The sequence below is a fragment of the Enterobacter sp. KB-280D8 genome (assembly GCF_041399405.1).
Classification (GTDB): Bacteria; Pseudomonadota; Gammaproteobacteria; order Enterobacterales; family Enterobacteriaceae; genus Enterobacter; species Enterobacter cloacae_N.
In genome coordinates this window covers 1-57,671 of the sequence record NZ_JBGKEC010000012.1, presented here as the reverse complement: position 1 = coordinate 57,671, position 57,671 = coordinate 1, and the positions used below count along the sequence as shown (strand labels likewise).

General features: G+C 55.5%; 45 protein-coding genes (1 of these 45 running past the window's edge). 11 read left to right on the top strand and 34 right to left on the bottom strand.

Features of this window, described 5'->3' with window-relative positions; translation table 11 throughout:
• From wzx to AB8818_RS20610, 29 genes are all read right to left on the bottom strand, one after another.
• Window positions 1-179 carry the beginning of an O45 family O-antigen flippase gene (wzx, locus tag AB8818_RS20750; protein ID WP_371200007.1) on the bottom strand. Its footprint begins 1,081 nt before the window's first position, so 179 of the gene's 1,260 nt are visible here — the first part of the coding sequence; the start codon lies at window positions 177-179; its stop codon lies beyond the left edge, outside the window.
• Entirely contained in the window at window positions 172-990 is an 819-nt protein-coding gene (locus AB8818_RS20745; protein WP_116338827.1) for an NAD(P)-dependent oxidoreductase, read from the bottom strand. Before AB8818_RS20745 ends, wzx begins: the two co-directional genes overlap by 8 nt.
• Window positions 987-1,526 carry a dTDP-4-dehydrorhamnose 3,5-epimerase gene (gene rfbC, locus AB8818_RS20740; RefSeq protein WP_116338824.1) on the bottom strand — a complete coding sequence of 180 codons (540 nt, stop codon included), beginning with the start codon at window positions 1,524-1,526 and terminating at the stop codon, window positions 987-989. The genes AB8818_RS20745 and rfbC overlap by 4 nt, the downstream gene beginning before the upstream one ends.
• An 88-nt stretch (window positions 1,527-1,614) precedes the next feature.
• Window positions 1,615-3,501 (bottom strand): nucleoside-diphosphate sugar epimerase/dehydratase, encoded by a 1,887-nt coding sequence (locus tag AB8818_RS20735; RefSeq protein WP_163329791.1) that lies wholly within the window; start codon window positions 3,499-3,501, stop codon window positions 1,615-1,617.
• A gap of 38 nt (window positions 3,502-3,539) precedes the next feature.
• Window positions 3,540-4,100: a sugar O-acyltransferase gene (locus AB8818_RS20730; protein WP_116338822.1), complete on the bottom strand. Its 561-nt coding sequence runs from the start codon at window positions 4,098-4,100 to the stop codon at window positions 3,540-3,542.
• Window positions 4,101-5,135, bottom strand: a complete 1,035-nt coding sequence (locus AB8818_RS20725; protein WP_192984964.1) for a glycosyltransferase family 4 protein — start codon at window positions 5,133-5,135, stop codon at window positions 4,101-4,103.
• Window positions 5,135-6,079, bottom strand: coding sequence for an NAD-dependent epimerase/dehydratase family protein (locus AB8818_RS20720; protein WP_192984962.1), 945 nt, complete (start codon window positions 6,077-6,079; stop codon window positions 5,135-5,137). Before AB8818_RS20720 ends, AB8818_RS20725 begins: the two co-directional genes overlap by 1 nt.
• Before the next feature lie 51 nt (window positions 6,080-6,130).
• On the bottom strand, window positions 6,131-7,213 hold the full coding sequence (rfbB, locus tag AB8818_RS20715) for a dTDP-glucose 4,6-dehydratase (RefSeq protein ID WP_116338816.1): 1,083 nt from the start codon (window positions 7,211-7,213) through the stop codon (window positions 6,131-6,133).
• A gap of 353 nt (window positions 7,214-7,566) precedes the next feature.
• Window positions 7,567-8,463: a GalU regulator GalF gene (galF, locus tag AB8818_RS20710; protein WP_116338814.1), complete on the bottom strand. Its 897-nt coding sequence runs from the start codon at window positions 8,461-8,463 to the stop codon at window positions 7,567-7,569.
• A 176-nt stretch (window positions 8,464-8,639) separates the two neighbouring features.
• On the bottom strand, window positions 8,640-10,031 hold the full coding sequence (gene wcaM, locus AB8818_RS20705) for a colanic acid biosynthesis protein WcaM (protein ID WP_116338812.1): 1,392 nt from the start codon (window positions 10,029-10,031) through the stop codon (window positions 8,640-8,642).
• A 12-nt stretch (window positions 10,032-10,043) separates the two neighbouring features.
• Window positions 10,044-11,264 (bottom strand): colanic acid biosynthesis glycosyltransferase WcaL, encoded by a 1,221-nt coding sequence (wcaL, locus tag AB8818_RS20700; RefSeq protein ID WP_116338810.1) that lies wholly within the window; start codon window positions 11,262-11,264, stop codon window positions 10,044-10,046.
• On the bottom strand, window positions 11,261-12,541 hold the full coding sequence (wcaK, locus tag AB8818_RS20695) for a colanic acid biosynthesis pyruvyl transferase WcaK (protein ID WP_116338808.1): 1,281 nt from the start codon (window positions 12,539-12,541) through the stop codon (window positions 11,261-11,263). The genes wcaL and wcaK overlap by 4 nt, the downstream gene beginning before the upstream one ends.
• Window positions 12,542-12,558: 17 nt before the next feature.
• Window positions 12,559-14,037, bottom strand: coding sequence for a colanic acid undecaprenyl disphosphate flippase WzxC (gene wzxC, locus AB8818_RS20690; RefSeq protein WP_023336265.1), 1,479 nt, complete (start codon window positions 14,035-14,037; stop codon window positions 12,559-12,561).
• Window position 14,038: 1 nt separating this feature from the next.
• Window positions 14,039-15,433 (bottom strand): undecaprenyl-phosphate glucose phosphotransferase, encoded by a 1,395-nt coding sequence (gene wcaJ / locus AB8818_RS20685; RefSeq protein ID WP_061097677.1) that lies wholly within the window; start codon window positions 15,431-15,433, stop codon window positions 14,039-14,041.
• A gap of 123 nt (window positions 15,434-15,556) precedes the next feature.
• Window positions 15,557-16,927 carry a colanic acid biosynthesis phosphomannomutase CpsG gene (gene cpsG, locus AB8818_RS20680; RefSeq protein ID WP_166711719.1) on the bottom strand — a complete coding sequence of 457 codons (1,371 nt, stop codon included), beginning with the start codon at window positions 16,925-16,927 and terminating at the stop codon, window positions 15,557-15,559.
• Between the two features lie 109 nt (window positions 16,928-17,036).
• Complete coding sequence (cpsB, locus tag AB8818_RS20675) at window positions 17,037-18,473, bottom strand: mannose-1-phosphate guanyltransferase (protein ID WP_021241455.1); 1,437 nt, start codon at window positions 18,471-18,473, stop codon at window positions 17,037-17,039.
• A 3-nt stretch (window positions 18,474-18,476) separates the two neighbouring features.
• Window positions 18,477-19,700 carry a colanic acid biosynthesis fucosyltransferase WcaI gene (wcaI, locus tag AB8818_RS20670; protein ID WP_166711721.1) on the bottom strand — a complete coding sequence of 408 codons (1,224 nt, stop codon included), beginning with the start codon at window positions 19,698-19,700 and terminating at the stop codon, window positions 18,477-18,479.
• Entirely contained in the window at window positions 19,697-20,176 is a 480-nt protein-coding gene (locus AB8818_RS20665; protein WP_163330198.1) for a GDP-mannose mannosyl hydrolase, read from the bottom strand. The genes wcaI and AB8818_RS20665 overlap by 4 nt, the downstream gene beginning before the upstream one ends.
• A 2-nt stretch (window positions 20,177-20,178) precedes the next feature.
• The gene (locus AB8818_RS20660; RefSeq protein ID WP_024908102.1) at window positions 20,179-21,144 is read right to left on the bottom strand and encodes a GDP-L-fucose synthase; all 966 of its coding nucleotides are present in this window, start codon (window positions 21,142-21,144) and stop codon (window positions 20,179-20,181) included.
• A gap of 2 nt (window positions 21,145-21,146) precedes the next feature.
• Complete coding sequence (gene gmd / locus AB8818_RS20655; protein ID WP_003863514.1) at window positions 21,147-22,268, bottom strand: GDP-mannose 4,6-dehydratase; 1,122 nt, start codon at window positions 22,266-22,268, stop codon at window positions 21,147-21,149.
• Window positions 22,269-22,423: 155 nt separating this feature from the next.
• Window positions 22,424-22,984: a colanic acid biosynthesis acetyltransferase WcaF gene (gene wcaF, locus AB8818_RS20650; protein WP_192984960.1), complete on the bottom strand. Its 561-nt coding sequence runs from the start codon at window positions 22,982-22,984 to the stop codon at window positions 22,424-22,426.
• Between the two features lie 15 nt (window positions 22,985-22,999).
• Window positions 23,000-23,746, bottom strand: coding sequence for a colanic acid biosynthesis glycosyltransferase WcaE (gene wcaE, locus AB8818_RS20645; RefSeq protein ID WP_116338796.1), 747 nt, complete (start codon window positions 23,744-23,746; stop codon window positions 23,000-23,002).
• Window positions 23,747-23,762: 16 nt separating this feature from the next.
• The gene (gene wcaD / locus AB8818_RS20640; RefSeq protein WP_192984958.1) at window positions 23,763-24,983 is read right to left on the bottom strand and encodes a colanic acid polymerase WcaD; all 1,221 of its coding nucleotides are present in this window, start codon (window positions 24,981-24,983) and stop codon (window positions 23,763-23,765) included.
• Window positions 24,958-26,175, bottom strand: a complete 1,218-nt coding sequence (gene wcaC, locus AB8818_RS20635) for a colanic acid biosynthesis glycosyltransferase WcaC (protein WP_192984956.1) — start codon at window positions 26,173-26,175, stop codon at window positions 24,958-24,960. The genes wcaD and wcaC overlap by 26 nt, the downstream gene beginning before the upstream one ends.
• Window positions 26,172-26,663, bottom strand: coding sequence for a colanic acid biosynthesis acetyltransferase WcaB (gene wcaB, locus AB8818_RS20630; RefSeq protein ID WP_116338792.1), 492 nt, complete (start codon window positions 26,661-26,663; stop codon window positions 26,172-26,174). Before wcaB ends, wcaC begins: the two co-directional genes overlap by 4 nt.
• A complete protein-coding gene (gene wcaA / locus AB8818_RS20625; protein ID WP_116338790.1) occupies window positions 26,663-27,505 on the bottom strand; it encodes a colanic acid biosynthesis glycosyltransferase WcaA in 843 nt (280 codons plus the stop codon). Before wcaA ends, wcaB begins: the two co-directional genes overlap by 1 nt.
• 116 nt (window positions 27,506-27,621) lie before the next feature.
• Window positions 27,622-29,784 carry a tyrosine-protein kinase Wzc gene (gene wzc, locus AB8818_RS20620; RefSeq protein WP_163330201.1) on the bottom strand — a complete coding sequence of 721 codons (2,163 nt, stop codon included), beginning with the start codon at window positions 29,782-29,784 and terminating at the stop codon, window positions 27,622-27,624.
• 2 nt (window positions 29,785-29,786) lie between these two features.
• Window positions 29,787-30,230 carry a low molecular weight protein-tyrosine-phosphatase Wzb gene (gene wzb, locus AB8818_RS20615; RefSeq protein ID WP_116338786.1) on the bottom strand — a complete coding sequence of 148 codons (444 nt, stop codon included), beginning with the start codon at window positions 30,228-30,230 and terminating at the stop codon, window positions 29,787-29,789.
• A gap of 6 nt (window positions 30,231-30,236) precedes the next feature.
• Window positions 30,237-31,376, bottom strand: a complete 1,140-nt coding sequence (locus AB8818_RS20610; RefSeq protein WP_014170829.1) for a polysaccharide export protein — start codon at window positions 31,374-31,376, stop codon at window positions 30,237-30,239.
• A 692-nt stretch (window positions 31,377-32,068) separates the two neighbouring features.
• Between AB8818_RS20610 and AB8818_RS20605 the strand changes: the two genes are divergently transcribed.
• A complete protein-coding gene (locus AB8818_RS20605; protein ID WP_116338784.1) occupies window positions 32,069-33,652 on the top strand; it encodes a TerC family protein in 1,584 nt (527 codons plus the stop codon).
• Between the two features lie 130 nt (window positions 33,653-33,782).
• Here the strand turns inward: AB8818_RS20605 and asmA are convergent, their stop codons facing one another.
• The 3 genes from asmA to udk all read right to left on the bottom strand — a co-directional run bounded on the left by asmA (window position 33,783) and on the right by udk (window position 36,970).
• The gene (gene asmA / locus AB8818_RS20600; protein WP_163330202.1) at window positions 33,783-35,633 is read right to left on the bottom strand and encodes an outer membrane assembly protein AsmA; all 1,851 of its coding nucleotides are present in this window, start codon (window positions 35,631-35,633) and stop codon (window positions 33,783-33,785) included.
• 22 nt (window positions 35,634-35,655) lie between these two features.
• Window positions 35,656-36,237, bottom strand: a complete 582-nt coding sequence (gene dcd / locus AB8818_RS20595) for a dCTP deaminase (protein WP_020883257.1) — start codon at window positions 36,235-36,237, stop codon at window positions 35,656-35,658.
• A 91-nt stretch (window positions 36,238-36,328) separates the two neighbouring features.
• Window positions 36,329-36,970, bottom strand: a complete 642-nt coding sequence (udk, locus tag AB8818_RS20590; RefSeq protein ID WP_008500855.1) for a uridine kinase — start codon at window positions 36,968-36,970, stop codon at window positions 36,329-36,331.
• Window positions 36,971-37,313: 343 nt separating this feature from the next.
• On the opposite strand from udk, the gene AB8818_RS20585 reads away from it, so the two are divergent.
• Entirely contained in the window at window positions 37,314-40,643 is a 3,330-nt protein-coding gene (locus AB8818_RS20585) for a diguanylate cyclase (protein ID WP_233002606.1), read from the top strand.
• Here AB8818_RS20585 and alkA read toward each other — a convergent pair.
• Window positions 40,608-41,480, bottom strand: coding sequence for a DNA-3-methyladenine glycosylase 2 (gene alkA / locus AB8818_RS20580; RefSeq protein WP_371200006.1), 873 nt, complete (start codon window positions 41,478-41,480; stop codon window positions 40,608-40,610). The two genes, AB8818_RS20585 and alkA, sit on opposite strands and share 36 nt — an antisense overlap.
• Before the next feature lie 130 nt (window positions 41,481-41,610).
• Between alkA and yegD the strand changes: the two genes are divergently transcribed.
• The 8 genes from yegD (at window position 41,611) to yegQ (ending at window position 55,738) form a co-directional block, all read left to right on the top strand.
• Complete coding sequence (gene yegD, locus AB8818_RS20575) at window positions 41,611-42,963, top strand: molecular chaperone (RefSeq protein ID WP_371200005.1); 1,353 nt, start codon at window positions 41,611-41,613, stop codon at window positions 42,961-42,963.
• Window positions 42,964-43,231: 268 nt separating this feature from the next.
• Window positions 43,232-44,434 carry an MdtA/MuxA family multidrug efflux RND transporter periplasmic adaptor subunit gene (locus AB8818_RS20570; RefSeq protein WP_371200004.1) on the top strand — a complete coding sequence of 401 codons (1,203 nt, stop codon included), beginning with the start codon at window positions 43,232-43,234 and terminating at the stop codon, window positions 44,432-44,434.
• Complete coding sequence (locus AB8818_RS20565) at window positions 44,434-47,556, top strand: MdtB/MuxB family multidrug efflux RND transporter permease subunit (RefSeq protein ID WP_192984946.1); 3,123 nt, start codon at window positions 44,434-44,436, stop codon at window positions 47,554-47,556. The genes AB8818_RS20570 and AB8818_RS20565 overlap by 1 nt, the downstream gene beginning before the upstream one ends.
• Window positions 47,557-50,634: a multidrug efflux RND transporter permease subunit MdtC gene (gene mdtC / locus AB8818_RS20560; protein ID WP_192984944.1), complete on the top strand. Its 3,078-nt coding sequence runs from the start codon at window positions 47,557-47,559 to the stop codon at window positions 50,632-50,634.
• Window positions 50,635-52,050, top strand: a complete 1,416-nt coding sequence (locus AB8818_RS20555) for an MFS transporter (RefSeq protein ID WP_192984942.1) — start codon at window positions 50,635-50,637, stop codon at window positions 52,048-52,050. It begins immediately after the preceding gene.
• A complete protein-coding gene (baeS, locus tag AB8818_RS20550; protein ID WP_192984940.1) occupies window positions 52,047-53,450 on the top strand; it encodes a two-component system sensor histidine kinase BaeS in 1,404 nt (467 codons plus the stop codon). The genes AB8818_RS20555 and baeS overlap by 4 nt, the downstream gene beginning before the upstream one ends.
• Window positions 53,447-54,169 carry a two-component system response regulator BaeR gene (gene baeR / locus AB8818_RS20545; protein ID WP_163330208.1) on the top strand — a complete coding sequence of 241 codons (723 nt, stop codon included), beginning with the start codon at window positions 53,447-53,449 and terminating at the stop codon, window positions 54,167-54,169. Before baeS ends, baeR begins: the two co-directional genes overlap by 4 nt.
• Window positions 54,170-54,376: 207 nt before the next feature.
• Window positions 54,377-55,738, top strand: coding sequence for a tRNA 5-hydroxyuridine modification protein YegQ (yegQ, locus tag AB8818_RS20540; protein WP_032652696.1), 1,362 nt, complete (start codon window positions 54,377-54,379; stop codon window positions 55,736-55,738).
• Window positions 55,739-55,899: 161 nt separating this feature from the next.
• Here yegQ and AB8818_RS20535 read toward each other — a convergent pair whose 3' ends face one another.
• On the bottom strand, window positions 55,900-56,400 hold the full coding sequence (locus tag AB8818_RS20535) for a DUF523 domain-containing protein (RefSeq protein ID WP_192984938.1): 501 nt from the start codon (window positions 56,398-56,400) through the stop codon (window positions 55,900-55,902).
• Between the two features lie 141 nt (window positions 56,401-56,541).
• On the opposite strand from AB8818_RS20535, the gene yegS reads away from it, so the two are divergent.
• Window positions 56,542-57,441, top strand: coding sequence for a lipid kinase YegS (gene yegS / locus AB8818_RS20530; RefSeq protein WP_192984936.1), 900 nt, complete (start codon window positions 56,542-56,544; stop codon window positions 57,439-57,441).
• The last annotated feature ends 230 nt before the right edge of the window (window positions 57,442-57,671 follow it).

Here is a 57,671-nt window from a genome sequence, read left to right as displayed (position 1 = left end):
TATTGCCAGCTACTGAAATCAGCAAAATTATAATGATTTATCAATAATCTATTAATAATAATAATGATAACGAGTTGAGTGATTCTCTCGAGGCTAAGATAAAAAAAGTTCACAAAGACTTTTCTTTTATCTTCATCCGCCACATTTTTTTTAATGGCTGATAAGAAAAAATTAGACATCTGTCATATTCTTTTTAAAGTTATCGATCATTATTTCTATATCAGACAATACATTTTTATAAACATGGCCGAACTCATTTATAGTTCTGGTATTATCCGTAGGAGGGAAATACTCACCTTTGAAACCTTCATGCCATTTGATCGTACAGCCAGTTTTACTTGCAATTAAATCTGCAATATCAGATGCTTTGGTATTTACACCAGAAGCAATGTTATAGATGTGATGTTCATTCTTACGACTGATGAGGTAAATCATTTCTGCAACATCCGTAACTGAAACATAATCTTTTGCATATTCAGGCGCAACATACATATCAATATGTTTATTCGAAATTGCATTTCTGATTATGCTTGGCAGGAATAACTTACTTTTTAATGCCAAACCGTAAACGTTACTAGGTCTGACAATAATCGTATCTCGGCTGCTTTTAAGGCATAACTCTTCACTAACCAGTTTAGTAAGGTTAAAAAGTCTTCGGTTATCGTTACTGCATACCGTAAGATTATCATTTTCCGACGCGCTATCTTGTTCCATATATACGCGCGTTGATGAAATATAGATTAATTTCGAGAACTCAGCGCGTTCCAAAATTGTTGCCAGCAACTCGGTGTTTGATTTATATACATCAAATGGTGTGTTTGCACAATCACCATTGCCAGCAGCATAGATGACAATGCCCAGATCTCTATCAAAAAGAGTCTCATCATCGCGTGGCGGGACTTCAACTTTTTCGCCCATAGCCAGAAGGTTTTCGACGATTTCACTACCAATGAAACCACGTCCACCGATCACTGTATAATGTGCTTTCATAACGTTTTCTTATACTCAGCGAGTGTAATTAATTTGATGTCTTTTTCAGAGAGGAGTGGCGATGTTATCGGCCAGTCAATGGCAATATCCGGATCATTCCAGATAATCCCACCTTCATCCTTTGGATCGTAAAAATCAGTACACTTATAGTGGAAATCGGCATAATCGCTTAATACGCAGAATCCATGGGCAAACCCAGGAGGAACGTACAACTGGTTATTCTTCTCGCCTGAAAGAAGTACACCAACATATTGGCCAAACGTATCAGAATCGTGGCGAAGATCCACTGCAACATCATAAACTTCACCGCTGATTACGCTAACTAATTTACCCTGAGGCTTCGTTTTCTGGAAATGCAGTCCACGTAGAACATTTCGACTCGAACGTGAGCGATTATCCTGTACAAAAGTACCTTTAATTCCTGCATCTTCATATTTTTCTTTATGCCAGGCTTCAAGAAAAAAACCGCGAGAATCACCAAAAACCTTAGGCTCAATGATCACACAATCTTTTAAAGGTGTTTGAATTACGTTCATTATAAATCCTTCGGTGGGAAAGAATCTCTTTCCCATCTGCTTTGTGAGTTATTTTCAGATTTTGGTACTGACTTCTGACTTAAAATACTTAACTGTTGTTTTCTTTCCAGAGTAAGTCACAGATGTCATCAGTAGGATTAAATGCAGTAGGTGCATTTAGCAATATTTTGCGCACCCGTTCATAATCAAAGTTGCGACATGAGATATCCAATTCTGCAAGAATATTTTTCATTTCACTCCACGGAAGCATGACTTCATTAGCCGTTTTAATTCGTGGATGCTGTGTTATAGATACATTATCGCCTATCAAAAGCTCTTCATAAAGCTTCTCGCCAGGCCGCAGTCCCGTCGTTTTGATAGCAATATCACCATAAGGATTTTTATCATCGCGGACGGAAAGCCCCTGCAAGGCAATCATGCGGTGGGCGAGATCAATAATTTTAACCGGGTCGCCCATATCCAGCACAAAAACATCTCCCCCACTACCCATTGCTCCAGCCTGGATCACAAGCTGCGCTGCTTCAGGAATGGTCATAAAATAACGGGTGATATCAGGGTGGGTTAATGTTACCGGACCACCAGCAGCGATTTGTTTTTCAAATAGGGGGACAACCGAACCGGACGAACCTAAAACATTCCCGAACCGGACCATGCTGAAGCAGGTTTTACTCGATTCTGATGCCAGGGCCTGCAGAATCAGCTCAGCCATACGCTTTGTCGCACCCATAGTGTTTGTTGGCCGCACAGCTTTATCTGTAGAGATAAGAACAAAACTTTCGACGCCACAATTTTCGGCAGCTTGAGCGCAGCACAACGTTCCAAAGATATTGTTACGGACACCGTCAATAACATTGAATTCAACTAGCGGTACATGCTTATAGGCTGCCGCATGGTATATAGTCTCAACGTTAAATGCCTTGATTAGCCTTTCAAGATGTTCCATATCCTGAACGTTACCTAAAATTGGGTAAATCTTAGTATTCAAGGATTGTGTCAGAATTAAATTTCTTAGCTCAGAATCGATAGAATAAAGTGAGTATTCTGATAACTCGAAAAGAATTAGTTGTGAAGGTTTATTTTTTATTATTTGTCGGCATAGTTCAGAACCAATAGACCCTCCTGCGCCAGTGACCATGACCGTCTTATCAAGAATATTCTTTGAGACTAATTCAGGGATCGGTGAAACAGGGTCGCGACCTAACAGATCGGTAATCACTACTTTACGTAAAGAATCGATTCTCGCTTTTCCTTCAACCAAGTCAACCATTCCCGGAATCGAAAGCACCTCACAAGGTAGTCCTTCGAGGGTAGAAATCACCTCATTTTTTCTCGCACGGCTGGCACTTGGCATCGCCAGCAGAATTTTCTTAGCCTCATACTTCTCGATTAGCCATGCCAATTTTTCTGGCGAAAAAACACTTACACCATGGATAACCTGCCCCTGTAATGAGCGATTGTCGTCAACAAACGCAACGGGATAGTATTCATCCATCTGACTCAACGCGGGAAGTAACTGTCGTCCTGAAGCTCCGGCCCCATATATGATGACTCGGGTTCCCAATTTTAAGCCACGATTAACTAGCATTCTCATTCCAAGGCGAGAGCCCGCCACAAGCAATACCCCGAACGAGAAATAAATAAAGGGGATGGTTCTTGGAAGATAGAGGTTTGTGTAAAAAGCGGCGATAATCAGGAGTAACGACGAAATTAGCATTCCAAGAGAAACAACAAGCAGTATTTTCGCGGTTATGTAACGTATTACAGCTCTATAAAGTCCTAATTTTACAAAGATGGCAAGAGTAATTACTATTATTGATGTGAGCAGTAACCAGTGGGATACGCTAGTTAACGGTGTCATAGAATCAATACGAACCCAAAATGCAAACCAAAATGCACACGTTAACAAAACAACATCAATGGAGAGTGTAATAATCCGTTTTATTGGTCTTGGCAAAGAAATTAAATAAGTTAGCATACTAAAAACTAGTCGCCTCGTTAAAGCTTGCTATTAATTTATAAAATAGTACCGGGAGGGCATATGGCATGCTCATCCACTGTTGCACTATATCCACCCACTGTTCCCGCTTGCAGAAAAGCCGATTTCCCAATACTCGCACCACCGGCAAGATGCACGCCAACCCCTAAGTGGGCAAAATCACCAAGAGTCGAATCATGATCCACCGTCGAATGACTATTAACTATCGTACCTGCTCCTAAGGTTGAGTTTGCGCCAATAACTGCACCGGCTAAAACTACGCTCCCGCTCCCCAAGGTAGCGGACGGACTCACAAATGCAAAGGGGTGTACCAGCGTTGTAGGAGTAATACTTAAACTTTGAAGCTGATGGTGGAATACTTCTCTTAGCTTATTATTGCCAATGCCTATAGCAATATGTTTGGCAGTGTTCGCATAGAGATTAAGATCTGATGTTTTCCCAATAACATGAATCTCTGAAGTATGTAAGCGCGATTCATTATCATCGAGGAATACAATATTTTCATATCCTAAAAGTATAGCAGTTTCGTACAGCGTACGTCCATGCCCTCCAGCTCCTATAATGATCAGATCATTCATTTATGCGTTCTCTTTGTCTTTGACTCCAGCACCACATTTGAAAGCGATAAATATTAATGGTAGCCACGCGATGATAATGCCAATAATTCCATCAATTTTTGCAGAAATGATTAAATATGCAATTGGGAACAACCACACAATATTTACTGCAATCGCCGCCAATGTTACCGGAACATGGCTCTTATATTTGCGGGCAAGGATTTGATAGCAATGGCTTGCATGTGCTTCATAAACTTTTTTACCAGCCAATAATCTTCTAAGCAAGGTAGTAGTTGCATCCACAATAAAAATGCCAAGCAGACAAAGTTCAGCGATCAAGACATGTGAATCTTGCTTTGCAAAATAAAGAATCATCAGGCCAATGGTAACACCTAAAAAACCACTTCCAGCATCCCCCATGAAGATCTTTGCCACAGGGAAGTTCCACACAATGAATCCTGCGGCAGCCCCAGCGAGAGCCAGCGCAATCATCGTCATCGCATCAGGAGAACCAGGGTTTTGGCTAAGCGTTATTATAACGACACTGCACAGAGAAAAAGTAATGGCTTGAGAGCTTGCAAGACCATTAATGCCATCCATAAAGTTATATAGATTCAACATCCACACAAGATAGACGCTTCCTATGATTATTCCAAACCATGACAAAGATACGACATAGCCAAATATATCAATATCCGGAAACGTTCCTAAGAAATAGAGTCCTATTGCTGCTGCTAAGAAATGCATCAGCAAACGCCAGCGCGCAGCAATGTGTCCATGATCATCGAGAAAACCGATAACCGCAATCAATAAGCCCGGCACGAAGAAGCCTAAAAATGTCTCATAAGAGATATGTTTTGTCAGTACCAACCATAGTAATGCAGCTAATAATGTTAATACTATAGCAACCCCTCCACCGCGCGGCGTCGGCACACTATGTGAGCTTCTTTGGTTTGGCTGATCAATCACATTGTTCTTGATGGCGTACAACCTTAAACCCCAGGTCATCGCGCATGAGATAAAGAATGCAAAAACGACAATCCCCAGATACAACATTATTTTTTACCTTCAATATAATTCTTCGCTGTTTTTACCATCGTTTCCTGCAACGTAACGGGTGGAGTCCATTGAAGCTGTTCCCTTGATTTCGTTGAGTCGACTTCCAGATCGCCATACAGTTGGTCATATATACTTTTTTTCCTCATTGCTGAAAGAAAAATTTTAAGTAATGCCCGAGGGAAATAAACAATCCGCGCTGTCATGCCCATCCCGGTAGAAAATGCCGTAATCATTTCTTCAGTTGAAGGATGCTCCTGATCAGCCAAAAGATAAAGTTCATTTTTTGACTTTTCATTTGTTGTACATTCGCTTATAAAGCTCACAACATTGTCCAGTGAAACAAGGGCGCGCTTATTTTTTACTGACTTAAAAGGCAGAGGCAGGTTTTTAGACACTAACTTTAATAAGCGTTGAATATTACCCGGAGCATTTGGACCACAGATTAAAGCCGGACGAACGATTGTTATTGCCATATTACTACCTGAAAATGCCTTGAGAAGGCTTTCCTCGGCTTCCAGCTTGGAAATAGCATAATCTGACGTTGGTCTGGCAGGTGTCGATTCACTGAAAGGGATTCCCGATGTGGAATTACCATTTACTCCAATTGAACTGACGAAGATGAAATGTTTTACGCCACAGTTTGCAGCGTCATTAGCTAATTTCATTGTCGCATCATGGTTGACACGACGAAATTCTGTCAGCGCATCTTCAGCATCATCTTTAAGGATATGAGCTCTTCCTGCGGTATGAATGACAGTATCACAACCTTGTAAAAGCGTAGTCCAATTCGTTTGAGCCGAAATATCGCCAAGATTATACATTCCCTGTTCAATATTTTCTTCTCGACGCGTAGTTAAAATTACCTGGTGACCTGCTGATCTTAACGTTTTGACTAAAGCAGTACCGAGAAATCCAGTTCCCCCAGTCACTAAAATTTTCATTGTCGTCCCCTATCAGCTAATTAACCATATAAATATCGAGGCGGACAGCCCTTAACGATTTTGATAATTTTGTACAATCCAGGTCTTATAATTCCCGCTTTTAACGTTTTCTACCCATGTCGTGTTTGCCAAATACCATTCAACTGTTTTACGAATCCCACTTTCAAATGTTTCCGCAGGTTTCCAGCCAAGCTCAAGTCCAATTTTCTCAGCATCAATCGCATAGCGGCGGTCATGGCCAGGACGGTCAGCAACATAGGTAATCTGATCGCGATACGACCCCTCTTTAGGCACAATCTCATCCAGCAGATCGCAAATCGTATGCACCACATCCAGGTTCTGCTTTTCGTTGTGTCCACCAATGTTGTACGTCTCCCCCGGTTTCCCTTGGGTGACCACGGTATAGAGTGCACGCGCATGGTCTTCAACATAGAGCCAGTCGCGGATTTGATCGCCCTTGCCGTAAATAGGCAGCGCTTTGCCGTCCAATGCATTCAGGATAACCAGCGGGATCAGTTTTTCCGGGAAATGGTACGGGCCGTAGTTATTTGAACAATTGGTGACAATGGTCGGGAAACCGTAGGTACGCATCCAGGCACGAACGAGATGATCGCTGGAGGCTTTTGATGCTGAATACGGACTGCTGGGCGCATACGCGGTAGTTTCAGTAAAGAGTGGCAACTCAGTTGATGCAGGATGCTCATCAGGATGCGGCAAATCTCCATACACTTCGTCGGTAGAGATGTGATGGAAACGGAACGCTTTCTTCGCCTGCTCATCCAGCATGGACCAGTACGCACGGGCGGCTTCCAGCAGCACATAAGTGCCGACGATGTTGGTTTCGATAAACGCTGCCGGGCCGGTAATGGAACGATCGACGTGACTTTCAGCGGCCAGGTGCATTACCGCATCAGGCTTATGCTTTGCAAAGATGCGATCCATGGAGTCTTTGTCGCAAATATCGGCATGCTCAAAGGCATATCGGTCGCTAGCACTAACTTCTGTTAGCGACTCCAGATTTCCGGCATAGGTGAGCTTATCTACATTGACGACATCGTCCTGGGTATTTTTAATAATATGTCGCACAACCGCTGAGCCGATAAAACCAGCCCCGCCCGTCACAAGAATTTTCACGTTATCTGTTCCGTCTAGTGTATATGTCTGGATACTGGGGTTCTGAAACCTGAGCGTTTATTAACGGTTTCAGAAATTGAGCACGCTACCGCCCCTGGCTTAACAGCTACCAGTGCACTGAGCGATGTTTGATTAAATGATTTTACTTGTCTGCTTACAGACAAAAACTGGCGTTAATTGTCGTCCTAAACGACCTCAGAAACAAGCACAAATCGCTACAAAGCTGCTGAGATTTGAATCAGATAACCCTATGTAATCATTGAAGTTAATAACAAAAAAACGGCAGTTATCATTTTGGTTATGTCTCAACACCAAAATGATAACTGCCGTTTGTTCTGGTCGTAGAAGGAATATCAGTCGTTGCCCAACAGCTTCTCAATCCGGTTTCTGAACTTCGCCCCTTCCTTCAGGTTACGCAGCCCATAGTTGACAAACGCCTGCATATACCCAAGCTTCTTGCCGCAGTCATAGCTGTCACCGGTCATCAGCATCGCGTCAACAGACTGTTTTTTCGCCAGCGCCGCTATTGCATCGGTCAGCTGGATACGGTCCCAGGCGCCTGGCTCGGTTTTTTCCAGCTCGGCCCAGATATCGGCGTTCAGAACATAACGGCCAACCGCCATCAGGTCAGAATCCAGCGTCTGCGGCTGATCCGGTTTTTCGATGAACTCAACGATGCGGCTCACCTGCCCTTCCGTCTCCAGCGCTTCTTTCGTCTGGATCACGGAGTATTCGGAGAGATCGCCCTTCATGCGTTTCGCCAGCACCTGACTACGGCCGGTTTCATTGAAACGTGCCACCATTGCCGCAAGGTTGTAACGCAGCGGATCGGCTGAAGCGGTATCGATGATGATGTCCGGAAGAACAACGATGAATGGGTTATCACCCACTACCGGACGTGCACACAGAATAGAGTGACCCAAACCCAGCGGCTGTGCCTGACGCACGTTCATAATGGTTACGCCTGGCGGGCAGATTGACTGCACTTCCGCCAGCAGTTGGCGCTTAACGCGCTGCTCAAGCAACGCTTCGAGTTCGTAAGAGGTGTCGAAGTGGTTTTCTACGGCATTCTTAGAAGAATGCGTAACCAGGACGATTTCTTTGATCCCTGCAGCAACAATCTCGTCGACGATGTATTGAATCATCGGTTTGTCGACGATCGGCAGCATCTCTTTAGGAATGGCTTTAGTGGCGGGCAGCATATGCATGCCCAGGCCTGCTACCGGAATGACTGCTTTCAAATTAATCATTATTTCTTCCACCTTAAAATGGTTGACGAATTATAGCTCTTAAACCTGTTTTCGCCAGCATGATTTGCCGTAATCCTCAGGCAATGTTACGCCTTAGCCCCACAAATTTCTGTAGTTGTAATCTGAATAGATCACACTTCTTTGCCAGGAATAGTCTCAAAAAAGGAAATTGCCGATTATCTGTGCGGAAGCGCAAAATTCAGCCTCTCCACATTCACTACCTGCTGATCCACCCGGTCAATATCCACCGAGCTCTGCCCTTTCTCATTTACCGCTTTGATGTTAGCCAGCGACAGCAAGGTCTCATCTTTGGCCATAAATTTGCCCCGCACATCTTTACGCAGGTCGAAGTTGATCTTCAGCGCAGGGCCAATGGCAGCTTCCTGCATCACATTGATATTGCGTAAAAAAAGATGCTGCGGTTTATTATGCAGCTCAAGCGTCGCCCGCTTCATCTCAACGTTGGTGATCGCTACAAAGGAGGTCGCGTTACCGGATGAAATTTGTATTCCGCGCAACTTATACGCAAGCTGACGATTATCGAGGTGAATATTGTTGAGCTTGAAGTTCTGGGGTATGGACAAATAATCACCTTTAATTACCCCATACCCGATTAACATTCCGGCACTATTGACCATGTCGACATTATCAATAATGAAATTATCACAGCCATAAATGGCGACCGTCGCATTGTCTATACCCGCCTTTTTACTGAAATCGGGGGTAATATTTTTTGCCTTAATATTGCGGATAACAAAGTGTTTGCCGTTCTCAACGTGCACCAGCTGGCGACAGTTGCTGCCGGTGATATTTGCCACCACGAAGTTCTTAACGGTTTGCTTTTCCGGGTAGTCGTTATCGTAGGTACTGCCGGCAAGGCCGATGCCGATGCCCCAGTTGATCTTGCCGTTAGTGCAGTTGATGTTATCGATCACATGATCGGAGATCAGGATATTGCGGTCATTGATGGCCACATTCCACTCGATCGCATCGCCCTGCAAATGGCTGAATTTGCTGTTGGTGATCCGGGCGCCGTCAACCTGATTGTGAAAGCCCTGGCGCAGGATGGCGTAGTTGGCCTGGCTCACGCTGATGTTATCAATCAGCAGATTGCGCATCACTCTGGGTTTCTTGCCGCCAATGTAGATCTGGGTCACCGGACCAAACCCGCTCATCGCCAGCCCTTTGATCGCACAGTCCGAGCCGCGAACGTCGAGCGTAATGTTCTCCGTGCGCCCGCCACCTTCACCAATCACTTTGCAGCCTTCCTGCAGCACAAAGCGGCCGCGTCCGTTGCCGGTTAACGCTCCGCGGATCAGCAGCGTTTTACCGTCGGGAATGAAAATGCCCGTATTAATGTTTTCACAGGTGAGTCCGGCCGGGACCACGACGGTATCACCGTCCTTAAACGCCTGCTTAAAAGCGGCGATCCAGTCGTTGTTATTGTACTGATTAATGGAGACCGTCTTTCCGCTTGCCGCCCGCGCGATGCGGGACGACAGCAGCGGCGTGGCCGCCAGAACGGAAAGAGAAGAGACAAAAGTGCGTCGGGTAATCTTTTTCAGCATACAACCTCGGCGTTACAGCGTTTGCAGCAGGCTCGCTAACTGGCGGTTAATCACCTGCTGGTTAAAATCGGTTTCAACTTTTTGTCGGGCATTGTGGAGCACGGGCTCCAGCGCCTGCTGGTCGATGTCGCTGAAGGCAGCTAATCGATCCGCAAGGGCCATCGCGTTATTCTCCGGCACCAGCCAGCCGGAATGGTCAGATTTGATCAGCTCAGGGATCCCGCTGTGCAGGGTGGATACCACCGGAATACCCACGGCCATCGCCTCCATCAGCGCCACCGGAATGCCTTCCATATCGCCATCCGCACCCGTGACTGAAGGCAGCAGGAACACGTCGGCCTCGTCGAGCATGGCCTTGACCTCGTGGCTCGGCTTGAAGCCCGGCATCTCCACGACATCGTCCAGTTGATACTGTTCGATAAGCGTGCGCAGACGGCGCTCCCACGGCCCGATGCCGAGAATGCGATAGTGGAACGCTACCCCGCGCGCTTTCAGCTGGCGGCAGGCCTCAATCGCCACGTGCAAACCTTTCTTCTCGGTCAGACGGGCCACGGAGATGATCTGCAGCGGTGTTCCCGGCACCTTAACCGGACGGCGGGTAAAGCGCGTTAAATCCACCCCCATACGCGACACGGCAATCTTCTCTCCCGGGCAGCCCATGCTTTTCAGCCGTCCTGCCCACAGGTCGCTGATGGGAAGCATCATGTCACCGCGGCGGAAAAGCTGCTGATACTCCGGCGTGTAGTGGTTCAGCACCTCGCGGCTGGAAATGTCGATACCGTGGAAAATGGTCGCAATTTTGCCGTCAATCACGCCCAACTCACGCAGTTTCGCGGCAGTAACGCCCGCAGGGCCAAAGTGGGCGATAAACACGTCGGCACGATACGGCTGTGCCGTTTGCCCGCAGATGGCCGACAGGATCAGATTGCGAGATTCCGATCCATAGCGGGAAACGTTCAGCGCCCGCCACGTCGACGCGCGATGGATCCCGCGCAACGTCTGGCTGGCCCGGTAGCGCAGCTTACTCAGCTTCCCGGCCGGTTCGTCCTGCAGCCAGCGGGTCTTCGCCTCCAGCCCATACTGGGTATACGCCGCATGGGTATTTTTGGTGTCGCCCTTCTGCAGGGCGACGATCTCCACGTCATATCCCATATCGATAAACGCGGTGATTTGGTTCAGTACAAAGGTCTCAGACGACAGCGGAAATTTCAGTAAGAAGAAACCAACCTTCATTTCCCCTCCCGCACGCGGTCAAGTACCGATTTCACCATGCCAATGCCCTTCTCTCGCTCGGCTTTCACCGCTACTGCCAGACGCTCGTTGATCGCAGGCAACTGGCCGAGGGTGTCGCCCACCATCGCACCGAGGGATCCGTCCAGCAGATGGCGAATATCCACGGCCATCTCCGGCATGCCAAGCTGCTGCATAATCCCGGCAGACTTGTGCTCATAGTTAATCGCGATGGCTGGGGTACCGAAGTTCATGGAGATAATCGCCGAGTGCAGACGGGTGCCGACGGTCAGGTCGCAGGCTGCGAGCAGCTTGCCCATCTCCAGGTCATTCAGCTCGTCCATCACCACGTGGTAGCGGGACGGGTCGTTCACCAGGTTGCGCAGGTTCAGCGCTACCATGCGGTCGTCTTTGTTGTAGCTGTCGATCCCGGTACAGGTTGAGAGCGCCAGCACCTGGTAACCGCTGTCCAGCACGCGGTTCACCACGTCGGCAAAGGCTTTCTCGTACGCCGCCTGGGTCGTGCCGAGGCGTTTATCAAACGGGGCCAGCTCGCGCAGGGTGATCGCGACGGTTTTCTGTTTCGCGGCTACGTCGAGCCAGTGCTGCACCGCGTAACTCGGCTGGAAGCCATCGTCCTGGTGATCCACCAGCCAGGCGGTGTCCACGCCATGCTCAACTTTTGAGGTGTCGATTTCGCTGCGCTTCATCATGTCGAGGCTGACCGACTCGCGCAAGATCAGCGCATCGCAGTGGCCAAACACATAATTTGCCAGCTGATTAAACTGCGGATCCTGGAATGGCCCCACGCTGTGGCCGATCATAAACAGCGGCTTTTTCGCCATGAACGTGCACAGCGCATGCTCAAACTGCGGGACGCCGTAGAGATCGACGAAGAACGAACCGCCGACCTGGATAATGGCATCATAGCCGGACAGCAGACGCACGAAATCCGTAAAGCCCTGCGCGATAGCGATGTTGCGCAGCTTGCCGGTATCGGTCACGCGGGAAAGCAGCACCTGATGCTGGTAGCGACGGCGCAGCACTTTCTTCACGCGCCCCATCACGCCCGCGGCGTTGTTATGCTGTTTCATCTGGCTATAGAGCGGGTCGCCCATCACCGGGCGGTTCAGTAACCAGGATGAGCTGACCGGATAACGGCTCATCACGTCCACTTCAGTCTCAGGCTTAAGGGTGTTAATTGCATCCAGTAAACCGCGCAGGATGGCGCTGTCGCCACGGTTGCCGCAGGTATGGTTGCCAAGAATTAATAATTTCATAATGGCCTCTTAAATAACTAGCCTGCGCGAAGCAGCGTTTTCATTTTTTCGTTACGGCAAAACTGGCGCTTCATCTCCACCACCAGCGCGTTGCGCGACAGCACAATCATCACGACGAACGCCAGCGCTCCCGCGGCAACCTGTACCGCCAGCAGCGCAGCCAGCGGCAGATGACCACTGAGGATGATGCCCAGGCCGTAGCTCACCGCCAGGGTCGGCAATGAGAGATAGAACGGCAGCCACAGGCTCAGGATGTACTGACGGTAGCTGGAGCCCAGCACCGGCTTGATCATGATGAAGTAGCTCAGAACGGTGTTGACTACCTGCACCAGCAGGAAGCCCAGCGTTACGCCGATGGCGCCCGCCATATGCCCGCCAACGATAATCGCCGGTATAAACAGGAAGGTTTTGAACACGTTGAACTTAAAGCTGATATCCACGCGCGCCTTCGCCATCAGAAGCGAGCCGATCGGATTCCCCACGGAGCGCAGCAGCCCCACCACGCACAGCAGCTGCAGGATCGGGATGATGCCGTTCCACTTCTCGCCAAACACCAGCGGCACGAAGTTGCTGGAAACCACCATCAGCCCCAGCAGCACCGGGAAGTTGATAATCCCCACCACGGAAAGCAGCTTGTAGAAATTAACGCGCAGCTTCTCGGTGTCGTCCTGAATTTTGGCGAACGCCGGGAACAGCACGCGGGTGATAATCGGGTTGAGCTTCATAGGAGGAACAACCGCGACGTTATAGGCCAGGTTGTAGCCCCCCGCCACGCTCGCGCCCAGGATACGCGCCAGCACCAGCGTCGAGAGGTTGGTGTTCACGTAGTTAATAATGCTGTCCGCCGTCAGCCACGCACCAAAGCGCAGGTTGGACGAGACGGACGCGAGAGAGAAGTGCAGTCCCGGACGGTAAATCTTGCGGCCAAAGTAGCCGAACAGCAGCGTACGCACGGCAGAGTTAACCAGATAACCGAGGATGGCGGTCATCGCCAGCGGCCAGAAATGGGCGCTCACCACGGTAAAGGTAAAGCCTGCCAGCACCGCGCTGGTCTCGATCATGCCAATCTTGTTGAACTCCAGCTCTTTCTGCATCAGCGCGCGGAACTGCTGCCCGTGAGGGATCACCACAAAGGCAAACGACAGCGTGCGCATCAGCGGAGCGAGATCCGGGTTGTGCAGCACGCTGGCGATGGTGTCGCTCAGCAGGAAGACCAGCACAAATACGAAAATCCCCAGCCCGACGTTCAGCCAGTAGAGCGTGGTCAGCTCGAGATGGCTGATCTCTTTACGCTGAATAATGGAGTTGGCGATACCAAAGTCAGACAGCGTGTCGGCCAGCGCGATGATCACCAGCGAGACGGTCAGCAGGCCGAACTGGTGATTATCAATAATGCGCGCCAGCACCGTCATCTGCACCAGGCCGAGGCCAATGATGACGATGGTCGCCATCGCTGACCACTTGGCGCCGCTGATGGTTTTTTCACGTAAGCTCATCTTAGTACGCCGCTTTGTTCACGAAGCCTTTGAAGATGGTCAGAAAAACAATCTTGATATCGAACCAGAGGCTCCACTCGCGGATGTACTCCAGATCGAACTCGATGCGTTTTTCCATTTTTTCCAGCGTGTCGGTCTCGCCGCGCCAGCCGTTGATTTGTGCCCAGCCGGTGATGCCCGGCTTCACCTTATGGCGCAGCATGTAGCCTTCAATCAGCGAGCGGTACTGCTCGTTATGCGCCACCGCGTGCGGACGCGGGCCAACAATCGACATGCCGCCGGTAAAGACGTTGATGAACTGCGGCAGCTCGTCCAGCGAGGTGCGGCGCAGGAAGTTCCCAACGCGGGTGACGCGCGGATCGTTCTGCGTCGCCTGGGTCACTACCTTGTCGTTCTCCATCACCTTCATGGAGCGGAATTTCCACACCATAATCGGCTTACCGTCCATGCCGTAGCGGGTCTGACGGAAGATAACCGGGCCGGGAGAGCTCAGCTTCACCGCCAGGGCAATGCAGCACAGAACAGGGGAAATAAGCAGTAAAATCAGCGAAGAGAGCACGATATCTTCCACGCGCTTGAGCACGCGGTTAATGCCCGACAGCGGCGTGTCGTACAGCGGTACCACCGGCACGCCGTTCACCTCTTCAATACGGGAGTGCAGGATGTTGAAGGTAAAGACGTCCGGGATCAGGATCACCGAGCAGGTGGTGTCCGCCAGCTCGCGCATCAGCTGCTTGATGCGGGATTCGTCCTTCATCTGCATGGCGATGTAGACGTTATGAATTTTGCCGGCCTTCGCGTCTTCAATAAGCTGCGCGTAATTCCCCGCCCAGTCCGCAGGCACGCCGCCCGGCTTCGCGTCGTGGTAAATCCCCACCACTTCGAACCCTAACCACGGCTCTTTGCGGAAGCTGTCGAGCAGCACCCGCCCGACCGGTAAATCTCCCGCCACGGCGACAAAACGACGGTTATAGCCACGGTTACGCAGCCAGCCCGCGCCAAAGCGGATCAGGGAACGGCACACGACCATGCCGACGCTGGTTAACAGGTACCAGCAGAGATAGGTCACGAAGCGGTTGTCAAAATCATGGCTGAACGCCACCAGACCCGCACTGAAGATCAGGCTCAGGGTCCAGTTCTGCAGCAACAGCATCAGTTCGGTAGTCATTTTCACGCCGCGCCACGAGCGGTAGAAATCGGTCATCCCGCCGATCATCTGAAACACGACCAGGGCAATCAGGGCCATCAGCAGATGCATATATAAGAACGGCAGCCCGCTGATCCGACACACCGCCCACAATCCACCGACCATGATGGTGATATCAGAAAAACGCTGCACCATAGAGATTAACGATGCATTCGTTCTCGCTCGTTCGCGTTTTTTTAGATTCGTCATCGTTGTTCCTTTATTCAACCAACACCCCACCCCTCACCCCGGCCCTCTCCCCAAAGGGGAGAGGGTGTTCAAGTTCCCTCTCCCCTTTGGGGAGAGGGTTAGGGTGAGGGGTAAGGTTTCGTATTACTGATTCAACAGCGCCAGAATGTCCTTTGTTCGGGCTTCCATCAGCGCCGTGTCAGCTCGGGACTCCACGTTCAGGCGCACCACCGGCTCGGTGTTGGACGAGCGCAGGTTGAAACGCCACTGTGGAAACGCCATGCTGATGCCGTCGGTACGGTCAATTTCCAGCGCGTGAAGGGCAAAGTGCTGCTCCACGCGGGCAATGGCCTCGGCCGGCTGCGCCAGCTTGCTGTTGATCTCTCCGCTCGCCGGGAACGCCGCCATGCGGTCGCGCACCAGCTCGCCCAGGGTTTTCCCCTTCAGGCACAGCAGCTCGGTGACCAGCAGCCACGGGATCATCCCGCTGTCGCAGTAGGCAAAATCGCGGAAGTAGTGGTGGGCGCTCATCTCGCCGCCGTAGATGGCATCTTCTTCGCGCATGCGCTCTTTGATGAAGGCGTGGCCGGTTTTAGACATCACCGGCGTGCCGCCCGCCGCGGACACCACGTCGACGGTGTTCCAGGAAAGGCGCGGGTCATGGATGATTTTCGCGCCCGGGTTTTTCTCGAGGAACGCTTCCGCCAGCAGGCCGACAATGTAGTAGCCCTCGATGAACTGCCCTTTCTCGTCGAACAGGAAGCAGCGGTCGAAATCGCCGTCAAAAGCGATGCCCATATCCGCGCCGTGCTCAATCACCGCGTTGCGGGTGTCGTCGCGGCACTCCGGCAGCAGCGGGTTAGGAATACCGTTCGGGAAATTGCCGTCCGGCGTGTTGTGTACCTTGACGAAGGTCACCGGCACGTTCAGCGCCTTAAAGCGCGCTTCCAGCGCATCCACCACCGGGCCGGCCGCGCCGTTACCGGAGTTGATCACCAGCTTCAGCGGCTTGAGGTTCGCCACGTTGATGTAGCCCAGCAGGTGGTCGATGTACTCTTTCTGCAGGTTGATTTTTTTATAGCTGCCGCGCTTCGCCTCATTCACCGGCGGGAAATCGTTAGCTTCCGCCAGACGCTGCACGTCGCGTAGACCGGTGTCGCCGCTGATCGGGCGGGCGCCCTTGCGCACCAGCTTCATGCCGTTGTAGTCCATCGGGTTGTGGCTGGCCGTCACTTCGATACCGCCGTCCACGCCCAGGTGGAAGGTGGCAAAGTAAATCTCTTCGGTTCCGGACAGACCGATATCCAGCACGTCCACGCCCGCGTCCTGCAGCCCTTTCGCCAGCGCCAGCTTCAGGGATTCACTGGTCAGACGCACGTCGCCGCCCAGCACGATGGTCTTTGGTTTTAAATATTCGCCGTACGCGCGGCCAATGCGCCACGCGATGTCTTCATTCAGCTCTTCGCCCAGCTTGCCGCGAATATCGTAGGCTTTAAAACAGGTTAATTTTTCCATGATGACCTCTTTTTCAGGCAACAGTTGGCCCTGACCACTTAATGGCCAAATTTATTTTTGTCATTCGTAGGCCCGGCTGGCGCAGCGCCGCCGGGCATGATGCGGAGTGCTACACGCGCCCGTAACGATCCTGGAAGCGCACGATATCGTCCTCTTCCAGATACGAGCCGGAGCGCACCTCAATTAAGTCGAGAGGAATTTTCCCCGGGTTTTCCAGACAGTGCGTGGCGCCCAGCGGAATATAAATGGACTCGTTCTCACCCAGCAGCTTCACTTCGCCGTCGATGGTCACTTTGGCCGTACCCGCCACCACGACCCAGTGCTCGGCGCGGTGATGGTGCATCTGCACCGACAGCCCCTCGCCCGGCTTCACGGTGATGCGCTTCACCTGATAGCGGTCACCCGCGTCGATGGAGTCATACTTACCCCACGGACGGTACACTTCACGGTGAATGTGGTGCTCGTGACGGCCATCGGCCTTAATCTTCTCCACCACTTTTTTAACGTCCTGCACGGCGTTACGGTCGGCAATCAGCACGGCGTCTTTGGTCTGGACAACCACCAGATCCTTCACTCCGACCGTGGTCACCAGGCCGGACTCGGCGTAAACGTAGCTGTTTTCGGTTTTGTGGCTAATCACATCGCCGTGATGGACGTTACCCTCCGGGGTATGGGCGCTGATCTCCCACAGGGAGGACCAGGAGCCTACGTCGCTCCAGCCCGCATCCATCGGTACAACCACGGCGTCAGCCGTACGTTCCATCACCGCGTAGTCAATGGACTCTTCCGGGCAGGCGAGGAAAGCCTCTTCATCCACGCGGATGAAGTCGAGATCCGGATCCACCACCGCCATCGCTTTCTCGCAGGCGCTCAGAATATCCGGGCGGTATTTACGCAGCTCTTCCAGGTAGCGTCCGGCACGGAACAGGAACATCCCGCTGTTCCAGTAATACTCACCGCTGGCGACATACGCCTGCGCGGTTTCGAGATTCGGTTTTTCAACAAACTGCGCCACGTCAAAGGCCACGCTGTCGCCTTCACCCGGCGTTACGTTGCCGCGACGGATGTAGCCGTAGCCGGTTTCCGGCAGGTCCGGCACGATGCCAAAGGTCACCAGCTTGCCGCTCTCGGCGTAAGGAATCGCCGCACGCACCGCGTCGCGGAACGCCTCTTCCTGCTGGATAACGTGGTCTGCCGCCAGGACCAGCATCAGCGGGTCGCAGTCAGGACTGCTGCGTTTTGCCGCCAGCGCCGCCAGGGCGATCGCGGGCGCGGTATTGCGACCGGCAGGCTCCAGGATGATGTTTTCCGTGAGCTTATTCAGCTGTCGCAGCTGCTCGGCAACAATAAAGCGGTGCTGTTCGTTACAAATCACCACCGGGCTTTCACACTCCACGCCGTGCAAACGGTTTACCGTGGTCTGCAGCATGGTGAGATCCCCTTTAAGACAGAGGAACTGCTTTGGATAGAGCACGCGGGACAGCGGCCACAACCGGCTACCAGAGCCACCAGCCATCACAACCGGATACAAAGTGGTTTGACTCATGATTTATCCCCGTATATCTGCAATAAATTGGCTCAGCACGTTCTCTTTCTCGAGCGTGCGTTCGGCATATTCACGTGCCACCGTGTTCACTTTTGGCATGGCGAGTGCCTGCTCAATGCCGGTAACCAGCGCCGGAACCGATTCCGGCTCCACGCACACGGCAATTCCCGGATAGCTGTCACACAGCTGGCCTAATTCTGTTTCGGTCTCTGCCGTAATCACCGCATTGCCGCCCACTGCCAGAATGTTGGTCAGCTTGGACGGCAGCACCGCGTCCGCGGCGCCGCGTTTTTGCACAACCAGATGGCAGTCGCCCATCTTCAGCAGCGCAGGTAATGCCTCGTAAGACTGAAGCGGGAAAAATTTCACGTTGGTCAGGCCGCGTTCCCCGGCCATTTTTTCCAGCCGCGCCTTTCCACCGCCCTGCCCGACAATCACAAACGTCCACGGCTGTTCACTCAGCAGTTGGGCCGCTTCAATCACGCTCTCCAGCCCCTGCTTTTCGCCGATGTTGCCTGAGTAAAGAATGATTTTTTGATCTTCAGGCAAACCGAGCTGCGCGCGCAGCGCCTGAGCGTCTTGCTCTGTCACATCGCGAAAACGCGCCACTTCGGACCAGTTCGGGAAGAAGATCACCTTCTGGGCCGGAACGCCCTTCTCCTGCGCCTTGTTCATCATCGAGCGCGAGATGGTCGAGACGTAATCCACGTTGTGCAGGCCGCTGCGCTCAAAGGCGCTGGCGAGCTTCGCCACCTTGCCGCCCTTGCCTTTGCCTGCCATCCCCAGGCCCAGCATGGCGTCCACTTCGTAATCCTGAATGTGCAGCAGGGTGCGCGCACCGGAGAGTTTACCCAGCAGGCGCATGCCCGGCGTGCAGAACAGCGTCGGCACCACGCCGATGATGCGATCCGGCTTCCAGCGACGCTGCGCCATCAGCGGGAAGAAGCTGCTCAGGGCAAAGCTGCCCAGATGAAGTAACCGTTTCAGCGTCGAAGGCTGCTTCGGCACGTAGAGCGGGCAGCGCCAGACGGTCGCTGCTCCCTCTTCACGGCGATAGCGCCAGCTTGAGTAGCGCTCCCCGACTTTCCACTCCGGGTAGTACGGCGGCGCGGTAATGACCCGCACGTCATGTCCCTGGCTCGCCATCCACTCGACCATCTCGCCGGTGTATTTCCCGATGCCGGTTAGCTCCGGCGAGTAGTTGATTCCGTACACTAAAATTTTCATAAGCCCGGCACTCCGGACTGACGATCGGCCAGGAAATAGGCACGGCTGTTGTCATGCACATTGTCGCTGGCCAGCAACGCCTCTGGCGTCTGCCAGCGGTAGTCGTCATGCTGAGAATCAGGCAGACGCAGGTCTGCCTCACTCACCTTCAGGCGGAACCCCAGCACGATGTAGTGCGTGGAGAACCCGGTGCCTGAAAAGTTATCGTCATAGAAGTGCTGCCAGACCCCGTAAAACTGGCCCGCTGCCATCGGCAGCTGCAGGCCCAGCTCCGCCAGAGTGAGACGCTCAAACGCATCGCTGAGCGTCTCATCCTTCTGCACGCGCCCGCCGGGCACGAACCAGAAGCCCTGTGCAGGACGGTTGGTTCGTTTTCCCAGCAAGAACTCGCCGCGTTCGTTCTCCACGATCAAATCAATCGAGATGAGCGGAGTGGAACGCACCACCGTGGCAAAATCTTCCTGACTTAAAAACATCGTTACCCCCGGAAGCGGTGCTGGTTTTCCAGGAACCACTGGTAGGTGCTGGCCAGCCCCTGCTCCAGTGACACCTCGTGATACCAGCCCAGCTGATGCAGACGGGTCACGTCCAGCAGCTTGCGCGGCGTGCCGTCCGGTTTAGTCGCGTCAAACACCACGCGGCCCTTGTAGCCCACCACCTGCGCGATGGTTTGCGCCAGCTCGCGAATAGTGCAGTCCACGCCGGTACCCACGTTGATGTGCGACAGCATCGGCTCGGTGTTCTCCTGCCATACCTCGCGATCCAGTTCCATCACGTGAATGCTGGCCGCAGCCATGTCGTCCACATGCAGGAACTCGCGCATCGGCGTCCCGCTGCCCCACACCACCACGTCCGGCGCGTTCTCGGCGGTCGCCTCGTGGAAGCGGCGCAGCAGCGCCGGGATCACGTGCGAGTTGCTCGGGTGGAAGTTGTCGTGCGGCCCGTACAGGTTGGTCGGCATCACCGAGCGATAGTCGCGGTTGTACTGACGGTTGTAGGACTCGCACAGCTTGATCCCGGCAATTTTGGCAATCGCGTACGGCTCGTTGGTTGCTTCAAGCGTGCCCTGCAGCAGCTCGCTCTCGGCGATCGGCTGCTTCGCCATTTTCGGGTAAATACAGGACGACCCGAGGAACAGCAGCTTATTCACGTTGTGCAGGTGCGCCGCGTGAATGATGTTGCTCTCGATCATCATGTTCTCGTAGATGAAATCCGCCGGGTAGGTGTTGTTAGCGACAATGCCGCCCACCTTCGCCGCCGCCAGATACACCTGATCAATGCGTTCGTTCGCAAAGAAGTCCTGTACCGCACGGCTGTCGAGCAGGTTCAGCTCGTCACGCGTGCGGACAATCACCTCTACGTCACCGCGCTGTTCCAGCTGGCGAACAATCGCGGAACCCACCATTCCGCGATGACCGGCGACAAAAATACGTTGTTTTGTCATTCTCAGGACTCCAGCGCGATGGCAACCTCGTAGCCATGAGACTTGAGCAGGGAGTGTTTTTTCGCTGCTTCAAGATCTTTGGCCACCATCTCGGAAACCATCTCCTGCAGAGTGGTCTCTGGTTTCCAGCCCAGCTTCTCGTGCGCTTTGGTTGGGTCACCCAGCAGGGTTTCTACTTCAGCAGGACGGAAGTAGCGCGGGTCAACCTGCACAATTACGTCGCCTGGCTTCACGCCCGGCGCGTCGTGGCCGGTCACGGAAACAACGATACCCTTCTCTTCCACGCCGGTGCCTTCGAAGCGCAGCTTGATGCCCAGCTGTGCCGCGGCCATTTCAACGAACTGACGCACGGAGTACTGCACGCCGGTTGCGATAACGAAGTCTTCTGGCTGTTCCTGCTGCAACATCATCCACTGCATTTTCACGTAGTCTTTCGCATGGCCCCAGTCACGCAGGGAGTCCATGTTGCCGAGGTGCAGGCAAGACTCCAGACCCTGCGCGATGTTGGCGATAGCGCGGGTGATTTTGCGGGTCACGAAGGTTTCGCCGCGGCGCGGAGATTCGTGGTTGAACAGGATGCCGTTACAGGCGTACATACCGTAGGATTCACGGTAGTTCACGGTGATCCAGTAGGCGTACAGTTTTGCTACCGCATACGGAGAGCGCGGGTAGAACGGCGTGGTCTCTTTCTGTGGGATTTCCTGCACCAGGCCGTACAGCTCGGAGGTGGATGCCTGGTAGAAGCGGGTTTTCTTCTCAAGACCGAGGAAGCGGATAGCTTCCAGCAGACGCAGAGTACCCATGGCGTCAACGTCAGCGGTGTATTCCGGAGATTCGAAGGAAACCGCTACGTGGCTCATCGCGCCCAGGTTGTACACTTCATCCGGCTGCACTTCCTGCAGGATACGGGTCAGGTTGGAGGTATCGGTCAGGTCGCCGTAGTGCAGGTGGAATTTCGGGTTCGCCGCGTGCGGATCCTGATAGATGTGATCGACACGCTCGGTGTTGAATGAAGACGCACGACGTTTAATACCGTGCACTTCATACCCTTTTTCCAGCAGCAGTTCTGCCAGGTAAGAACCATCCTGCCCGGTAACGCCGGTGATGAGAGCGACTTTAGACATGTTTTATTCCTCTACTTATGAATTTAATCAGAGCCGTTAAGTAGGCTATCTTTTTTGTCATTTTGAACGTGGGCTGTGCTCGAAATCCTCACGTACCTAAGTACGTTCCGGTTTCTCCGCGCAGTCCGCGTTCAAACTGCCTGCAACGATTACGCCTACTTAACAAGGCTCTTCGTTTCAACGCGTTCGCGTATCACCACTGCGGGGTTGCCACGGCAAACTTTATTTGCCGGTAGCGATTTAAAAACGCTGCTGCGGGCACCCACTACCGTGCCATCGCCAACAGAAACACCCGGTGCAACAAAAACATCCGTTGCCAGCCAGCATTTTTCGCCGATCGCAATAGGCGAAGCGGTAATATCAAAATGCGGGCTCATAAAGTCGTGGCTGCCGGTGCACAAATAACATTTCTGTGAAACCACCGAATTTGCGCCAATCGTAATCTCGCCCAGGGTATATAGCACCGCGTCATCCCCAACCCATGCGTAATCCCCAAGCGTTAATTTCCACGGATAGGTAATTTTCACAGAAGGTCGGATGACTACGTTTTTTCCTATTTTTGCGCCAAACAGGCGCAATAAAAAGGCTCGCCAGCGGTACAGTATTTGCGGCGACCAGGCAAATAAGGTTGCCTGAACCGCCCACCACAGCTGTACCTTAATACCGTTCCCGCCCCGAAAACCTTTCGGTACGGAGAAACCTTTTAAATCCTGCATTGCGTTTCCTTATATTCAGGCTTTGTTATATAAGGTTTTCGTTTTGCCCGTGGTACGCAGGCGTAATAAATAAGACAATTCCGCCCAGAATCCCGGCACGCGTAATATTTGACGCTGCACGTTTTTTGCGTCCTGGCATAATTCCAGATTATTTGACGTTGACACGCCGCCCATCGAGAATTCAGACACCAGCCCTTTAATTCGACGGAAAGGGTAACCTGATTTATACAGGCTGGCGGCCAGCGCATAATCAGATGACACCTTGTACTGCAAATCGTAAGGCTGTTTTTTCAGACCTTTTACCGGGAAGAAAATGGCCTGATGGCTGGCGGGCAAACTGTGGTAGATATACCAGCCTGGCTTCGCACTACGGCACACTTTATGTCCGTCACCAAAATCGAGCAGCGCATCGCCAATATACATGGCATCCTCTTTCTGGCGCGCCAGCTGACGGGCAAACAGCGCCACGTCGTCGTGGAAAATATCGCCGGAATTGAGGAAGATGGCATAACGGCCCTGGGCCATATTAATGCCTTTATTCATCGCATCGTAGATGCCTTTATCTTTCTCGCTGATGTAGCGTAAGTTGAACTCACCGTTGAGTTTTTCCAGAAACTCCGCCGTGCCATCGTTCGAGCCGCCGTCGACCACAATCCACTCAAAGGTGAGGCTCGGATCGCGCGCCAGGTTGCGCAGCGAGCGCCAGGTTTTTACTACCCCTTCGTAATTACGAAAAGCGACAGTAATGACGCTAAGAAACATAAATCACCTCATTTCGTCATACGTTCGTAATATTAAGCGCCTTGCGCAAAATAAACGGACAGACAATCAAGAAAGCATATTCCGGGCTAAATATTGACCCGGTAAAAAACAGCGACACCGGCGTAAAAAGATAAAGCTGCACGCGAAAGTTCTGGTTATCACCAAACGCGTTGATCATCATTTTGAAAACTTTAAACAGATACCACAACGTCAACAGTACGGCGAACCATGAAAAATAAATAATTAACAGATACAGACCATTGTCTATGGTTTTACCGACATCCGCACCGTTAAAGATTCCGAATGATGCAACATATTCATAAAGTGAGCCGAATCTTACTACACCATCAATATGGGTTAAGGAATAACCCACCATCACCAGCGGACCAATGATGCGATAATAGGACGATGACCCTTCCGTTCCCAAATCTCCCAGACGTTCTGAGATGTACGGGAAGGCAAATATCACGCCGACCATAAATACCGTCAGGGAGATAATCGCCAGCGGCAGTTTTTTCTTAATCGCATCTTTGTTCAGGTACTGGAACGCCCACTCCAGCAGGTAAAACAGGATAAACGTCATTACCCCTGAGAACGATCCAGACAGAACGATTCCTGCAAGAATCATAGCATCGGTCTTAGGCGTTTTGATACCAAACTGTTTGATGCTGAGCCAAATTGAGATTAACGCCAGAGCGAAAAACGCTGGTTCAAAATAGAGCGCCGTCGTACGCTTCCCGCCAAACTTAATGAAGTTCAGCACATAGCTGTTACTGTAAATGAGATATTTCGAAATTATCTCCATCAGGCTGCTGCCACCGGTCAAAATAATTTGCGCCATTTCCAGGGCGGCAAGCATAACAATTAACGCAACGACAATATAAAAGAACCTGAGGATTTTCCTATAATTGTGCGGTGAAATAGTTTTGAAGCGAATACTCCAGACCATGCCAATAATAATGACGATATAAACAAACAGCATGGTCGACGTGACGTATTTACTGGCATCCAGCGACTGGCCAAAGATGTAGTTAAACAGCGTCAGGCCCGTGCCCAGCCCCAGGGCAATCATCAGCTTCTTCAGGTTGATTTTATCGACATACAGCAGAAGCAGAACGGGCAGGAAGGTCACGATGGTTATCGGGAAGCTTTCGCCGAGCTGGGCAATTTTGACGTTGACCAGCAGGTAGATCAGCGGCAGCAGCAGATAACTACAGATTCTGATAGAACGAGACATACTCCTCCAGCATCTGTTGTCCACTGTAGGCCTTGCGGCTGTGGTTGCGGAACGATTCCAGGTCAGTGCCAAAAACGGCCTCGGCGATCTGCGCCTTCGGCAGCTGCACCAGCGGCAGGACTTCCTGCTCCGCGAAGGTTTTCCCGCCGGATTTTTCCAGCACTTCACGCGCCGCATCGCTGTGGGTGGCAATCACCGGCACGCCGATGGAGAGCGCTTCGCAGAGGATCAGCGGGTAGTTATCCACACGGGAGCTGAACACCAGCGCGTCCATACCGTTGAGGGCGCTCATCAGCTTGCGCTTGTCGGTCTCAAACCCGTGGTTCACCACGTTGGCCCCTTCGAACGGGGAAAACTTGCCGAAGGTATGAAGCTCGATCCTGTCACCCAGCGCCATCATGTCGCGCACCAGCTGCTGGTTGGTTTTACCGTCGTAACGCAGATCGTGCGCAACGATGGCGATTTTCGGTTTACCCGCGGTGTCCGCCACCGGGGTCAGCTCGGCCAGGATGGCTTCCGTCGCCACGTCGATGCCGTTATTGATAATCTGACAGCGCCCTGCCCCATACAGGCTGTTGAAGGCATCGGCTACGTGCTGGCTCGGGGAGATAAACGTGCAGCCGAGCGAGAGCATGTCGCGGAACAGCTGGCGCTTTCCGTCTACCAGCTGATGCGCGCGATCCACCTTCACCGGCGGGTAATTGCTTAATGTCGGGCATTTCTGGCAGTTATCTTTCCAGCCTTCGCAGCCGTCGGTAAACGCGCAGCGTCCGGTCACGCTCCAGTGATCGTGCAGCGTCCAGACGAAGCGAGTGTCAGGCTTGTGGGCCTGCACCTTCTGACAAAACGCCACCACCTCTTCCAGATTCAGCCAGTAGCTGTGCAGCACGTGGAAATGCAGCACAACCGGACCCGATGTACGGGTCACGGTGCGATAAAGACTGTTGAGGTTACCAAACAGATCGCGGTTAAACAGGCGGAACAGCGCAATGTTGGCAACAGAGGTCAGACGCGGCGTGTGCTTGTGCACCTGCGGATAGTTATCGTGGCTGACGCTTTTTTTGCCGCCTTTGCCGTAGCCGTAAATAAAACGAGACTGGAGTCCTTTTTGCAGCGCGCGCTGGTGCAGATCCAGCGCCACGCCTGCCGCCCCGCCTTCTGCGAGGCGCACGTTAAATTGCAGAATGTTCATTTAATCACCTTCACGCGGGCTTTCTCTCCCACCACCAGCGCGTTATCGGGGATGCTGTCCAGCACAACGCTGCCCGCCCCGATCGTCACGTTGTTACCTATCGTAATGTCGCCAATAACCACCACGTTCGCGCCCAGCTCGACGTTGTTGCCGATGACCGGGCAGGCCAGGCTGTCAGGCCCACGGTTGCCAATGGTGACTCCATGACGAATGGTGAAATCATCTCCGGCGACCACGAACTTGTTGATCACCACCGCATAGCCGTGATGGATGGTAAAGCGGCGGCCAATGGTGGCCGCAGCCTGAATCTCATACCCAAAAAAGCATTCGGTGATGATGCGGTACAGCACCAGCACGGGGGCCGCCCAGATGTTGTTCAGTACATTTTTCTTGCGCCACACCGAGCAAAAGTGCGCGATGCGGTACGCCAGAACCATGCAGCACGGGCGCAGGCTCCAGCTGTTTGCGCGGCAATCTTCCAGAAACATTATTTCCCCCGAAGCCCGTCGGCCAGACGCTTGCCGTTACGCACGGAGAGCAGCGTCAGCAACGTGCGCCAGTTCATGCGCTTGTTGCGGATCTGATACAGGGTAAAGAGCTGATATTTACGGCTGGCACGGTCAAACTTGTCCTTGTGCTTGCGGTAAAAATGGAAATAGCCGGAGAACTTCTTCGGCGAGGAGGTGATCTGCATCTCCCCGTGGTTGATGTGCAGGATCTGCGTGGCCTCTTCCACTTTCCACGGCTCGCCGTATTCCACCACCATGCGCAGGAAGATATCGTAATCCTGCGCGGCCTTCAGTTCGGTATCGAACAGGCACTCTTTAAAGCGCCACGCCCAGGTAAATACCTGATTGCCGATAATGTTGCGCTTGTAGAACAGGCGGCGAGAGTACGGTGATTTCGGATACAGCGGCAGGCTGGCAGGCTGCGAATACACCTCGCCCTGACACACGTAGTCGTTGGCATACAGAAACGCGTGCGTAACCAGCTGCTCTTTATGCGACAGGAAGACGGACAGGCGGTTCGGCGTCCATTCGTCATCGTCGTCGATGCCGGTCAGATACTGCCCTTTGGCCTGCATAATTGCCTGATTACGCACCGCACAGGCCCCGGAGTTGATGGCGTTGTGCGTGTACATCACGCGCGGGTCGTTGAGATCGGTAACAAATTTTTGCAGCTGTTCATACGAGGAAGAACAGTCATCCACGACGATCAGTTCCCAGTTATCGTAATCCTGACGTAAGACCGACTTGATTGCGCGGATCGCCAGCTGCTGACGGTTCCATGTCGGCATATAGATAGAAATCAAAGGGCGTTGTGTGGTCATCTTTTCCTCCTACCCCTCACCCCGGCCCTCTCCCCTGAGGGGAGAGGGTGAAAGGCGGCACCGGACAGTTCCCTCTCCCCTCAGGGGAGAGGGTTAGGGTGAGGGGGGGTGTTTTGTTATTTACTGTCAGACTTGTATTCGTACTCGTAATAGCCGTAATCCTGGTACCCGGTCGCGCGGCGGAAGATGGAGTTCAGAATGACCCCTTTCACCTCAATCCCGTTCTGCTCGAAGCGGCTCAGGCTGGTTTCCACTTCTTTCAGGGTATTCACCGCATAGCGTGCCACCATCAGCGTGGTGCCCGCATGGCGCCCCACCACGGCCGCATCGGTCACGGCCAGAATCGGCGGCGTATCGATCAGCACCAGGTCATAGTGTTTGCTCGCCCACTCAATCAGCTGGGTGAAGCGTTCGCTCATCAGCAGTTCAGACGGGTTAGGCGGCACCTGACCACGTGGGATCAGGTCGAATCTCGGAATCGAGGTCGGCTTGGCGCTCTGGCTAATCTCCCCCTGACCCAGCAGGATTTCCGACAGACCGTTCACGTTGTTGGTGCCCAGCAGCTCGTGGGTGTAGCCCTTACGCATATCGCAGTCGATCAGCAGCACGCGCTTGTTGGTCTGGCTGACCACGGCCGCCAGGTTGGCGCACACAAAGGTCTTACCGATAGACGGGCTGACGCCGGTTAACATCAGTACGTTGTTTTTAGCCTGCATCATGGCGAAGTGCAGGCTGGTACGCAGGCTGCGTATCGCTTCAATCGCCAGGTCGGTTGGGTTACCCACGGCCAGCAGCTGGCTCTGTTTGTAACGCTTAACGCCCTTGATGGTCTTGACGCTGTCACGGGATTTTTGCCACTCGGAGAGCGGGATGCTGGCGTAAACGTTGATCCCATTCTCTTCCAGCACCTGCGGGCTTTCGATGCCGCGGTTGAACAGCGAGCGCAGCAGCACGCCGACGATAGAGAGCATCAGGCCAAGAATAATGCTGCCGAGAATAATCAGCGCTTTCTTCGGCTTCAGCACGCCAGGCTGGGTAATGGCCGGGTCAACGATGCGCACATCACCCACGGTGCTGGCCTCGGTGATTTTCAGCTCCTGCTGTTTGTTCAGCAGTTGCATGTAAACCTGCTGTCCGGACTCCACGTCGCGAGTCAGGCGCACGATCTCCTGCTGCGTTTTCGGCATCGCGGTCACGCGGTCGTTCAGCTTCGCCTTCTCCTCTTCAAGGGTACGGCGTTTTTCCAGCAGCGTGCGGTAAGCCGGGTGGCGTTTGGTGTAAAGCTTGGAAATCTCCGCCTCTTTGAAGGTCAGCTCGTTGAGCTGCGCATCAATATTCACCATGGAGTCGAGAACCGATTTGGCCTCCAGCGGCAGGTCGACGGAGTCTTTATCCTGACGGAAGGCGTTCAGCTTGTTCTCGGCATCGTCCAGACGGGCACGCACTTCCGGGAGCTGTTTAGAGAGGAACGCCAGGCTTTTCGCCGCTTCCGCCGACTTGCGCTCGACGTTCTGCTCAAGGTAGTTGCGGGTAATGCTGTTCAGGATGTCGCGGATTTGATCCTTATCTTCACCGGTAAAGGTCATGCTCAGCACGCCGGTGTCCTTACCGTTTTCAGTGACGGTCAGGTTATTTTGCAGATTGTTGATCATGCCCAGCGTGGAGAATTTGGTGACGGTAAATTCCCCCCCCTCCTGAGCGTTGATGGCGGTGACCATCATGCTAACGCCATCTTTGGTCAGCATCTGCCCCACTTCGCCGCGCGCGCTAAAGCCCGCATCGCTGGTCAGCTGATACTGTTTCGGGCCAAGCACCGTCAGGGTAAAGGTTTGATCCCCTGCCCCTTTCGGCAGCACAAAGTCAGTCACCTTCACGGTGTCATTGCTGCGCCCCATCAGACGATCCCAGCCGGCACCAAAGATCGGGAACGTATTTTTGGTGACGGAGATGTCAAGGCCGAGGTCGTGAACCGTTTTGCCCAGTACCAGACGCGACTGGATCAGCTGAATTTCAGCGTCGGACGCCGGCGGCTTGTTCGCCAGCGCGGAGCCGATATCCTGCACCAGCGAGTTGCCGGTGTTCTGTTCAATCTGTACCAGCGCGTCGGCGCTGTAGATAGGCGTCGCAAAGAGCGTATAAATAACGGCCGCCGCGGCAAAGACGGCGGTAATGCCAAGCACCCACCACTTTGCCTCGATAACCGTGCCGACCAGGCGACCAATATCAATTTCATCACTGCCCGAAGTCGGGGCGGCAGAAGGTTTTGTTTTTTCTGTCATTGTTATCCCTGCTGAGCTTTCAGTGCCTGCGCCCACTGTTGGGCAGACTGGTCAAGTAAGGTGTAAACCGCCTCGAAGGCCTCATGGCTTTTGCGATACGGATCGGGAATTTCGCGTTCATTGTCCCAGTGACCAAACAGCATCACCTTGCCGCGCATCTCCGGAGCGATATCGCATAGCGCATGAATATGGCGTTTTTCCATTGCCAGAATCAGGTCATACTCCCGGCACATGCGGCCGGTGACCTGGCGGGCGATATGCCCGTCAAGAGAGAGGTTATGATCGCGGGCCACGCTCGTTGCGCGCTCGTCGGCACCTTTGCCCACCAGCGCGCCCAGCCCTGCGGAATCGACCGTTAACTCAGGCTGGTACTGTTTCAACAGCCGTTCAGCCGTGGGGGAACGGCAAATGTTCCCCACGCATACCACCAGAATTTTGTTAAACATCGCGGATTACCAGGTATGAATGTCGCGCGCCGTATCCGTCATGTAGCGAACGCCACTGATGGTTGGCAGCAACTGGTTGATCAGACGGTTCCAGCGGGCAACCGGCGCGGTGGTGACGTACACCACATCGTAAGGCTGGAGACGGAACTCCGTCGCCATCACCAGAGACGTCGCATCGGACATATCCAGCTGGTAGATGTTGGCAATTTTGCCCTTCGCACTGCCTTCACCTTTCAGCGGACGGATGACGAAGATACCGGTCGCATTGGACGTGGTCAGATCGATACCTTCCGCATTACCCAGGGCTTCGGTCAGAGTCATGCCGCTGAAGTCCATTTTGAGGGTGCTCTGTTTCTTCACTTCACCCATCACGAAGACTTTCAGATCGTCGTTGCGCGGTACGTAGAGAATATCGCCCGGATAGAGCAGGCGGTTCTGGGTCAGGTCGCCGTTTTGCATCAGCGCCTGCAGCGAAATGCGCTGCTCTTTGCCGTTGTGGGTCAGCACCACGTTGCGCCAGTCGGCTCCGTCGGTTAGGCCGCCCGCGGCGTTAATGGCGTCCAGAACAGTGAGCGGAACGTTGGTGATGGCCTGCTGGCCGGATTTGTTCACCTGTCCGGAGATATAGGCTTTTTGCGAGCGGAATGCGGCGATATTAACGTCCACCTGCGGGTCGGCAATGTACTGCGCTAAGCGGCCGGTAATATCACTACGGATTTCGGCGAGCGTTTTCCCGGCGACATGCACTTTACCAATGTACGGATAGAACATGGTGCCATCTGACTGTACCCAGTTCCCGGTGTCGCTTGAGCTGCGGTACTGGCCCGCTGGCGTGGTCAGTTCAGGGTGATCCCAGACGGTCACGTTGATCACGTCGCCCGGCCCCACGCGATACTGATAGGAGGCAATTTCCTGGTCCAGAGACATATTCGGCTGGGCAACATTCGGACGTGGACGTAATTGTTCGACCAGACGTGGCGTAAGTGGATAAACATTCACCATTTTGTCGAGATCAAAATCGGCATCCTGTTGCTTGATCACATCCTTACCCATTGTTGACATATTGCTGCCGGGAAAGACCGTGCAACCACTCATCAAGGTCACAGACACCAATAATGGCATCAATTTCATTTTGGATTTCATCATTGATTATTTATCACTTTGGCAGAGTAATTATCCTGTGCAATTTAAATAAGCTTGAGACGTATTGGGTTTCAGCATGCAGTTAATCAAATAGAAATATAACTGGCATCAGTCCTAAAAAAAGCTTATTCATCCATTGGCTATTGACAGAATAATCGAGGCTGATTCACACGCTTTCAGGCACGCTACCGCCCTTGGCTTTCAGTTACCAATCCACTGACTAAACAATGTGTTATGGATAGACACCCTCTTGAGTAAGGTCTTCTGGCAATATTTCAGCCGCTTGAAATACACAGCGGATAATGAATGACCATTCCGAAGACCAAAACAATAATAGCAACAACAAGATTTAACATTTGATGCTGGGAGAATTGTTGCAGCTAACCTAATAGCAGGCAAGGAGACAACTGTCCTAATATCTGTTTTTAAGATTAATATTAAGAGCAAAGTTTTGACCTTTTAGGATTTTCTTTATATTGACAAAAAGAGAGCAAATATCATTACCTGCGATATATCCTAAAATGTTTTCATAATAATAAAATATGCGTATTTCGCTTATTTACACCCACCTGAGATTGCTCTCTTTTTTACGCTTCGTATTAAGAGAAATCTCAGCCCGACATTGCATTTTCCCCCAGCTTTATCCATGATCGAAGTGTGACATTCGTCATATAACAGAAGGTATTGCTATTACTATGGAATGGATTGCCGATCCATCAATCTGGGCCGGGCTGGTGACGCTGGTCGTCATCGAATTAGTGCTCGGGATTGATAATCTGGTCTTTATCGCCATCCTCGCTGAAAAACTGCCCCCTTCCCAGCGCGACCGCGCGCGCGTGACGGGTCTGCTGCTGGCGATGGTGATGCGTTTACTGCTGCTGGCCTCTATCTCCTGGATGGTCACGCTCACTCAGCCTCTGTTCTCCGTTCGCGGTCTGAGCTTTAGCGCCCGCGACCTGATCATGCTCTTCGGCGGGCTGTTCCTGCTGTTCAAAGCCACGGTGGAGCTTAACGAGCGGCTCGAAGGCAAAGACAGCGAGAACCCGACCCAGCGACGTGGGGCAAGATTCTGGCCGGTGGTGGCGCAAATTGTGGTGCTCGATGCCGTCTTCTCTCTGGATTCGGTGATTACCGCCGTCGGGATGGTGGACCATCTGGCCGTCATGATGGCTGCGGTGATCATCGCCATCACGCTGATGGTGATGGCGAGCAAAGCGCTGACCCGCTTTGTGAACAGCCACCCGACCATCGTGATCCTCTGTCTCAGCTTCCTGTTGATGATCGGCTTCAGCCTGGTCGCCGACGGCTTCGGGTTCCATATTCCGAAAGGTTACCTGTACGCCGCCATTGGCTTCTCCGTCATGATTGAAGCGCTCAACCAGTTGGCGATATTTAACCGCCGCCGGTTTCTCTCCGCGAATCAGACCCTGCGCCAGCGCACGGCCGAAACCGTCATGCGCCTGCTGAGCGGCAGGAAAGAGGATGCCGAGCTGGACGCCGAATCCTCCGCCCTGCTTGCCGATCACAGCGACGGGCAGATCTTTAACCCACAGGAGCGGCTGATGATCGAGCGGGTGCTCAACCTCAATCAGCGCACGGTGAGCAGCATCATGACTTCCCGGCATGACATTGAGCATATTGACCTCACGGCACCGGAAGATCGGGTCCGCGCCCTGCTGGATAAGAATCAGCATACCCGCGTGGTAGTGACCGGCGGTGAAGAGGAAGAGGAGCTGCTGGGCGTGGTGCACGTTATTGACCTGCTCCAGCAGCAGCTTCGCGGCGAGCCGCTCAACCTGCGCGCGCTGGTGCGCCAGCCGCTGGTCTTCCCGGAAGGGCTACCGCTGCTCTCTGCCCTTGAGCAATTTCGTAACGCGCGCACGCACTTTGCCTTCGTGGTGGATGAGTTTGGTTCGGTGGAAGGGCTGGTCACGCTCAGCGACGTGATGGAAACCATCGCCGGTAATCTGCCAAACGAGGTGGATGAGATTGATGCCCGCCACGACATCCAGAAAAACGCGGACGGCTCGTGGACGGCCAACGGCCACATGCCGCTGGAAGACCTGGTGCAGTACGTGCCGCTGCCGCTGGACGAAAAACGGGAATACCACACCATTGCCGGCCTGCTGATGGAGTATTTACAGCGCATCCCGCAGACCGGGGAAGAGGTTCAGGTGGGCGACTATCTGCTTAAAACCCTGCAGATTGAAAACCATCGTGTGCAGAAAGTGCAGCTTATTCCACTGCGGGATGAGGAAGAGCTGGATTTTGAGGTATAGATAAAACAAAACGGCAACCAGGTTGCCGTTTTAGGGTTTGCTCCCTCTCCCGTGGGAGAGGGCTGGGGTGAGCGCATCAGGCCGCACTGGCAGCCGGGTAAGGCGTAGCCGCCACCCGGCACCACGAACCTCAAAGCTTATCCAGCAGCTTCTTCACATCCTTGCCATTCTGGGAATCTTTGTTACGATCCGCCCAGCTGTTAAGCCGACGTTTCGCTTCATCCTGCAGATGCTTACGCAGGATCTGATCCACCTGAAGGCTGTAGTTCAGCGCCTGCCATTTGCCGTATACGCTAAGCGGAACCGGTGTCTCTTTAAGGAAATCAATCAGCTTGCTTTCGCCCTGCCAGCCGGAAAGTACCCGGACGTTAAAGCGCGTGTCCGCCGTCTCTTTGACCAGATCCAGCGAGCCTTCTCCGGTTAACGACAACATGGACGAGGTTCCCTGCATCCCGGCAAGGGTCAGTATCCCGTTATCCAGCGTCAGATCCGTGGTGAAGCTGTCGAGGCGCGTTGCGCTGTCGTAGTTTTCCTGCGCTTTAACATCGCTGCTGCGCTCCACCGCCTGCTGGACAAGCTGCTGGAAGTTGAGCCCCTCCATACGGGAATCTTTCAGGTCAACGTGCGCTTCACCCTGCCACTCCCGGCGGAAGGCGTTGGCATCAATTTTGGTGCCTGAGAAATCCCCCGCCAGCGTTAACTGCCCCGTCAGGGATATCGGATAGTTAAAGGCTTTGAGGATGCTGCCAATCTCAACGTTGTCGAGACGCGGCTGGAATTCAGCGCTGGCAACGTCCTTACGCACGTCCAGCGTTCCTGGCAGCGAAAGATGCCCTGCCCCCATTTTGCCGCTCAGTTCGGAGATCGCCAGCAACCCGTTGTGGTTGAACATCTTGCCGCTCACATCGGTAAAATCAATGCCGCGCCAGCGCACGCTGTTGGCTTTCAGCGCAATATCGGCGGTGAAGCCGCGCAAAACGTTATAGTCAGGCTGTTCAAGGTTAGACGAGATAACCGGACGCGACACCGGTGACTGGCTTTGCCCCGTCTGGGTCGCATCGCTGTCCGTTGCGCTTGCCGGCAGCGGTGGCAGGATGTTCTCCAGGTTGAGCTTGTCAAACTGCAGGTTCAGCACCCACTTCGGCTTTTCGTCAAGCGTGACGCTCGCCTGCCCCTTCAGGCTGCTGTCGTTGGCCTGCAGATTGAGGTTATCCAGCGCCAGCTGTTTTTGTTCTTCGCGCCATACGGCCTGCAGCGTCCCCTGTCCGGTGATCCCCTGGGTAGGGAGATCCGCCCCCGTCAGCTGCCAGTTAAGCTGCTGGATGTCAGCCGTGAGCTGATGCGGGTAGTCCGACGCATTCACATTTGCATTCAACGAGAGGGTCAGATCCCGCTGGTCGCGATTCACCCGTCCGCTAAATTCCAGCGACGCAAGATGGTGTTCATCCTGCTCCATCTGCAGGTTGATGTTGCGAACGGTGACCTGCTCCTGATCCTCATGCTGGAACACCAGCACGCTATCGGCAACTTTCAGTTTGCCTATATCAAACGACCAGCCCGTATCGGACGGTTCATCCGGTAAGGTATTCTCGCGCGGCGCGACCGGTGCATTCGCGTCGCGCACGGCTTCGGTTTGCGGGGTAAGCTGAATGACCGCGCCCTTCAGCATCACCTGGTTAACCTGCAGCTGATGGGAAATAAGCGGGATCAGCGCCACGTCAAGACGCATGTTGTCCGCAGAGACCAGCGGCTGTGCGGCGCCCGGTGCGGTTAACGACATGCGGCCAGAGAGAATGCTGAGCTGTGGCCAGACGTGCCAGCGCAGCGGCCCGTCAAGCTTCAGTTGGTAACCACTGCGTGCCTCGACCTGCCGCACCATATAAGCGCGGAAATCATTCGGGTTAACCAGCAGAACCAACGCCGAAAGGCCAGCAACCAGCACCACCAGCAAAATCATCAGCGTTGTCAGAACTCTTCTCATGGCATCCTCAGTGGACTAACGATCAGTCTTTATCAATACGGCTGGCAACCGCACCCTGCTGGTCGCGGTATTTTGCGTCCTGGCGGCGGTTGTAGGGCCTGTCTGCCGGGCCTGTCAGCGGTTCAAAGCTTAACGCACCAATCATCATTCCAGGGCGCAGCGCCAGCGGCAGTTTGCCGGCGTTGAAGAACTCCAGCACGATACGGCCGGACCAGCCTGGGTCGATACGGTGCGCGGTGACGTGAACCATCAGCCCCAGGCGGGCCAGAGAAGAACGGCCATCAAGCCAGCCGACGAGATCCGCAGGCAGGGTCACGGATTCATACGTCACCGCCAGCGCCAGTTCGCCTGGATGCAGATAAAAAGCTTCGCCTTCGTCAATGACGATTTCATCACTCATAACGCGATCGAGCGCGGCGCTGACTTCATCCTTCGGCCCGCTGAGGTCGATGAACGGCGCAGTGTGGCCACTAAATGTGCGGAATTTATTCCCCAACCGTACATCAACGGTCACCCCATTGATACGCTCCACCGGGGGACGCGGGGTAATAGACAAACGGCCTTCATCCAGCCAGGCTTCAATATCGCGATCGCAAAGACGCATGGCACTTTCTCCTTTCATGCATCGTACCCTGAGGCCTTAAACACTCAGGGTAAAACCAGGTTATCTCTGAACGGTACACAATTCGCGCGGCTTATTCAAAAAACTGACTGATTTTCGCTTTTAAGATATCAATCGCAATGCGGTTTTTGCCCCCGCGAGGGACGATGATATCGGCGTATTGTTTGGATGGTTCAATAAACTGCAGGAACATCGGACGGACCGTTTTCTGGTATTGCGCCATGACGGAGTCCATCGAACGGCCGCGCTCGTTAACGTCACGCTTGATGCGGCGCATCAGGCAGATGTCCAGCGGGGTATCGACGAAGATGGAGAAGTTCATGGATTCGCGCAGGCGGGCGTCGGTCAGGAGCAGGATGCCTTCAAGGATAATGACCTTCTTTGGCTCGATGCGGATCGTTTCCTGGGTGCGGGTGTGTTCTACGTAACTGTAAACGGGCAGTTCAATAGCCTGGCCGCTCTTGAGGGCTTCTAAATGCTGGAACAGTAAACTGTGATCCATCGCATTCGGATGGTCGTAGTTGGTTTTTACGCGCTCTTCCATCGACAGATGGGATTGATCTTTGTAATAGCTGTCTTCGGGAATGACGCCGATGTGCTCATCACCTACTTGTTCACGCAGTTCGCGATAAAGCGTACTGGCAATTAGACTTTTACCTGAAGCCGATGCGCCGGCGATGCCTATAATGACGCACTGATGAGACTTATCAGTCATAAATTTAGCGACCTGAATAACCTGGATGTTAAGGAAGGACGACGCCGGAGCGTCAAACGCGGCAATTATAGGGATTTCGCGGGCGTGATACCAGTCGAATGCGCAGGTTCTGCGAGACAGGCTGAAAAGTGGCGCATTGCTCCCTGAAAGAAATTTTAATGACCGTTTTTTCAGCGTTTAACAGGAATTTTTTAGCGAGTAACTATTTAATAACTCTATGATGTCAAATTATGAGCAGCCGCCATATGAATTGTAAATTGTTTGTACTAGCATAAACCAAATTATCAAATTCACTCGTGCGCACTTCTCTCCTGACGGCATGGCGTCTCTGGATAAAGCGGTAATGAATAAACAATACCAGCGGGTTTTGGTTACCACCCCACATCCTTTATTGCGACTTGTCTGTCTGGGCCTGGTCACCTTTATCTTTACCTTATTTTCGCTGGAGCTCACCCGCTTCGGTACCCTGCTGGCGCCGCTCTGGTTTCCCACCGCCATTATGATGGTGGCGTTTTACCGCCATGCAGGAAAAATGTGGCCCGGGATCGCCCTGGCCTGTTCGTTTGGCAATATTCTGGCCTCGTGGATGTTGTTCTCCTGGGCATCGATAAACCTCACCTACACTGCAATAAACGTTATTGAGGCCGTCATCGGCGCCGTATTACTGCGCAAGCTGCTTCCGTGGTATAACCCGCTGCAAAATTTAAACGACTGGATCCGCCTGGCCATTGGCAGCGCGCTGGTGCCGCCGCTGGTGGGCGGTATTCTGGTGACGTTTCTGGTCCCCGGCCCTGAGCCGCTGCGTAATTTCATCGTCTGGGTGTTGTCCGAATCCATCGGCGCGCTGGCGCTGGTGCCTCTTGGACTGCTGTTTAAATCCCATTACCTGCTCCGTCACCGTGACCCGCGATTACTGCTCGAAACGCTGGTTACCATGGCCGTGACGCTGGCCCTCAGTTGGGCTGCCATCACCTGGCTGCCGTGGCCCTTTACCTGCGTGATCGTATTGCTTATGTGGAGCGCCGTGCGCTTGCCGCGGATGGAAGCGTTCATGGTGTTTCTGGTTACCGTGATGGTCGTTTCACTGATGATTGCCCATAACCCTTCGGCGCTGACCACCCAACATGCCGGGCCGATGATGAACGCGCCGTGGCTGCCGTTCCTGATGCTGCTCCTTCCCGCTAACGTGATGACCATGGTGATGTATGCCTTCCGTGCCGAGCGCAAACACATCACCGAAAGCGAAGAGCGCTTTCGCAATGCGATGGAGTATTCCGCCATCGGTATGGCGTTAGTCAGCATAGAGGGCCAGTGGCTTCAGGCTAACAAGGCACTGTGCAACTTCCTCGGTTACAGCCAGACCGAGCTACAGTCGCTCACCTTCCAGCAGCTGACCTGGCCGGAAGATTTGCATACCGACCTGGAACAGCTGGAGCAGCTGGTCAACGGCGAGATCAACACCTACACCCTCGAAAAGCGCTATTACACGCGCAACGGGGAAGTCGTCTGGGCGCTTCTGGCCGTCTCCGTCGTGCGCCATGCCGACGGCTCACCGCTCTATTTTATTGCCCAGATTGAAGACATTAACGACCTGAAGCAGACCGAGTGGGTCAACAAGCGTCTGATGGAGCGCATTACGCTGGCCAACGAAGCGGGCGGCATCGGCATCTGGGAGTGGGATCTGCAGCCTGACATCATCAGCTGGGATAAGCGGATGTTTGAGCTGTATGAAATTCCGCCGCACATCAAGCCCACCTGGCAGCTCTGGCACGACAGAATGTTGCCAGAGGATCGCGCCCATGCGGAGCAGGTGCTGCGGGATTCTCTGGTCTCTCGTCTGCCGTTTAAGCTTGAATTCCGTATCCGCGTGAAGGAAGGCGTACGCCATATTCGCTCCCTGGCAAACCGGGTGCTGAATAAAGAGGGTGAAGTGGAACGTTTACTCGGCATCAACATGGACATGACCGAGGTGAAGGAGCTTAACGAAGCGCTGTTCCAGGAAAAAGAACGTCTGCACATCACGCTCGACTCCATCGGCGAAGCGGTGCTCTGCACCGATATCGACATGAACGTCACCTTTATGAACCCTGTCGCCGAGAAGATGAGCGGTTGGCTGCAGACCGAGGCCATCGGCCAGCCGATCCTGAAGGTGTTACACATCACCTTCGGAGAACGTGGACAGTTGATGGAGAACATTCACAGCGGCGATATTTCACGCTCCGATATCGACCAGGACGTGGTGCTGAACTGCCGCACAGGCGGATCGTTTGATATTCACTACAGCATTACGCCACTCAGCACCCTTGATGGGCACAGTATTGGCTCGGTTATCGTTATTCAGGACGTGACCGAGTCGCGCAAAATGCTGCGTCAGCTGAGCTACAGCGCGTCGCACGATGCCCTCACCCACCTGGCAAACCGGGTCAGCTTCGAAAACCATCTCAAACGACTTCTGCAAACCGTTCGTGAGACGCGTCAGCGTCATGCGCTGGTCTTCATCGATCTGGACCGCTTCAAAGCCGTCAATGATACCGCAGGCCATGCGGCGGGGGATGCCCTGCTGCGGGAACTCTCCTCCATGATGCTAACCCTGCTTCGCTCCAGCGACGTGCTGGCGCGCCTGGGCGGCGACGAGTTTGGGCTGCTGCTGCCGGACTGCAATATTGAGAGCGCGCGCTATATCACCGGTCGCCTGATCCATACCATCAATGACTATCACTTTATGTGGGAAGGCCGCCTGCATCGGATTGGGGCCAGCGCGGGTATTACGCTGATTGATGAACATAACCACCTGGCGTCAGAGGTGATGTCGCAGGCGGATATTGCCTGTTATGCCTCGAAGAACAGCGGTCGCGGCATCGTGACGGTATACGAACCGCAGCAGGAGCGAGATCTGAGCGCGCGCAGCATGATGTCGCTGGACGAACAGTGGCACATGATTAAAGACAATCACCTGATGATGATCGCCCGCAGCGTCGCCTCCCCGCGCATACCGGAAAGCTGTAACTTCTGGCTGATTTCGCTACGCCTGTGGACCAGCCAGGGTGAAGTCCAGGAGGAGCACGCCTTCCGTTCTGGCCTCGCGGAGCCTGAGCTGCTGCACGCCCTCGACAGACGAATCTTTGGTGAGTTTTTCCGCACCTCTGCTGCACAGGTTGCCCGTAAAGGGATGGGGATAGCTCTGCCGCTTTCTGCGGCCGGTTTAGCCAGCGTGACACTTGTCGATGAACTTCTCGACCTGCTCGAAAACAGCCCTATGCCGGGCCGTCTGCTGCATCTGGTCATCGCAGCCGACGCGGTGTGTAACCCGGATGAGAATCTGCAGCGAGGGTTACAAAAGCTTCGCCAAGCGGGCTGCCGGGTGATCTTCAGCCAGATAGGGCGCGACATGAACGTCTTCTCCCACCTGAGCCCGAACATGGCCGATTATCTGATGCTGGACGCCGAGGTGGTGAGCAACGTGTATGGCAATCTGATGGATGAGATGATGGTGACCATCGTTCAGGGCCACGCCCAGCGTCTGGGGATGAAAACCATCGCGGGCCCCTGTAACCAGCCCATCATGATGGATACGCTTTCCGGCATCGGCATTGATTTTATCTATGGCGACACCATCGCCGAGCCGCAGCCGCTGGATCTACTGCTCAACACCAGCTATTTCGCCATCAACTGACGGCTTCCAGCCGTCGGTATACCAGATGTGCAGCAGCGCGTAGGAGCGCCACGGCTGCCAGCGCTCGGCGTAACGCCGAATCTGCGCGGGCGTCATCCCGGCGAAGCGTTGCTTAATCAGATAATCATCCGGAAGAAACACATCTTTCGCCTGCCAGCCACGCAGGGCCAGGTAATTTGCCGTCCAGCGCCCGATGCCCGGCCGCTGCTGTAGCGCCTTCATACCTGCCTCAACGTCCTCAGGCGGCGTCAGCGGAAACGCCCCGTCGACGACCGACTGCGCCAGATGAATCAGCGACTCCGCGCGTTTTACCGGCATCCCGAGCGCTTTGAGCGCTAACGGATCGGCTGAGGCCAGCGCTTCCGGGGAGGGAAAGCAGACATAACCCGGTGCATCCTTCACCGGCTCCCCGCTCAGGGCGACCACGCGGGAAGCCAGTTTCGCCGCCATCGCCACGCTCACCAGTTGCCCGAGGATCGCCCGGACGCCCTGCTCATACGCATCCATCGCCCCCGGCAAACGCAAGCCGGGCCGGGCAGCGCCGAGATCCCCCAGCGTATCCGCGACCTGCTGCGGGTTGCAGGCAAGGTCGAACAGGCGTGCGATGCGTTCAAGACACGTCTGCGCAACCGGAACTAACCCCGGGCTGAGCGTCACGGTCAGCGTATGGGTGGCGATCTCCGGCGTCACGCGAAATATCCCCTGATGGCCGTCGCAGGCAAAACTGCGCTCATAGTAGTCGTGCGTGACGGTTTCAATGCCCGTCACCGCACGCGCGCCGAGAAAGCCAAACATCCACTGCCAGTCGTAAGGGGGTTGCCAGGTCAGGGTATACATCGCTGCTCCTTTTTTATTGTTATCAGCATAAACGGAAAGCCCCTGTTTTGCCTTGCTTTCATATTCCTGTTGTCGGCGGACAGGCATTCCGCTAAAGTCTCGCCCCTTCTCACCGGCATGGGGATTAATCGTGTTTATTGGATTTGACTACGGTACGGCAAACTGCTCGGTTGCGATCATGCAAAACGGACAGCCGCAGCTCCTGAAAATGGAAAAAGAGAGCACGCTGCTGCCGTCAATGCTCTGCGCGCCGACGCGTGAGGCGGTAAGCGAATGGCTGTTCCGCCACCATCAGGTTCCTGCTACCGCAGCGGAAACCCAGGCGCTGCTGCGCCGTGCGGTCAGCTTTAACCGCGAGGAGGACATCGACGTTACGCCCTCCAGCGTGCAGTTCGGCCTCTCCTCGCTTGGTCACTATGTTGAAGACCCGGAAGAGGTCTACTTTGTTAAGTCACCGAAGTCCTTCCTCGGCGCCAGCGGCCTGAAGCCGCAGCAGGTGGCGATGTTTGAAGACCTGGTGTGCGCGATGATGCTGCATATTCGCAATCAGGCGCAGACGCAGGTCTCCGATGCGATTACCCAGGCGGTGATTGGCCGACCGATCAACTTCCAGGGGCTGGGCGGCGACGATGCCAACCAGCAGGCGCAAGGGATCCTTGAACGCGCGGCGCACCGGGCAGGCTTCCGCGACGTGGTGTTCCAGTATGAGCCGGTTGCCGCGGGGCTGGACTTTGAAGCTACGCTGGCTGAAGAGAAGCGCGTGCTGGTAGTGGACATCGGCGGGGGAACCACCGACTGCTCGCTGCTGCTGATGGGGCCGCAGTGGCATACCCGTCGCGATCGTGAAAACAGCCTGCTCGGGCACAGCGGCTGCCGCGTAGGCGGTAACGATCTGGATATCGCCCTGGCATTCAAGAGCCTGATGCCGCTGCTCGGCATGGGCGGTCAAACGGAAAAAGGGATTGCCCTGCCAATACTGCCGTGGTGGAACGCGATTGCCATCAACGACGTCCCGGCGCAGAGTGATTTTTACAGTACCGCGAACGGTCGCTTCCTCAACGATCTGGTGCGCGACGCGCAGGATGCCGAAAAAGTCGCCCTGCTCTATAAAGTGTGGCGTCAGCGCCTGAGCTACCGCGTGGTGCGTACTGCGGAAGAGAGCAAAATCGCCCTTTCGGATCGTGCTGAACATGCGGTGTCCTTGCCGTTTATCAGCGAGGAGCTGGCCACCTCGATTTCGCAGGAGGGGCTGGAAACGGCGCTTGCCCAGCCGCTGCAGCGCATTCTGGAGCAGGTGCAGCTGGCGCTGGAGAACGGCAAAGAGAAGCCGGACGTCATTTACCTGACCGGGGGGAGCGCCCGTTCGCCGCTGATCAAGAAAGCGCTGGCGGAACAGTTGCCGGGCATTCCGATTGCCGCTGGGGATGACTTTGGCTCCGTTACAGCAGGGCTGGCGCGCTGGGCGCAGGTGATGTTTAGCTAGTGCGGTTGCTGTGCGGTCTGGTGCCCTCACACCGGCCCTCTCCCTCAAGGGAGAGGGGGTCGTCCATGCAAACATTATTTTGTGGGGATCCCTCAGCCTACAGGGAGAGGGAGAAAACACCAAAAACAGCAACGAATGTTGCCGTTGTGCGTTTACCTCCATTCAGACCATTCCTGACAGTCTTCCATATTTCCTCCATTTTTCCGCTGTGTTAGCTGACTAAACTAGTATCATTCCCCGAAGTGTTTCAGGATGAGAACGTATAACGATGAAAGGCAGTAACAAATCCCGCTGGGCAATCGCCGCAGGCATCATTGTGGTGGCCCTTGCCGCCGCCTGGTACTGGCACAGCCAATCCGCAAATTCCGCATCCCCCGCCGGTGCCAGCAGTCAGGCGCAGCGCCCGGCTGGCGGCGGCCGTCACGGCATGCGTGGCGGTGCGCTGGCGCCAGTTCAGGCGGCGACGGCGGTGAGCAAAGCCGTTCCGCGTTATCTGACGGGGCTCGGAACCATTACCGCCGCGAATACCGCCACGGTGCGCAGCCGCGTGGACGGTCAGCTCATCGCGATCCACTTCCAGGAAGGTCAGCAGGTCAAAGCCGGCGATCTGCTGGCGGAAATCGACCCCAGCCAGTTTAAGGTCGCCCTCGCCCAGGCGCAGGGACAGCTCGCGAAAGACAAAGCCACTCTCGCCAACGCCCGGCGCGATTTAGCGCGCTACCAGCAGCTGGTGAAAACCAATCTGGTATCGCGTCAGGAGCTGGACACCCAGCAGTCGCTGGTCAGCGAAACGCAGGGCACCATCAAAGCCGACGAGGCTGCCGTCGCCAGCGCGCAGCTGCAGCTGGACTGGAGCCGCATCACCGCGCCGATTGACGGTCGCGTGGGCCTGAAGCAGGTCGATATCGGCAACCAGATCTCCAGCGGCGACACCACGGGCATCGTGGTGATCACCCAAACCCACCCGATTGATTTAGTCTTTACCCTGCCGGAAAGCGATATCGCGACCGTCATTCAGGCGCAAAAAGCCGGTAAAGGCCTGGTAGTGGAAGCCTGGGACCGCACCAACAAGCAGAAGCTGAGCGAGGGTTCCCTGCTTAGCCTGGATAACCAGATCGACACCACCACCGGCACCATCAAGCTGAAGGCACGCTTTAACAACCAGGACGACGCCCTCTTCCCGAACCAGTTCGTCAACGCGCGAATGCTGGTCGCGACCGAAGAGAACGCGGTGGTGATCCCCACCGCAGCGCTGCAGATGGGTAACGAAGGTAGCTTCGTCTGGGTGCTGAACAGCGACAACAAAGTCAGCAAGCATCTGGTGAAAACCGGGATTCAGGACAGCCAGACGGTGGTCATCAGCGCCGGGCTCTCCGCAGGCGACCGCGTGGTCACCGACGGCATCGACCGCCTGACCGAAGGCGCGAAAGTAGAAGTGGTTGAACCTGCGAAACAGGGAGCGACCTCCTGATGCAGGTTATGCCCCCGAGCTCTACAGGTGGGCCATCACGCCTGTTCATCCTTCGCCCTGTCGCCACCACGCTGTTAATGGTGGCGATCCTGCTGGCCGGGATCATTGGCTACCGCTTCCTGCCCGTGTCGGCGCTGCCGGAAGTGGATTATCCCACCATCCAGGTGGTGACGCTGTATCCTGGCGCCAGCCCGGACGTCGTGACGTCCGCCATTACCGCCCCGCTGGAGCGCCAGTTTGGTCAGATGTCCGGGTTAAAACAGATGTCCTCCCAGAGTTCCGGCGGGGCATCCGTCGTGACGCTGCAGTTCCAGCTGACGCTGTCGCTGGACGTCGCCGAGCAGGAGGTGCAGGCCGCGATTAACGCCGCTACCAACCTGCTGCCGTCCGACCTGCCTAACCCGCCGGTCTACAGCAAGGTCAACCCGGCGGATCCGCCGATCATGACGCTTGCCGTTACCTCCTCCGCCATGCCGATGACCCAGGTCGAAGACATGGTCGAAACGCGCGTGGCGCAGAAAATTTCGCAGGTCTCCGGCGTCGGCCTCGTCACGCTGGCGGGCGGTCAGCGCCCCGCCGTGCGCGTGAAGCTTAACGCGCAGGCGATTGCCGCGCTGGGGCTGACCAGCGAAACCATCCGCAGCGCCATCAGCAGCGCCAACGTCAACTCGGCAAAAGGCTCGCTGGACGGCCCGACCCGTGCGGTCACCCTCTCGGCGAACGACCAGATGCAGTCCGCCGACGAATACCGTCAGCTGATTGTGGCCTACCAGAACGGCGCGCCGATCCGCCTGGGCGACATCGCCACTGTGGAACAAGGGGCAGAAAACAGCTGGCTCGGCGCGTGGGCGAACAAGCAGCAGGCGATCGTGATGAACGTGCAGCGCCAGCCGGGCGCCAACATCATCGAAACCGCCGACAGCATTCGCAGCATGCTGCCGCAGCTGATTGAAAGCCTGCCGAAATCGGTCAGCGTGAAGGTCCTGTCCGACCGCACCACCAACATTCGTGCCTCGGTCACCGACACCCAGTTCGAGTTGATGCTGGCGATTGCGCTGGTCGTCATGATCATCTACCTGTTCCTGCGCAACGTCCCGGCAACCATTATTCCCGCCGTCGCCGTGCCGCTCTCGCTGGTCGGGACCTTTGCGGTGATGGTGTTCCTCGACTTTTCGATTAACAACCTGACGCTGATGGCGCTGACGATTGCCACCGGGTTCGTAGTGGACGATGCTATCGTCGTTATCGAGAACATCTCGCGCTATATCGAGAAAGGCGAAAAGCCGCTGGCCGCCGCGCTGAAAGGCGCAGGGGAAATCGGCTTTACCATTATCTCGCTGACCTTCTCGCTGATTGCGGTGCTGATCCCACTGCTGTTTATGGGCGATATCGTCGGGCGGCTGTTCCGCGAGTTTGCCGTGACGCTGGCGGTCGCCATTTTGATCTCCGCCGTGGTGTCGCTGACCCTGACGCCGATGATGTGCGCCCGCATGCTGAGTCATGAATCCCTGCGCAAGCAAAACCGCTTCTCGCGCGCCTCCGAGCGGATGTTCGAGCGGATTATTGCCGCCTACGGTCGCGTGCTGGCGAAAGTCCTCAACCATCCGTGGGCGACGCTCGGCGTAGCGCTGGGCACGCTGGCACTCAGCGTGATGCTGTGGATTTTCATTCCGAAAGGTTTCTTCCCGATCCAGGACAACGGCATTATTCAGGGCACGCTTCAGGCCCCGCAGTCGGTCTCCTTCGCGAACATGGCGCAGCGCCAGCAGCAGGTGTCTGAAATCATCATGAAGGATCCGGCGGTAGAGAGCCTGACGGCCTACGTCGGCGTGGACGGCACCAACCCGTCGCTCAACAGCGCGCGTCTGCAGATCAACCTCAAGCCGCTGGATGAGCGCGACGACCGCGTGAACGCCGTCATTGAACGGCTGCAAAACGCCGTGGCCCGCGTCCCGGGCGTTGAGCTTTATCTGCAGCCTGTTCAGGATTTGACCATTGATACCCAAGTCAGCCGCACGCAGTATCAGTTCACGCTGCAGGCCACCACGCTTGACGCCCTCAGCACATGGGTGCCGCAGCTGGTGGAAAAACTGAACACCCTGCCGCAGCTCGCCGACGTCAGCAGCGACTGGCAGGACAAGGGGCTGGCGGCGTACGTGAACGTCAACCGCGACACTGCCAGCCGTCTGGGCATCACCATGTCTGATGTGGACAATGCCCTGTACAACGCCTTCGGTCAGCGCCTGATCTCCACCATCTACACCCAGGCGAATCAGTACCGCGTGGTGCTGGAGCACAACACGGAGAACACGCCCGGCCTGGCCGCGCTGGACTCGGTGCGCCTGACCAGCAAAGACGGCGGCATTGTGCCCCTTAGCGCCATCGCCACGGTGGAGGAGCGCTATACCCCGTTGTCGATTAATCATCTGGATCAGTTCCCGTCCACCACCATTTCCTTCAACGTGTCGGACAGTTATTCTCTCGGCGAAGCGGTGGAGGCCATCCAGGCTGCTGAAAAAGCGCTCAGCTTCCCGTCCGATATTCAGACCCAGTTCCAGGGCAGCACCCTGGCGTTCCAGGCGGCGCTGGGGAACACCGTCTGGCTGATTGTCGCTGCGGTAGTGGCGATGTACATCGTGCTTGGCGTGCTGTACGAAAGCTTTATCCACCCGATCACCATCCTCTCCACCCTGCCGACGGCGGGCGTGGGGGCGCTGCTGGCCTTAATGCTGGCGGGCAGCGAGCTGGACGTCATTGCCATCATCGGCATCATCCTGCTGATCGGCATCGTGAAGAAAAACGCCATCATGATGATCGACTTCGCCCTGGCCGCCGAGCGCGAGCAGGGCATGTCGCCGCGCGATGCCATCTTCCAGGCCTGCCTGCTGCGTTTTCGTCCGATCCTGATGACCACACTGGCGGCCCTGCTGGGCGCGTTGCCGCTGATGCTCAGCACCGGCGTCGGTGCGGAGCTGCGCCGCCCGCTGGGTATCGGCATGGTCGGCGGTCTGCTGGTGAGCCAGGTGCTAACGCTCTTTACCACGCCGGTGATCTACCTGCTGTTTGACCGCCTGGCGCTGTGGACCAAAAGCCGCTTCCCGAAGCGTGAAGAGGAGGCGTAAGTGAAGCTTTTCGCCCTCTTCATTTATCGCCCGGTGGCGACGATTTTAATCTCGCTCGCCATTACTCTCTGCGGCGTGCTGGGCTTCCGCCTGCTGCCTGTTGCCCCGCTGCCGCAGGTGGATTTCCCGGTGATCATGGTCAGCGCCTCGCTGCCGGGTGCGTCACCGGAAACCATGGCGTCATCGGTCGCCACCCCGCTGGAGCGTTCGCTCGGGCGGATTGCGGGGGTCAACGAGATGACCTCCAGCAGCTCGCTCGGCAGCACGCGCATCATTCTGGAGTTCAGCTTCGACCGGGATATTAACGGTGCGGCGCGCGACGTGCAGGCGGCCATCAACGCCGCGCAAAGCCTGCTGCCGAGCGGGATGCCGAGCCGTCCGACCTACCGCAAGGCCAACCCGTCCGATGCGCCAATCATGATCCTGACGCTGACCTCGGATACGTACTCGCAGGGTCAGCTTTACGACTTTGCGTCTACCCAGCTGGCGCAGACAATCTCACAAATTAATGGCGTCGGTGACGTAAGCGTCGGCGGCAGTTCTTTGCCCGCCGTGCGCGTGGGCTTAAACCCGCAGGCGCTGTTCAACCAGGGCGTGTCGCTGGACGATGTGCGTTCCGCCATCAGCAACGCCAACGTGCGCAGGCCCCAGGGGGCAATTGAGGACGGCAGCCACCGCTGGCAGCTCCAGACCAACGACGAGCTGAAAACCGCAGCCGAGTACCAGCCGCTGATTATTCACTACAACAACGGCGCGGCGGTGCGCCTGAGCGACGTCGCCAGCGTCACCGACTCGGTGCAGGATGTGCGCAACGCCGGGATGACCAACGCGAAACCGGCGATCCTGCTGATGATCCGCAAGCTGCCGGAAGCGAACATTATCGAGACGGTGAACAGCATCCGCGCCCGTCTGCCGGAACTGCAGGAGACGATCCCGGCGGCAATCGATCTGCAGATTGCCCAGGATCGCTCCCCGACTATTCGCGCCTCGCTTGAGGAGGTGGAGCAAACGCTGATTATCTCCGTCGCGCTGGTGATCCTGGTGGTCTTCCTGTTCCTGCGCTCCGGCCGCGCGACGCTGATCCCGGCGGTGGCGGTGCCGGTTTCGCTGATCGGCACCTTTGCCGCCATGTACCTGTGCGGGTTTAGCCTTAACAACCTGTCGCTGATGGCCCTGACGATTGCCACGGGCTTCGTGGTGGATGACGCCATCGTGGTGCTGGAAAACATTTCCCGCCACCTGGAAGCGGGCGTGAAGCCGCTGCAGGCTGCGCTGCAGGGCACGCGCGAGGTGGGCTTTACGGTGCTCTCCATGAGCCTGTCGCTGGTGGCGGTGTTCCTGCCGCTGCTGCTGATGGGCGGGCTGCCGGGCCGGCTGCTGAGGGAATTTGCCGTCACCCTTTCCGTCGCCATCGGGATTTCACTGGTGATTTCCCTGACGCTCACGCCGATGATGTGCGGCTGGATGCTCAAGCGCAGCAAGCCCCATTCGCAGCCGCGCCGCAAAGGCTTTGGTCGTTTTCTGATGACGATGCAGGAAGACTACGGCAAATCGCTGAAGTGGGTGCTGAACCATACGCGGCTGGTCGGCCTGGTACTGATCGCCACCATTGGGCTTAACGTCTGGATGTATATCACCATTCCGAAAACCTTCTTCCCGGAGCAGGACACTGGCGTGCTGATGGGCGGCATTCAGGCGGACCAGAGCATTTCATTCCAGGCGATGCGCGGCAAGCTGCAGGACTTTATGAAGATCATTCGTGAAGATCCGGCGGTGGATAACGTCACCGGCTTTACCGGCGGCTCGCGCGTCAACAGCGGGATGATGTTTATTACCCTGAAACCCCGCGGCGAGCGCAGCGAAACCGCCCAGCAGGTGATTGACCGTCTTAGGGTTAAACTCGCCAAAGAGCCGGGGGCAAACCTGTTTTTGATGGCCGTTCAGGATATCCGCGTCGGTGGGCGCCAGGCTAACGCCAGCTATCAGTACACGTTGCTCTCGGACGATTTAGCCGCCCTGCGCGAGTGGGAGCCGAAGATCCGCAAGGCGCTGGCCGCCCTGCCCCAACTGGCGGACGTGAACTCCGATCAGCAGGACAACGGCGCGGAGATGGCGCTCACCTACGACCGCGAAACCATGTCGCGGCTGGGCATTAACGTTGAAGCCGCCAACAGCCTGCTGAACAACGCCTTCGGCCAGCGCGAGATCTCTACCATCTACCAGCCGATGAACCAGTACAAGGTGGTGATGGAAGTTGACCCGCGCTACACCCAGGACATCAGCGCCCTGGACAAAATGTTTGTGATTAACAGCGACGGCAAGGCGATACCGCTCTCCTACTTTGCCAGCTGGCGGCCGGCCAACGCGCCGCTGTCTGTGAACCACCAGGGGTTGTCAGCGGCGTCGACCATCTCCTTTAATCTCCCCGCCGGTTCGTCGCTTTCTGAGGCCAGTGACGCAATCAACCGCGCGATGACGCAGCTTGGCGTGCCGTCCACCGTGCGCGGCAGCTTTGCCGGGACCGCGCAGGTGTTCCAGGAGACGATGAACTCGCAGGTGATTTTGATTCTGGCGGCCATCGCCACGGTCTATATTGTGCTGGGCGTGCTGTACGAAAGCTACGTTCACCCGCTGACCATCCTCTCGACGCTGCCGTCAGCGGGCGTGGGGGCGCTGCTGGCGCTGGAGCTGTTCGGCGCGCCGTTCAGTCTCATCGCGCTCATCGGGATCATGCTGTTGATCGGCATCGTGAAGAAAAACGCCATCATGATGGTGGACTTCGCGCTGGACGCCCAGCGCAACGGCAGCCTGTCGCCGGAAGAGGCGATCTTCCAGGCCTGCCTGCTGCGTTTTCGTCCGATCATGATGACCACCCTGGCGGCGCTGTTTGGCGCGCTGCCGCTGGTTATCTCGGGCGGAGACGGCTCAGAGTTGCGCCAGCCGCTGGGGATCACTATTGTCGGCGGCCTGGTCATGAGCCAGCTGCTGACGCTATACACCACGCCGGTGGTCTATCTGTTCTTCGACCGCCTGCGGCTGCGCTTTTCGCGTAAAAACAGAACCACGGTGACCGAGTAGATGACCGATCTCCCCGCTAACGTTCGCTGGCAGCTATGGATAGTCGCTTTCGGCTTCTTTATGCAGTCGCTGGATACGACCATCGTCAACACCGCTCTCCCCTCCATGGCGAAAAGCCTGGGGGAGAGCCCGCTGCATATGCATATGGTTATTGTCTCCTACGTGCTGACGGTTGCCGTGATGCTGCCCGCCAGCGGCTGGCTGGCGGACAAAGTGGGGGTGCGGAATATCTTCTTTACCGCCATCGTGCTGTTTACCACCGGCTCGCTGTTTTGCGCTCAGGCCAACACCCTCGACCAGTTGGTGATGGCGCGGGTGCTGCAGGGCATCGGCGGCGCGATGATGGTGCCCGTAGGGCGCTTAACGGTGATGAAGATTGTGCCGCGCGAGCAGTACATGGCGGCGATGACATTTGTGACCCTCCCCGGTCAGGTGGGGCCGCTGCTGGGCCCGGCGCTCGGCGGCATTCTGGTGGAGTACGCCTCCTGGCACTGGATCTTCTTAATCAACCTGCCGGTGGGCATCGTCGGTGCTATCGCCACCCTGGCGCTGATGCCGAACTACAAAATGCAGACCCGCCGCTTCGACTTCTTTGGCTTTATCCTGCTTGCGGCGGGCATGGCAACGCTTACTCTGGCGCTCGACGGACAAAAAGGATTGGGTATTTCGCCCCTGACGCTCGGGCTGCTGATCGCGCTCGGCGTTACCGCCATACTGTGGTATCTGTGGCACGCCAGCGGTAACGATAAGGCGCTCTTCAGCCTGAACTTGTTTAAAAACCCTACCTACCGCCTTGGTCTGTTCGGCAGCTTCGCCGGACGTATCGGCAGCGGCATGCTGCCGTTTATGACGCCCGTGTTTCTGCAAATTGGTATGGGCTTTTCGCCGTTCCACGCGGGCCTGATGATGATCCCGATGGTGCTCGGCAGCATGGGGATGAAGCGCATCGTGGTGCAGGTGGTGAACCGCTTTGGCTACCGCCACGTGCTGGTGACCGCCACGCTGGGGCTGGCGCTGGTGAGCCTGCTGTTTATGGCCACGGCGCTGATGGGCTGGTATTACGTTCTGCCGCTGGTGCTGTTCTGTCAGGGGATCGTCAACTCCATGCGCTTCTCGTCAATGAATACCCTGACGCTGAAGGACCTGCCGGACGAACTGGCGAGCAGCGGCAACAGCCTGCTGTCGATGATTATGCAGCTCTCCATGAGCGTCGGGGTGACCATCGCGGGCTTACTGCTCGGCATGTACGGCCAGCACCACCTCAGCGTCGACACGCAGGTGGCGCATCAGGTCTTTTTGTATACCTATCTCAGCATGGCGGTCATCATCGCCCTGCCCGCTTTCATCTTCGCCAGAGTGCCGGATGATACCAGCAAGAACGTCGTGATTAGGCGCGGCAAAAGGAGTGGATCATGAAATTCTGGCGTCCGGGCATTACCGGCAAGCTCTTTCTGGCAATTTTTGCTACCTGTATCGTCCTGCTGATCACCATGCACTGGGCGGTGCGGGTCAGCTTCGAGCGCGGCTTTATTGATTACATCAAGCATGGTAACGAGCAGCGTTTACAGGGCTTAAGCGATGCGCTGAGCGAACAGTACGCCCAGCACGGTAACTGGCGCTTTCTGCGCAATAACGACCGCTTTATTTTCCAGATCCTGCGTTCGCTGGAGCACGATACCGGCGACGATCGCCCGGGGCCAGGCATGCCGCCGCACGGCTGGCGCACCCAGTTCTGGGTGATTGACCAGGACATGCGCACGCTGGTTGGCCCGCGTTCGCCCATCCCGCCGGACGGCACTCGCCGGGCGATCAAAGTCAATAACGCCACCGTCGGCTGGGTTATCGCCTCCCCGGTGGAGCGCCTGACGCGCAACACCGACATCAACTTTGACCGACAGCAGCGCCGGACCAGCTGGTTGATTGTCGCCCTCTCCATCCTGCTCGCCGCGCTCGCCACCTTCCCGCTGGCGCGCGGTCTGCTCGCCCCGGTGAAACGGCTGGTGGAGGGCACGCACAAGCTGGCCGCCGGGGATTTCACCACCCGCGTCGATACCCGCAGCCAGGACGAACTGGGCAAGCTGGCGCAGGACTTTAACCAGCTCGCCAGCACGCTGGAGAAGAACCAGCAGATGCGCCGCGACTTTATGGCCGATATTTCCCACGAGCTGCGCACCCCGCTGGCGGTGCTGCGCGGCGAGCTGGAGGCCATTCAGGACGGCGTACGCCAGTTTACGCCAGAATCGGTGGCCTCTTTGCAGGCGGAGGTGGGCACGCTCACCAAGCTGGTGGACGATCTCCACCAGCTCTCCATGTCCGACGAAGGGGCGCTGGCCTACCAGAAGGCCCCCGTCGATGTGATTAACGTGCTCGAAGTTGCCAGCGGCGCCTTCCGGGAACGGTTTGCCAGCCGCAACCTGAAAATCGACCTCTCCCTGCCGGACAGCGCGGTGGTGTTCGGCGACAAAGACCGACTGATGCAACTGTTCAATAACCTGCTGGAAAATAGCCTGCGCTACACCGACAGCGGCGGCGGGCTGCATATCTCTGGCAGGCAGGAAAATGGACGCTTTGCCCTTACCTTCGCGGATTCCGCCCCCGGCGTGCAGGACGCGCAGCTGGAAAAACTGTTCGAGCGTTTTTACCGCACCGAAGGCTCACGCAACCGCGCCAGCGGCGGTTCCGGCCTGGGGCTGGCGATTTGCGTTAACATCGTCGAGGCGCATAATGGCACCATTCGCGCCGCCCATTCGCCTTTTGGCGGGGTTAGCATTACAGTAGAGTTACCTCTGGAACGGGATTTATCGAGGGAAGCATGACCGAGTTACCGATTGACGAAAACACGCCGCGCATTTTGATTGTCGAAGACGAGCCCAAGCTGGGGCAGTTGCTGATCGACTATTTACGCGCCGCCAGCTACGCCCCTTCGCTGATCAGCCACGGCGACCAGGTGCTGCCGTACGTGCGCCAGACGCCGCCGGACCTGATCCTGTTGGATCTGATGCTCCCAGGCACCGACGGCCTGACCCTGTGCCGTGAAATTCGCCGCTTCTCCGAGGTGCCCATCGTCATGGTCACCGCCAAAATTGAAGAGATTGACCGCCTGCTGGGGCTCGAAATTGGCGCAGACGATTACATCTGCAAACCCTACAGCCCGCGTGAAGTGGTCGCCCGCGTGAAAACCATTCTGCGCCGCTGCAGGCCGCAGCGCGAGCTTCAGGTGCTGGACGCCGAAAGCCCGCTGATTGTCGACGAAAGCCGTTTCCAGGCGAGCTGGCGAAGCAAGCTGCTGGACCTGACGCCTGCGGAATTTCGCCTGCTGAAAACCCTCTCCCACGAGCCGGGAAAAGTGTTCTCCCGCGAACAGCTGCTGAACCACCTGTATGACGATTACCGCGTGGTGACCGACCGCACCATCGACAGCCACATCAAAAACCTGCGCCGCAAGCTGGAGGCGCTGGACGCCGAGCAGTCGTTTATCCGCGCGGTGTATGGCGTGGGGTATCGCTGGGAAGCGGATGCGTGCAGGATTGCGTAAATAAACACCCCCTCACCCTGCCCTCTCCCCAAAGGGGAGAGGGTGTTTGAGTCCCCTCGCCCCTTTGGGGAGAGGGTTAGGGTGAGGGGCAAAGCTTTACCTCCCTCCCCCGCAGCGCTACAATGCCCGCCCTTAAAGTGGGGGATCTCCCCTTACCGCTGCACCTGGTGCACGCGGATCTGACCTGTCATCAGAACGAGAACAAACATGTTTAAACCGGAACTCCTTTCCCCGGCGGGAACGCTGCAGAATATGCGTTACGCTTTCGCCTATGGTGCCGACGCCGTTTACGCGGGCCAACCGCGCTACTCGCTGCGCGTGCGTAACAACGAATTCAACCACGAGAACCTGCAGCTCGGCATCAACGAAGCGCACGCTCTGGGCAAAAAATTCTACGTGGTCGTGAACATCGCGCCGCACAACGCCAAGCTGAAAACGTTCATCCGTGACCTGAAGCCGGTGGTGGACATGGGGCCGGACGCGCTGATCATGTCGGACCCGGGTTTAATCATGCTGGTTCGGGAGAACTTCCCGGAGATGGATATTCACCTCTCCGTACAGGCTAACGCCGTCAACTGGGCGACGGTCAAGTTCTGGAAGCAGATGGGGCTGACCCGCGTCATTCTGTCCCGCGAACTTTCGCTGGAAGAGATCGAAGAGATCCGCACCCAGGTGCCGGATATGGAAATCGAGATCTTCGTTCACGGCGCGCTGTGCATGGCCTACTCCGGCCGCTGCCTGCTCTCCGGCTACATCAACAAGCGCGACCCGAACCAGGGCACCTGCACCAACGCCTGCCGCTGGGAATATAACGTCCAGGAAGGCAAAGAGGACGACATCGGCAACATCGTCCACAAGCACGAGCCTATTCCGGTGACCAACGTCGAGCCTACGCTGGGCATCGGCGCGCCAACCGACAGCGTGTTTATGATTGAAGAAGCCAAACGTCCGGGCGAGTACATGACCGCCTTTGAAGACGAGCACGGCACCTACATCATGAACTCGAAAGATCTGCGCGCCATTGCCCACGTTGAGCGTCTGACCCAGATGGGCGTACACTCCCTGAAGATTGAAGGCCGTACCAAATCCTATTACTACTGCGCGCGTACCGCGCAGGTGTACCGCAAAGCCATCGACGATGCGGCAGCCGGTAAACCGTTCGATACCAGCCTGCTGGAAACCCTGGAAGGCCTGGCACACCGCGGCTATACCGAAGGCTTCCTGCGCCGTCATACCCATGACGACTACCAGAACTACGAGCACGGTTACTCGGTTTCCGAGCGCCAGCAGTTTGTCGGCGACTTCACCGGCGAGCGCAAAGGCGCGCTGGCGGCCGTCGCGGTGAAAAACAAGTTCACCAAAGGCGACAGCCTGGAGCTGATGACCCCGCAGGGCAACATGAACTTCACGCTGGAGCATCTGGAAAACGGTAAAGGCGAAGCGATTGACGTGGCGCCGGGCGACGGTCATACCGTCTGGCTGCCGGTGCCTGAAGAGGTGGAGCTGAAGTTCGCGCTGCTGATGCGTAACTTCAACGGTGAAAGCACCCGAAACCCACACGGCAAATAGTCAATCAGGGAAATTTTTTCGCGCTGGGATAATTCTTAGAATCGGATCACATACCGCTTCGTTCAATACGGGTATTATCCCCCCGCTGAAAAACATAACCCATAAATGCTAGCTGTACCAGGAACCACCTCCTTAGCCTGCGTAATCTCCCTTACGCGGGCTTATTTTTTGCCTTCTCTTTCCTCAACCCAGGCAATAAGTTCGTCGATTTGCCTCTCTGAGAACACGGCGATCCCATGCTCTGCAAGCAACGATGCAGCAACCCCCCTCCCGGCTTTCTGTATACCGCGAAAAGAACCGTCATAAATAAACTCACTGCCGCACGTTGGGCTGCCATCGGTTAACAATGCAGCGCTACACCCCGACGCCTGAGCAGCGCGTAGCGCGAGCCAGGCTGCAAGCTGATAATGTTCAGTCACATCCTGCCCTGTATTTTCAATAATTCTGGCTTGTCCGTGCATCACGTCTTTGCCATCAGCGGACATAATCTCTGCCGGAGGACGAGGTACAGGCAGCCCGGCCGCAAGTTCAGGGCAGTGGATAACCAGACGTTGTTCCTGGTGCCAGCGAGCGAGTTGCTCATTCATTCGCGCTTTTTCACTTCCGTTATAACGGACCCTCAAGCCCATCAGGCAAGCGCTTACCAAAATTTTATTCATCATCACTTTCCTGTGATTACATTAATCTCATCGCTGAAGTGTAACGCGCTTTCGTGCCTGTTTTGTTCCTTTCATCCTGTTCTTACCCGCTTTTTCCCTCTCTGCTATACACTCTTACTAACGCTAAAAAAGGGAGCAGCGCGGATGGCAACCTATCCAGACAGTTTATTGATTCTCAATGGCAAAAGTGCGGGCAACGATCTGTTGCGTCAGGCGATTATTGGCCTGCGTGACGAAGGCGCGCGTATCCACGTCAGAGTGACGTGGGAAAAAGGCGACGCGGCACGCTACATCGACGAAGGCTTAGCGTTAGGCGTCAGCACCATTATTTCCGGCGGCGGCGACGGCACCATCAATGAGATCGCCTCTGCGCTTATTGGCCTGCCCCCGGCAGACCGCCCGGTGATGGGCATTTTACCCCTTGGTACTGCCAATGATTTTGCCACCAGCGCCGGGATCCCGGAAGATTTAGAAAAGGCGCTCCAGCTGGCGATCCGCGGCAAAGCCACCGCCGTGGATATCGCCCAGGTGAATGATAAAACCTGCTTTATCAATATGGCGACCGGCGGGTTCGGCACGCGCATCACCAGCGAAACGCCGGAAAAACTGAAGGCGGCGCTGGGCGGCGTATCATACCTGATCCACGGCCTGATGCGCATGGACACCCTTAAGCCGGACCGCTGCGAAATTCGCGGCGAGGATTTTCAGTGGCAGGGTGACGCGCTGGTGATTGGGATTGGCAATGGCCGCCAGGCAGGCGGCGGGCAGCAGCTCTGTCCGGAGGCGCTAATCAATGACGGTCAACTACAGCTGCGTATTTTCACCGGCGACGGCCTGCTGCCCGCGCTGTTTACCACGCTGACGCAGCCGGAAGAGAGCCCGAATATCATCGCCGGGAAATCGGCGTGGTTTGAGGTGAATGCTCCGCACGGGATGACCTTTAACCTCGACGGAGAGCCGCTGAGCGGGACGCAGTTCCGCATTGAGGTGCTACCCGGCGCGCTGCAGTGTCGGCTGCCGCCGGACTGCGTGCTTTTGCGCTGATGTTTACACGGTGCGCGATCATGCCCTCACCCCAACCCTCTCCCACAGGGCTGAGGGATCCCCAGTAATTTATAAGCAGAAGCAATAAGGTTGTTTCAGAATGAGTTAAAGCTATCAGCGACGCCCTGGTCCGGCTGTAAATCGCCGAAGCGTTTCCGTAAGGCCGGGGCGAGGCGCAGGGATGCGCCGAGAGGGCGTGGCCTGCAGGGATGCAGGCTCATGCCCGACCC

What these genes read in the sequence shown, in the direction of transcription:
- wcaD (WP_192984958.1), bottom strand. Translation starts at nt 24,983, where the DNA reads ATGTCTCGTTCTATCAGAATCTGTAGTTATCTGCTGCTGCCGCTGATC.
- AB8818_RS20665 (WP_163330198.1), bottom strand. Translation starts at nt 20,176, where the DNA reads ATGTTTTTAAGTCAGGAAGATTTTGCCACGGTGGTGCGTTCCACTCCG.
- baeR (WP_163330208.1), top strand. Translation starts at nt 53,447, where the DNA reads ATGACCGAGTTACCGATTGACGAAAACACGCCGCGCATTTTGATTGTC.
- wcaJ (WP_061097677.1), bottom strand. Translation starts at nt 15,433, where the DNA reads ATGACGAATCTAAAAAAACGCGAACGAGCGAGAACGAATGCATCGTTA.
- AB8818_RS20610 (WP_014170829.1), bottom strand. Translation starts at nt 31,376, where the DNA reads ATGATGAAATCCAAAATGAAATTGATGCCATTATTGGTGTCTGTGACC.
- wcaF (WP_192984960.1), bottom strand. Translation starts at nt 22,984, where the DNA reads ATGCAGGATTTAAAAGGTTTCTCCGTACCGAAAGGTTTTCGGGGCGGG.
- galF (WP_116338814.1), bottom strand. Translation starts at nt 8,463, where the DNA reads ATGATTAATTTGAAAGCAGTCATTCCGGTAGCAGGCCTGGGCATGCAT.
- cpsB (WP_021241455.1), bottom strand. Translation starts at nt 18,473, where the DNA reads ATGAGTCAAACCACTTTGTATCCGGTTGTGATGGCTGGTGGCTCTGGT.
- AB8818_RS20720 (WP_192984962.1), bottom strand. Translation starts at nt 6,079, where the DNA reads ATGAAAATTTTAGTGACTGGGGGAACTGGATTTCTCGGTACTGCTTTA.
- AB8818_RS20745 (WP_116338827.1), bottom strand. Translation starts at nt 990, where the DNA reads ATGAAAGCACATTATACAGTGATCGGTGGACGTGGTTTCATTGGTAGT.
- baeS (WP_192984940.1), top strand. Translation starts at nt 52,047, where the DNA reads ATGAAATTCTGGCGTCCGGGCATTACCGGCAAGCTCTTTCTGGCAATT.
- wcaB (WP_116338792.1), bottom strand. Translation starts at nt 26,663, where the DNA reads ATGTTTCTGGAAGATTGCCGCGCAAACAGCTGGAGCCTGCGCCCGTGC.
- cpsG (WP_166711719.1), bottom strand. Translation starts at nt 16,927, where the DNA reads ATGGAAAAATTAACCTGTTTTAAAGCCTACGATATTCGCGGCAAGCTG.
- yegQ (WP_032652696.1), top strand. Translation starts at nt 54,377, where the DNA reads ATGTTTAAACCGGAACTCCTTTCCCCGGCGGGAACGCTGCAGAATATG.
- AB8818_RS20555 (WP_192984942.1), top strand. Translation starts at nt 50,635, where the DNA reads ATGACCGATCTCCCCGCTAACGTTCGCTGGCAGCTATGGATAGTCGCT.
- gmd (WP_003863514.1), bottom strand. Translation starts at nt 22,268, where the DNA reads ATGTCTAAAGTCGCTCTCATCACCGGCGTTACCGGGCAGGATGGTTCT.
- wzc (WP_163330201.1), bottom strand. Translation starts at nt 29,784, where the DNA reads ATGACAGAAAAAACAAAACCTTCTGCCGCCCCGACTTCGGGCAGTGAT.
- asmA (WP_163330202.1), bottom strand. Translation starts at nt 35,633, where the DNA reads ATGAGAAGAGTTCTGACAACGCTGATGATTTTGCTGGTGGTGCTGGTT.
- wzb (WP_116338786.1), bottom strand. Translation starts at nt 30,230, where the DNA reads ATGTTTAACAAAATTCTGGTGGTATGCGTGGGGAACATTTGCCGTTCC.
- yegS (WP_192984936.1), top strand. Translation starts at nt 56,542, where the DNA reads ATGGCAACCTATCCAGACAGTTTATTGATTCTCAATGGCAAAAGTGCG.
- wzxC (WP_023336265.1), bottom strand. Translation starts at nt 14,037, where the DNA reads ATGAGCTTACGTGAAAAAACCATCAGCGGCGCCAAGTGGTCAGCGATG.
- AB8818_RS20605 (WP_116338784.1), top strand. Translation starts at nt 32,069, where the DNA reads ATGGAATGGATTGCCGATCCATCAATCTGGGCCGGGCTGGTGACGCTG.
- alkA (WP_371200006.1), bottom strand. Translation starts at nt 41,480, where the DNA reads ATGTATACCCTGACCTGGCAACCCCCTTACGACTGGCAGTGGATGTTT.
- AB8818_RS20660 (WP_024908102.1), bottom strand. Translation starts at nt 21,144, where the DNA reads ATGACAAAACAACGTATTTTTGTCGCCGGTCATCGCGGAATGGTGGGT.
- rfbC (WP_116338824.1), bottom strand. Translation starts at nt 1,526, where the DNA reads ATGAACGTAATTCAAACACCTTTAAAAGATTGTGTGATCATTGAGCCT.
- AB8818_RS20725 (WP_192984964.1), bottom strand. Translation starts at nt 5,135, where the DNA reads ATGTTGTATCTGGGGATTGTCGTTTTTGCATTCTTTATCTCATGCGCG.
- wcaM (WP_116338812.1), bottom strand. Translation starts at nt 10,031, where the DNA reads ATGCTGAAAAAGATTACCCGACGCACTTTTGTCTCTTCTCTTTCCGTT.
- udk (WP_008500855.1), bottom strand. Translation starts at nt 36,970, where the DNA reads ATGACTGATAAGTCTCATCAGTGCGTCATTATAGGCATCGCCGGCGCA.
- AB8818_RS20585 (WP_233002606.1), top strand. Translation starts at nt 37,314, where the DNA reads ATGAATAAACAATACCAGCGGGTTTTGGTTACCACCCCACATCCTTTA.
- AB8818_RS20535 (WP_192984938.1), bottom strand. Translation starts at nt 56,400, where the DNA reads ATGATGAATAAAATTTTGGTAAGCGCTTGCCTGATGGGCTTGAGGGTC.
- AB8818_RS20730 (WP_116338822.1), bottom strand. Translation starts at nt 4,100, where the DNA reads ATGAATGATCTGATCATTATAGGAGCTGGAGGGCATGGACGTACGCTG.
- wcaK (WP_116338808.1), bottom strand. Translation starts at nt 12,541, where the DNA reads ATGAAATTATTAATTCTTGGCAACCATACCTGCGGCAACCGTGGCGAC.
- AB8818_RS20570 (WP_371200004.1), top strand. Translation starts at nt 43,232, where the DNA reads ATGAAAGGCAGTAACAAATCCCGCTGGGCAATCGCCGCAGGCATCATT.
- dcd (WP_020883257.1), bottom strand. Translation starts at nt 36,237, where the DNA reads ATGCGTCTTTGCGATCGCGATATTGAAGCCTGGCTGGATGAAGGCCGT.
- wcaC (WP_192984956.1), bottom strand. Translation starts at nt 26,175, where the DNA reads ATGAACATTCTGCAATTTAACGTGCGCCTCGCAGAAGGCGGGGCGGCA.
- wcaA (WP_116338790.1), bottom strand. Translation starts at nt 27,505, where the DNA reads ATGACCACACAACGCCCTTTGATTTCTATCTATATGCCGACATGGAAC.
- AB8818_RS20565 (WP_192984946.1), top strand. Translation starts at nt 44,434, where the DNA reads ATGCAGGTTATGCCCCCGAGCTCTACAGGTGGGCCATCACGCCTGTTC.
- wcaL (WP_116338810.1), bottom strand. Translation starts at nt 11,264, where the DNA reads ATGAAGGTTGGTTTCTTCTTACTGAAATTTCCGCTGTCGTCTGAGACC.
- AB8818_RS20735 (WP_163329791.1), bottom strand. Translation starts at nt 3,501, where the DNA reads ATGCTAACTTATTTAATTTCTTTGCCAAGACCAATAAAACGGATTATT.
- wcaE (WP_116338796.1), bottom strand. Translation starts at nt 23,746, where the DNA reads ATGTTTCTTAGCGTCATTACTGTCGCTTTTCGTAATTACGAAGGGGTA.
- wcaI (WP_166711721.1), bottom strand. Translation starts at nt 19,700, where the DNA reads ATGAAAATTTTAGTGTACGGAATCAACTACTCGCCGGAGCTAACCGGC.